The organism is Methanosarcina sp. KYL-1, assembly GCF_024372725.1.
GTDB lineage: Archaea > Halobacteriota > Methanosarcinia > Methanosarcinales > Methanosarcinaceae > Methanosarcina.
This window is the reverse complement of record NZ_VOUA01000029.1, coordinates 1-52,610: the sequence shown is the minus strand read 5'-3', so window position 1 is coordinate 52,610 and position 52,610 is coordinate 1. Positions and strand designations below refer to the sequence as shown.

General features: G+C 42.6%; 39 protein-coding genes and 1 pseudogene. 20 read left to right on the top strand and 20 right to left on the bottom strand.

Annotated elements, in window-relative coordinates:
* The 3 genes from FTO70_RS15215 to FTO70_RS15205 all read left to right on the top strand — a co-directional run.
* On the top strand, window positions 1–224 hold a 224-nt coding region (locus FTO70_RS15215), incomplete at its 5' end, for a transposase (protein WP_255336617.1).
* A 425-nt stretch (window positions 225–649) separates the two neighbouring features.
* Window positions 650–1,780, top strand: a complete 1,131-nt coding sequence (locus FTO70_RS15210; RefSeq protein WP_255336616.1) for a glycosyltransferase family 2 protein — start codon at window positions 650–652, stop codon at window positions 1,778–1,780.
* Window positions 1,781–1,784: 4 nt separating this feature from the next.
* The gene (locus FTO70_RS15205) at window positions 1,785–3,032 is read left to right on the top strand and encodes a glycosyltransferase family 4 protein (RefSeq protein WP_255336615.1); all 1,248 of its coding nucleotides are present in this window, start codon (window positions 1,785–1,787) and stop codon (window positions 3,030–3,032) included.
* Between the two features lie 172 nt (window positions 3,033–3,204).
* Here the strand turns inward: FTO70_RS15205 and FTO70_RS15200 are convergent, their stop codons facing one another.
* Together FTO70_RS15200 and FTO70_RS15195 are read right to left on the bottom strand one after the other, a co-directional pair.
* Complete coding sequence (locus tag FTO70_RS15200; protein WP_255336614.1) at window positions 3,205–4,371, bottom strand: glycosyltransferase family 2 protein; 1,167 nt, start codon at window positions 4,369–4,371, stop codon at window positions 3,205–3,207.
* A 27-nt stretch (window positions 4,372–4,398) separates the two neighbouring features.
* Window positions 4,399–5,286 (bottom strand): hypothetical protein, encoded by an 888-nt coding sequence (locus FTO70_RS15195; protein ID WP_255336613.1) that lies wholly within the window; start codon window positions 5,284–5,286, stop codon window positions 4,399–4,401.
* Window positions 5,287–5,779: 493 nt separating this feature from the next.
* Between FTO70_RS15195 and FTO70_RS15190 the strand changes: the two genes are divergently transcribed.
* The 4 genes from FTO70_RS15190 (at window position 5,780) to FTO70_RS15175 (ending at window position 10,314) form a co-directional block, all read left to right on the top strand.
* On the top strand, window positions 5,780–6,889 hold the full coding sequence (locus FTO70_RS15190) for a glycosyltransferase (protein ID WP_255336612.1): 1,110 nt from the start codon (window positions 5,780–5,782) through the stop codon (window positions 6,887–6,889).
* 85 nt (window positions 6,890–6,974) lie between these two features.
* Complete coding sequence (locus FTO70_RS15185; RefSeq protein WP_255336611.1) at window positions 6,975–8,066, top strand: DUF4350 domain-containing protein; 1,092 nt, start codon at window positions 6,975–6,977, stop codon at window positions 8,064–8,066.
* Window positions 8,063–9,208, top strand: coding sequence for a hypothetical protein (locus FTO70_RS15180; RefSeq protein ID WP_255336610.1), 1,146 nt, complete (start codon window positions 8,063–8,065; stop codon window positions 9,206–9,208). The genes FTO70_RS15185 and FTO70_RS15180 overlap by 4 nt, the downstream gene beginning before the upstream one ends.
* A complete protein-coding gene (locus tag FTO70_RS15175; RefSeq protein ID WP_255336609.1) occupies window positions 9,205–10,314 on the top strand; it encodes a glycosyltransferase in 1,110 nt (369 codons plus the stop codon). Before FTO70_RS15180 ends, FTO70_RS15175 begins: the two co-directional genes overlap by 4 nt.
* A gap of 33 nt (window positions 10,315–10,347) precedes the next feature.
* Here FTO70_RS15175 and FTO70_RS15170 read toward each other — a convergent pair whose 3' ends face one another.
* From FTO70_RS15170 to FTO70_RS15160, 3 genes are all read right to left on the bottom strand, one after another.
* Entirely contained in the window at window positions 10,348–11,532 is a 1,185-nt protein-coding gene (locus FTO70_RS15170) for a glycosyltransferase (protein ID WP_255336608.1), read from the bottom strand.
* A 145-nt stretch (window positions 11,533–11,677) separates the two neighbouring features.
* Window positions 11,678–13,036 (bottom strand): flippase, encoded by a 1,359-nt coding sequence (locus FTO70_RS15165; protein ID WP_255336607.1) that lies wholly within the window; start codon window positions 13,034–13,036, stop codon window positions 11,678–11,680.
* A 50-nt stretch (window positions 13,037–13,086) separates the two neighbouring features.
* A complete protein-coding gene (locus tag FTO70_RS15160) occupies window positions 13,087–14,184 on the bottom strand; it encodes an acyltransferase (protein ID WP_255336606.1) in 1,098 nt (365 codons plus the stop codon).
* 167 nt (window positions 14,185–14,351) lie between these two features.
* On the opposite strand from FTO70_RS15160, the gene FTO70_RS15155 reads away from it, so the two are divergent.
* The gene (locus FTO70_RS15155) at window positions 14,352–16,298 is read left to right on the top strand and encodes a glycosyltransferase family 39 protein (RefSeq protein WP_255336605.1); all 1,947 of its coding nucleotides are present in this window, start codon (window positions 14,352–14,354) and stop codon (window positions 16,296–16,298) included.
* Window positions 16,299–16,360: 62 nt separating this feature from the next.
* On the opposite strand, the gene FTO70_RS15150 is transcribed toward FTO70_RS15155, so the two are convergent.
* The gene (locus FTO70_RS15150) at window positions 16,361–16,486 is read right to left on the bottom strand and encodes a hypothetical protein (protein WP_255336604.1); all 126 of its coding nucleotides are present in this window, start codon (window positions 16,484–16,486) and stop codon (window positions 16,361–16,363) included.
* A gap of 444 nt (window positions 16,487–16,930) precedes the next feature.
* Here FTO70_RS15150 and FTO70_RS15145 point away from each other — a divergent pair, with 444 nt between their 5' ends.
* The gene (locus FTO70_RS15145; protein ID WP_255336603.1) at window positions 16,931–18,754 is read left to right on the top strand and encodes a glycosyltransferase family 39 protein; all 1,824 of its coding nucleotides are present in this window, start codon (window positions 16,931–16,933) and stop codon (window positions 18,752–18,754) included.
* Window positions 18,755–18,923: 169 nt separating this feature from the next.
* Here FTO70_RS15145 and FTO70_RS15140 read toward each other — a convergent pair whose 3' ends face one another.
* The 8 genes from FTO70_RS15140 to FTO70_RS15105 form a co-directional block, all read right to left on the bottom strand.
* A complete protein-coding gene (locus FTO70_RS15140) occupies window positions 18,924–20,213 on the bottom strand; it encodes a flippase (RefSeq protein WP_255336602.1) in 1,290 nt (429 codons plus the stop codon).
* Window positions 20,214–20,372: 159 nt separating this feature from the next.
* On the bottom strand, window positions 20,373–21,278 hold the full coding sequence (locus FTO70_RS15135; protein ID WP_255336601.1) for an RIO1 family regulatory kinase/ATPase: 906 nt from the start codon (window positions 21,276–21,278) through the stop codon (window positions 20,373–20,375).
* The gene (locus FTO70_RS15130) at window positions 21,260–22,024 is read right to left on the bottom strand and encodes a class I SAM-dependent methyltransferase (protein WP_255336600.1); all 765 of its coding nucleotides are present in this window, start codon (window positions 22,022–22,024) and stop codon (window positions 21,260–21,262) included. The genes FTO70_RS15135 and FTO70_RS15130 overlap by 19 nt, the downstream gene beginning before the upstream one ends.
* A gap of 75 nt (window positions 22,025–22,099) precedes the next feature.
* Complete coding sequence (locus FTO70_RS15125; RefSeq protein ID WP_255336599.1) at window positions 22,100–23,155, bottom strand: glycosyltransferase family 4 protein; 1,056 nt, start codon at window positions 23,153–23,155, stop codon at window positions 22,100–22,102.
* A gap of 64 nt (window positions 23,156–23,219) precedes the next feature.
* Window positions 23,220–24,569, bottom strand: a complete 1,350-nt coding sequence (locus tag FTO70_RS15120; RefSeq protein WP_255336598.1) for a hypothetical protein — start codon at window positions 24,567–24,569, stop codon at window positions 23,220–23,222.
* Window positions 24,566–25,732 carry a glycosyltransferase family 4 protein gene (locus FTO70_RS15115; RefSeq protein WP_255336597.1) on the bottom strand — a complete coding sequence of 389 codons (1,167 nt, stop codon included), beginning with the start codon at window positions 25,730–25,732 and terminating at the stop codon, window positions 24,566–24,568. Before FTO70_RS15115 ends, FTO70_RS15120 begins: the two co-directional genes overlap by 4 nt.
* Before the next feature lie 19 nt (window positions 25,733–25,751).
* Window positions 25,752–26,681, bottom strand: coding sequence for a glycosyltransferase family 2 protein (locus FTO70_RS15110; protein WP_255336596.1), 930 nt, complete (start codon window positions 26,679–26,681; stop codon window positions 25,752–25,754).
* Between the two features lie 103 nt (window positions 26,682–26,784).
* Window positions 26,785–27,759 carry an SDR family oxidoreductase gene (locus tag FTO70_RS15105; protein WP_255336595.1) on the bottom strand — a complete coding sequence of 325 codons (975 nt, stop codon included), beginning with the start codon at window positions 27,757–27,759 and terminating at the stop codon, window positions 26,785–26,787.
* Between the two features lie 459 nt (window positions 27,760–28,218).
* On the opposite strand from FTO70_RS15105, the gene FTO70_RS15100 reads away from it, so the two are divergent.
* Window positions 28,219–30,756 (top strand): oligosaccharyl transferase, archaeosortase A system-associated, encoded by a 2,538-nt coding sequence (locus FTO70_RS15100; RefSeq protein WP_255336594.1) that lies wholly within the window; start codon window positions 28,219–28,221, stop codon window positions 30,754–30,756.
* Window positions 30,757–31,075: 319 nt separating this feature from the next.
* Here the strand turns inward: FTO70_RS15100 and FTO70_RS15095 are convergent, their stop codons facing one another.
* Window positions 31,076–32,542: a DHH family phosphoesterase gene (locus FTO70_RS15095; RefSeq protein WP_255336593.1), complete on the bottom strand. Its 1,467-nt coding sequence runs from the start codon at window positions 32,540–32,542 to the stop codon at window positions 31,076–31,078.
* Between the two features lie 508 nt (window positions 32,543–33,050).
* Here FTO70_RS15095 and FTO70_RS15090 point away from each other — a divergent pair.
* The 6 genes from FTO70_RS15090 (at window position 33,051) to FTO70_RS15065 (ending at window position 38,115) form a co-directional block, all read left to right on the top strand.
* Window positions 33,051–34,553 (top strand): NAD(P)H-hydrate dehydratase, encoded by a 1,503-nt coding sequence (locus tag FTO70_RS15090; RefSeq protein ID WP_255336592.1) that lies wholly within the window; start codon window positions 33,051–33,053, stop codon window positions 34,551–34,553.
* Window positions 34,554–34,635: 82 nt separating this feature from the next.
* Window positions 34,636–34,821, top strand: a complete 186-nt coding sequence (locus FTO70_RS15085) for a hypothetical protein (RefSeq protein WP_255336591.1) — start codon at window positions 34,636–34,638, stop codon at window positions 34,819–34,821.
* A gap of 121 nt (window positions 34,822–34,942) precedes the next feature.
* Window positions 34,943–35,410 (top strand): cyclic pyranopterin monophosphate synthase MoaC, encoded by a 468-nt coding sequence (moaC, locus tag FTO70_RS15080; RefSeq protein WP_255336590.1) that lies wholly within the window; start codon window positions 34,943–34,945, stop codon window positions 35,408–35,410.
* An 81-nt stretch (window positions 35,411–35,491) separates the two neighbouring features.
* A complete protein-coding gene (locus FTO70_RS15075; RefSeq protein ID WP_255336589.1) occupies window positions 35,492–36,343 on the top strand; it encodes a ribose-phosphate diphosphokinase in 852 nt (283 codons plus the stop codon).
* A gap of 62 nt (window positions 36,344–36,405) precedes the next feature.
* Window positions 36,406–37,227: a hypothetical protein gene (locus FTO70_RS15070; protein ID WP_255336588.1), complete on the top strand. Its 822-nt coding sequence runs from the start codon at window positions 36,406–36,408 to the stop codon at window positions 37,225–37,227.
* A gap of 99 nt (window positions 37,228–37,326) precedes the next feature.
* Window positions 37,327–38,115, top strand: a complete 789-nt coding sequence (locus FTO70_RS15065) for a C15orf41 family protein (protein ID WP_255336587.1) — start codon at window positions 37,327–37,329, stop codon at window positions 38,113–38,115.
* Window positions 38,116–38,344: 229 nt separating this feature from the next.
* Here the strand turns inward: FTO70_RS15065 and FTO70_RS15060 are convergent, their stop codons facing one another.
* Together FTO70_RS15060 and FTO70_RS15055 are read right to left on the bottom strand one after the other, a co-directional pair.
* Complete coding sequence (locus tag FTO70_RS15060) at window positions 38,345–41,560, bottom strand: DNA double-strand break repair ATPase Rad50 (RefSeq protein ID WP_255336586.1); 3,216 nt, start codon at window positions 41,558–41,560, stop codon at window positions 38,345–38,347.
* Complete coding sequence (locus tag FTO70_RS15055) at window positions 41,557–43,719, bottom strand: metallophosphoesterase (RefSeq protein ID WP_255336585.1); 2,163 nt, start codon at window positions 43,717–43,719, stop codon at window positions 41,557–41,559. Before FTO70_RS15055 ends, FTO70_RS15060 begins: the two co-directional genes overlap by 4 nt.
* 413 nt (window positions 43,720–44,132) lie before the next feature.
* Between FTO70_RS15055 and mmrce1 the strand changes: the two genes are divergently transcribed.
* The 4 genes and pseudogenes from mmrce1 (at window position 44,133) to FTO70_RS18080 (ending at window position 47,088) form a co-directional block, all read left to right on the top strand.
* A complete protein-coding gene (gene mmrce1, locus FTO70_RS15050; RefSeq protein ID WP_255336584.1) occupies window positions 44,133–45,005 on the top strand; it encodes an MmRce1 family CPBP family CAAX prenyl protease in 873 nt (290 codons plus the stop codon).
* Window positions 45,002–46,333 (top strand): MFS transporter, encoded by a 1,332-nt coding sequence (locus FTO70_RS15045; RefSeq protein WP_255336583.1) that lies wholly within the window; start codon window positions 45,002–45,004, stop codon window positions 46,331–46,333. The genes mmrce1 and FTO70_RS15045 overlap by 4 nt, the downstream gene beginning before the upstream one ends.
* A gap of 260 nt (window positions 46,334–46,593) precedes the next feature.
* Window positions 46,594–46,932 (top strand): annotated as a pseudogene (locus tag FTO70_RS15040) (rubrerythrin family protein); the annotation flags it as partial.
* A complete protein-coding gene (locus FTO70_RS18080) occupies window positions 46,918–47,088 on the top strand; it encodes a rubredoxin-like domain-containing protein (protein WP_369694389.1) in 171 nt (56 codons plus the stop codon). The pseudogene FTO70_RS15040 and the gene FTO70_RS18080, both read left to right, overlap by 15 nt.
* A 99-nt stretch (window positions 47,089–47,187) precedes the next feature.
* On the opposite strand, the gene FTO70_RS15035 is transcribed toward FTO70_RS18080, so the two are convergent.
* From FTO70_RS15035 to FTO70_RS15025, 3 genes are all read right to left on the bottom strand, one after another.
* Entirely contained in the window at window positions 47,188–47,784 is a 597-nt protein-coding gene (locus FTO70_RS15035; protein WP_255336582.1) for a sarcinarray family MAST domain-containing protein, read from the bottom strand.
* Window positions 47,781–51,938 carry a hypothetical protein gene (locus tag FTO70_RS15030; RefSeq protein WP_255336581.1) on the bottom strand — a complete coding sequence of 1,386 codons (4,158 nt, stop codon included), beginning with the start codon at window positions 51,936–51,938 and terminating at the stop codon, window positions 47,781–47,783. Before FTO70_RS15030 ends, FTO70_RS15035 begins: the two co-directional genes overlap by 4 nt.
* Window positions 51,939–52,174: 236 nt before the next feature.
* The coding region (locus FTO70_RS15025) for a PGF-CTERM sorting domain-containing protein (protein WP_255336580.1) at window positions 52,175–52,610 on the bottom strand (436 nt) is incomplete at its 5' end.

Genomic DNA, 52,610 nt, shown 5'->3' with positions numbered 1-52,610 from the left:
TAGTGTATAAAGCTGAATGGTTCGGGAAAACCCTGTTAAGGATAGGGAGGTTTGAGCCATCAACAAAGCTTTGTAACGTTTGCGGGTATCACAATTCAAACATAACTCTGGATGTTAGGGAATGGGAGTGCCCTGGGTGTAAAACAAAACATGACAGGGACATAAATGCCGCTATTAATATCAAAAAATTTGCACTTCAAGCTCAAAATCCGATTGTAACTTGACACCTGCGGAACGTGGGGAAGAGCCTGTGGACTTGCGGAGCTTACTCCGGGGAATGAAGCAGGAAGCCCATTCCTCAAAACCTGAGCCGTCAGGCGAAGGTTTTAGGGAGGGGTAGTTCACGGATGTGCCCGTATAACTATAGAATATGACGTTTACTTTGACCATGATCCCCACTTTATTGAAAACTTTGTTTCGATAAAGAACTTAAAAATAAAAGTAAATCCCGGAAAATTCCGGACGGCCCCTTCTTAAAATTACTTTATTTATCCTTTATATATTTGAGCTTAAAGAGGATTTTCTCTACCGGTTACAAAAGGCCTTTCAACCCGGAGTCTCAGGAATCCCGGGAATGAACTTAAAAGCAGCCTGCCTTAAAATAAATTACATCAAAATAGTTATTAAGCAATAAGCTGTATAAATCGACATGCCCTCCCTTTCCATCGTAATGCCTTCGATGAATGAAGAAGAAACTATCCGGACATGCATAGAAAAAGCCCATACAGTATTCAATAAATATGGGATTGAAGGGGAGGTAATTGTTGCTGACAATTCTTCGGATAGGACCGCCGAAATTGCGGCATCCATGGGGGCAAAGGTGCTCGGCCCTATCAAGGGGTACGGGAATGCGTATCTAACGGGACTTGCGTATGCAAGCGGGGACTACATAGCTATTGCGGATGCCGACAATACCTATGACCTGCTGGAGCTGCCGGGATTTCTGGACCCTCTTATGAAAGGTGAAGCGGATTTCGTAATAGGTACGCGGCTCAAAGGTGATATCAAGAAAGGAGCCATGCCCTGGCTGCACCAGTACATCGGAAACCCCCTCCTCACAGGCATGCTTAACCTGCTTTTCAAGACAGAGATCTCGGATGCCCACTGTGGGATGAGGGCCTTTACGAAAGAAGCCCTTGAAAATATGAACCTCAAGACCCACGGCATGGAACTGGCATCCGAAATGATAATAGAAGCCGCAAAAAGCGGGCTCAGGATAAAGGAAGTCCCTATAAGTTACTACTCACGAAAAGCCCCCTCCAAACTGCGCTCCTTCCGGGACGGATGGCGGCATGTACGGTTCATGATGCTGTACCGCCCGATACCTTTCCTCTACCTTCCCGGAGCTTTTGTCTTCATCCTCGGTTTTCTCATAACTACAACCCTCCTGCTGACAGGAAACGCCGTCGTAAACAGGCTTCACTCCTTCATTTTAGGCAGCATGCTCTTAATCATTGGCGGGCAAATCCTGGCCACTGGCGGGTATATGAAAACATACGGCCTGATCCACGGGATCTACAAGAATAATAACGGCAGTTCTAAAAAATGGCTGAGCTACCATTCCCTTGAAAAAGAACTGCTTGGAGGCTCCCTTATCCTGGGCTCCGGCCTCATCCTCGGGCTGAAAGTTGCCTACAACTGGATTATTTCCGGATACGGGTCTCTTGAAGAGGTGGAATCCGCAGTTATTTCAATGGTCCTTGCGGCAGTTGGGTTCCAGCTGATTTTTTCTGCAATCTTTGTAAGCGTAATGCTCCTTGATACGGACGCCGACTGGTGAAATAATGAAAATCGCCTTCGTCTACGACGCTGTCTACCCCTGGGTCAAAGGCGGCGCAGAAATGCGCATTCATGAGCTTGGAAAGCGCCTGGCAGCCCGCGGGGACGAAGTGCACCTCTTCGGAATCAAGTGGTGGGAAGGCGAAGATGTTCTTGAATATGAGGGCATGACCCTGCACGGAGTCTGCAAAGCCAGGGACCTCTACGTTGGTGGAAAGCGTTCTATTTCCGAAGCCCTGTTGTTTGCCGCAAAACTGTTCTACCCTCTCCGGAAAGAAAACTTCGATATTATTGATGTGAGCGTCTTTCCTTATTTTTCCTGTTTTACCGTAAAAGCGGTCTCGGTTTTAAAAAAGAGCCCTGCAGTCTATACCTGGCATGAAGTCTGGGACGATTACTGGTATGAATACCTGGGAAGAGCCGGGTTTTTCGGAAAAATGGTAGAATACGCGGTCGCAAAGATTTCCGCGGATAATATAGCGGTTTCTGATTGGACAAAGAAAAGGCTTGAAACTCTTGGAGTCCCTGAGGATAAGATAAAGGTAGTCTCAAACGGGATCGATCTTAAAAGGATTTCCGGGATCGAAGCGAAAGGATGCCGGGCTTCTGCTGGAACGGAAAGATGCCGGGTTTCTGTTGAGCAGGAAGGAAAACGTTATGATGTCATTTTTGCCGGGCGGCTCATTAAAGAAAAAAACGTCGGTGTCCTGATCAAAGCGGTAGCTCTCCTGAAAGACGACTTTCCGGCTCTCAGGTGCTGCATTGTGGGGGACGGGCCTGAAAAAGCAGCGCTTGAGAAACTTGCGGATGAAACCGGCATGCAGGAGATTGTGGAGTTTGCGGGTTTTCAGGAGTATGAAGCCCTCATAGGAAAAATAAAAGCCTCAAAAGTATTCGTGCTGCCTTCTTCCAGGGAGGGCTTCGGGATGGTGGTGATCGAGGCGTTTGCCTGCGGGGTGCCGGTGGTGACGGTTAAGGAGAAGTATAACGCAGCGCAGGGGCTGGTAGAAGATGGCGTTGACGGGTTTATTGTGGGGCTGGGGGAAAGAGAGATTGCAGAAGGGGTGAAGAGAGTAATTAAGGGAGATGAGATGAAGGGAGATGAGGGAAATTCATCATATGGAGAAATGTCTGTTTCTGCCTTTCTCAAGGCTGAAAAATATGGTTGGGACGAGGCTTTTGTAAAAATCCTCTCACACTATGGAAAATTAACTGAAATAAAAACAAAAATAAGGAAAAACTTGCCTAAATAAGGATAAAATAAGGAAAATTTACTGAAAATAAGGAACAAAAATAAGGAAAAGTTTACTGAAATAAGGAGCAAAAATAAGGAAAAGTTTACTAAAATAAGGAGCAAAAATAAGGAAAAATTAGTTGAAATAAGAGGAATTTAAATAAAAAAAGAAGAAGAGAAAGAAATCACGTTCAATTGAAATCTTCTGGAGAAATTTCTTCACAGCCCCGGTCAAAAGGTTGCAGTTTCCAGGTAAGGTTCCTATTAACAAAATAATTCCAGAAGAAAACAACCAGTATCCCGATAAAATTCGAAATCATGTAGTATACTCCCAGAAAGTCGGTAAGGGAGTACAGTATCCCCATGTTTATCAGGAGACTTGCAATTGAAACGCACTGGAAAGACAGGAAACGGTGAAATCTGCTTTCCCTGTGCGGAGAGAGGTTCTCAGGCGGCTTAAATGTCCAGATGTCATTCCAGATAAAATTATTTATGATCGATAACTCTATTGCAACTGCGCTGGCTGTGAGAAAGTAAAAACCGGAGTATTCTGTCAGCAAATACAGGGCTCCCATATTTACCGCTATCCCTGACAGCCCCACAAAACAGAACCTGGACAACCTCTTCCATTCATTCCAGACAGAATTATCCCGCACATCAATGGAATACTTCGTGATATTGAGGACCTGCTCAATATATTCAAGAATTATTTTCAGAGATAATTTGCTCTCCCCGCCCTTTCTATCGCTAAAGGTGAAGGGAACCTCTGATATCGAATCCCATCTCCCCTTCCCGAGGATTTCCATTAAGATCTTATATCCCCTGGGTTTGAGGGGGGCTCTCTCTACAACCTCTTTTTTTACGGCGAAAAAGCCGCTGACAGGATCCGTAACTTCAGGGAAAAGGATTCTTCCGAGACCTGTGGCCCCGAGGGACAGGACACGGCGCTTCAGTGGCCACTGCCTTATGCCCCCTCCCCGGATATACCGGCTTCCGACAACTACTTCATGTCCCTTCTTTATTTCTTCGTAAAAGCGCGGGATCAATTCGGGAGGGTGAGAAAAGTCTGCGTCTATAACCAGAAAAAGTTCCGAATTCGCCTGTTTAAAGCCTTCAACTACGGATTGGGAAAGTCCGTGGTCCTCATGCCTTACAATTATCCTTACATTCCCGCATTTCCTGGAGATATTCCGGACAATTTCAATCGTCTCATCCCGGGATTCATCGTCAACGACCAGAATTTCCCCGGAAATTCCACTTTTTGAGAAGCTTGAATTAACTGCATGGATGATCGAAGCTATATTGTTTTCTTCATTGAAAGTGGGGATAATTACCGTTATTCCGTATTCAGTGTTCATTTTTTGCCCCTGAGTTTCATTTCTGCCTCAGATAATCAGGTTAAAGCCATTGCTCCAGAAAACCATCAAGCAGCCCTGCAACAGGGCCAGAGACAGTATAGCAATTTCCTCTGAAACGCGTTTTTCAGTCAGGTCAGCCAGCAGAATATAGATAGGAAAAATTACCAGGATGAACCTGGGCATGGACATTATTCCCGTAAAAAGGGGAACTAACATTGAATATATCCCGAAGATCCAATAAGAAACCCTAATCCTGTTATAAAATAACAGAAAAACGGAAAGAGAGACTGCCGCAAAAACGGCTTCGAATTTAGAGTTAATGTTTGAGTCAAAGGCATCTAGCAGCGTAAGCAGTGGGCTTCCGAAATGCCTGCCCCAGGCTGCCTGGGCATGGGCGAAAGCCAGGAAATCCCCGGTAAGATAGTAATTATAAGCCATGAAGACAGCCAGGCCCAGGGGGATTAACAGGAGGTATGAAAGCCGTGATAAAATGGGGATAAGATCATTCCTGAAACTTATTAAATTTGTCAGGCTTTTTAAATTCTTCAGGCTGACTCCCTTACTAAACAGAGGTTGAAGGCCTTCATAGAGCAGGGGCAAAACGATGAGGACCCCTAAAGACCTTGTAAGGGCCAGGAAGAAACCCAGTCCTCCTGCCAGGTGCCACCTATCCGTCCTGGCATAATAGAAGCACATCAAAACCAGCATAAGGTAGAGGGACTCGGTGAAAACTCCCGATAGGATGAAAGAAACGGGAAACAATAATAGATATTTTATAGACCTGAGAGCGCTGGCATCGTCAGCATCCAGTTTTGCCAGCTTATACAGATAAATGCAGGATACGATTAAACAGGCGTTGGAGATCAGCAGGCCTGCAATATAATTATCCGTAAGAATGAAACCAATAAGTTTCATGAGCAGAGGGTAAAAAGGAAAAAATGCAAATTCCGTAAAATGCCGGGCCAGTTCATCCGGAGATATTGCAGGATAGCCCTTTTGAGAGATGCTCATATACCAGCCGGTATCCCAGACTCCCCAGATATCTAACCAGAGGTGTTCTGAATAAACCCACTTCTTCTTATGAAAAGATTTCAGTGCAATACTGGATAATACACCGATGAGTGTCAGGAAAATCCTTGTGGTGAAGAACAGGATCAGAGCATACCTGATTTCAGGGTCTTTTAATCTGTTTTTAAAAAATGAAATAACATTCATAACATTTCTCCGATTTCTTGCTGCACTCCGGGTTTAGCTACACTCTATAAAATACCATAAACTACTATTTTATACTATTTACAGAATCTGCAAAAAAACGTTGAAAATTAATTTACAGGTATAAAATATCGATTGAAGCCGAAAGGTATGAATGTGAAGAGATACACCGAACTATATATTGTGAGGAAACCGGATGAGGATTGCAATCTTCCATGATTTTGTCGGCGCGATAGGTGGTGGTGAAAAATTAATATTCACACTTGCAAGGGGACTTAATGCAGACGTTATTACTACGGACCTGGATACTGAAGCCGTTGAAAAAATGGGATACGAAGATATAACCATAATAAGCCTGGGAGAAACGCCGAAATTGCCCGGCCTTAAGCAAACCGTGGCTCTATTTAAGTATTCAATGTGCGATTTTTCAAAGGAATACGATTTTTTTATTTTTTCCGGAAATTGGGCTCATTTCTCTGCAAGAAAGCATAAACCAAACATCTTTTATTGCCATACTCCGGCAAGAATATTTTATGATCTTTACGATTTTTTCAAGCAAAAGTATTCCGTTTTGTCTTCTCTGCCGTTTATATTTTGGGCAAAAATAAATCGGGAGTTATATGAAATATCTCTATCCAATGTATGCATGATTGCTACAAACTCCCTCAATACCCAGCGCAGGATTAAGAAATATCTTCTAAGAGATTCAACTGTAATTTATCCTCCGGTTGATACTTCAAAGTTTACTTTTAATGAATGCGGAGATTTCTGGCTGTCTGTAAACCGTTTGTATGCTGAAAAACGCGTGGAACTGCAGATCGAAGCCTTCAGACGTATGCCCGATGAAAAATTGATTATTGTGGGGGGCTATGTAAATGGTTATAAAGCGTCTGAATACGAATCCAAATTGATGTCAAACCTTCCGGGGAACGTAAGCTTGATAGGAAGCATCTCGGAAGAAGAACTGCTGGATTTATACTCCAGATGTAAAGGGCATATTACAACTGCCATGAATGAAGATTTCGGTATGACAGCTATTGAAGCCATGGCAGCAGGGAAACCCGTAGTAGCAGTAAACGAGGGTGGATACCTCGAAAGCGTGGTCAATGGGGAGACAGGAGTACTGACAATACCGGATGTCGAAAATATAATTGAAGCTATCAGGGTTATTTCTGAAAATCCTGAGAAGTATAAGGCTTCCTGTATTGAGAGGGCAAAAATGTTCGATAAATCAATATTTATTGCAAAGATGCTTGAAGCTATAAATAAGGTGAATAACAACTATAAGGGGTCTGACATTAAATAAATGACCTGACATTAAATGGCATTCTCCACCGGAGAATTGCATAAGTTTCCTGTAAAAATAAAGGCTGATCCTCGTGGGGTGTTTGATGAATACGACAAAGAGGTCCATATTTCTAATCTTCATCATATTCTTGATCCCTTCTCCCGTGATAGCTGGTTCAGAAGAAGGAAATCATATATTCTTTGATCTTTCAACAAAAGGTTTTTTCGGGCTTCAAAACTCAGGACCGGCCGGTTTCAGTGAACTTGCAGGAGGTCTTGAAAGTTTAGGGTATGTTGTAAATGACAATTCTATGACTAACTCTAACTTTGGCTATTTAGCTGAATCGAATTTGCAGGAATCTGACCTCGTTGTAATTATTAATCCTAAAAGAAGCCTGGAAAATACCGAAACCTCAAACTTAATGAATTTTGTTGAAAACGGAGGAAATTTGATTGTGATATGTGATTCGCCTGAATCCATATTCAATTCCAATCTGATTCTTGACCCATATGACATTTATTTCAAACGAGAATATCTTTTGAATACTCACGTTAACATTTCAAAGAACAAATCCGTAAATTTAGGCTGTTCTATCCCCCTGGAAGAATGGAAAGTTTATACGGAGTCTACAGCATTTGAGGAAAATCCTTTTAGATTAAATGGTAGTTCCGAGATTTCAAAAGATTTGTTCTTTGAAGAAGAAAGAATTGGGGAAGAACATACAATATTAATGGCAAAGAATTTCCGGCAAGGAAAAGTAATTGCTCTCGGGAACAAGGACTTTCTTACAAACTACAGGTTCAATGAAAATCGAGAACTTTTGTATCTTGTCCTGAATTACATCGAATCTGAAGATAATGAGGAAATGCAAGAATTGTCATACAGGCCCTCCGAGTTTTCCATTCCCTTTAAAGACGGAAAAATAAGTTTTGTGGAATTTTCCCTGGAAAATAAAAACAATAAGAGTCCTGTGTACGGGTCCATTGAGATTCCGGAAATTCTTAGAGACGTTGTGGTCCCCTTTGAAAGTAACTTCACAATCGGCCCCGGAGAGAATCTGGACCTGAACTTCCTGTGCCGGAACTTAAACGATGAATACGGATACGTCAAAACTACAATTGTACTGAAAGTCAGGTATAATGAATTCAGTGAACCCTATGTCTATAAAATACCTGTCGAGGTCGTCCGTACATGAAGAAATACTCTGTCATGATTTGTGGTTTGATTCTTTTATCCATGATGATTTCGGCGGCTTCAGCTTCTGAAAATATCAGCATCAATTATTATCAGGAAGATATAGGGGACGTAAATCGATACTGGTATGGGGAAGGAGAAATCTTCGCCACTGACCTGGGGAATTCTTTTGAACTATATAAGAATGGAAATGATATCGTATCCTATACGTCAGATGCCGCCGTGATCAACGTTTCTGAAGAAAGGATCCAGTTTCTGGCCGCTAAAAATGGAAATGAACTACATGCACTCTTCATGAGTCCCGGACCGGAGGGCCACGGTTTATTTACGCTTGAGTTTTCAAACCCCCGTGTTTCTGAAAAAGGGAAACAAAATGTAACCATAAGCATTGAAAACGCAGAGAAGGTCCTCTATCTTAATGGCCCTGTCCTCCTTGAAAACGAAAATATTTATTCCGAAGGCGATTTTAAGGTCATACAGCTTGAAACTTCACAGAACAATATTAAGATTATATATTTAACAAAGCTTGCCTACGGTCTCTTTTCAAGCATAATCGGGATCTCATTATTCGGTTTTGTACTTTTCGTTCTGATGATTCTCAGAAGGCGTACAATAAAGATAAAAATTAATCGGAGACTTCAGGCATTAATCAGGAACATTCCCTTTGGCATTTCTGAGTCGAACAATGGGATAGAATTCAAATTAAACAGAAAAAGTCCCTCCTCTTTTTCAAATTCTTCAACGGAGAAGAAGGCAGGAGATGGGAATAGCACCGTTTCATTCAGGATTCCCAGGGAAATTATTGCAGGCATCTTCGTGCTGATGCTTTCATATATAATTTACAGGTCACTTGTTGCAATGATTTCCGCTTATGTTGCGGAAATAGGCATTGCAACCTATCTTATTGCTGGGATGCTTGCAGGTGTAGGCCTGATGATGTTCCTCCTGCTGTTAAGTATTAGCAATGAAAAGGAATTAAACGTAACAATGTCCATTTTTGTGGGTGGGATCATGCTTGTGATGTTCACCAGGCTTGGCATCATTATGATTCCTGTAGCGATTCTTGTGGCTTTAATGGTCTACGGGCTTAACAAAGCCTTCTTCCTTAAGCTTGAAGATTCAGATGAGGAGCCAAATGAATGAAAATTTTTGCGTCAGAAGAAAATCTCCTTACCCCGCTGGGGGGAGGAGAACTTTCTTTTGAAACACTCATATCCGGGCTCAGTATAAATAATGAAGTGCTTACAGTCGGAAAGCATGTAAAAAACCCTCATGCAGTACCGTTTCCCTCATCCTCTATCCCCCTTTTTGAAACAAATACCTATATGCTAAACAAATACTTCGTATTCAAACAGCTTGAACGTTCCTTAAGCCGGAAAATGAGGAACTTTTCCCCGGATCTCGTTATTACACAACAGGACTTTGCAGCCCCGACAATAAAAATAGCTTATGAAGAAAAGATACCTTCCATAGTCTTCATGCGGAACTACGAGCATATCTGTCTCTGCGCAAACCCTGAAAGCAACTGCAACAGGAATTGTTCGGTTTGCTATGGTTACTCTTCCCTAAACCCTTACAGGTATTTTGTTAACGCTGTTTTTCGGTATGAAAAAGAATGGATTCCCAGAGCATCACTTATTCTTTCGAACAGTCATTATATGGCTTCAGTTGTAAAAGATTGGTTTGGTGTGGAATCCCACGTAATCTATCCTTTCGTCAGGGAGATCAGCGTTAGAGAGCAAAACCCTGAATACATCACGTTGATCAATGCCTCAAAGCACAAGGGAATCGAGACATTTTTAGAAATTGTTAGAAAACTTCCGGAAAAGAAATTCCTGGTTGTGGGGCATAACCCAGAATACATCGATTTTTCAAAATATCCTAATATCACATATATGCCCTGGGCAGATCATCCCGAAACTTTCTATTCAAAAACAAAAATCCTGCTCGTGCCCTCCCTGTGGCCGGAACCTTTTGGGAGGGTCTGCGTGGAAGCTGCCTTTTGCGGGATTCCTTCGATTGCAAGCCAAATCGGAGGGCTTCCTGAAGCAGTAGGAGAAGGAGGAATACTTATTGAAAACTATGGAGACCCCGAGAAATGGATAGATGCGATCTCCCTGCTAGAGGACGAAAATAAATATAGGGAATACTCTGAAAAAGCCGAATTCCATGCCTTGAAGTTTAAGATTGAAACTAATATAAGGGAATTGAAAAACCTGGTAAAAACCAGGCTTGAGCTGGTAATTTAAAAAAGAATCCTGGATAAAAGAATTTCAAGTTGACTAGGAACCGTAAACTGATTGAAACAAATTTTCCAGTTTTTTAGCTTCATTTTCTAGATTATACTTTTCTATAATAATATGTTTTCCTGCTTTTCCCATATTATTACGTAAATCTTTATTTTCACATAGTTTAATTATGGCTCTCGAAATTTCGGTCTCATTTTTCTGAGGAACCAATATTCCGGAAATTCCATCTATTACTAACTCAGGTATACCGGAAGCATCCGTTGAAATTACAGGAATTTCCATTGCCATTGCTTCCATCATCGCAACCGGGATACCATCACGATCACCATTTTCAGCCACAATACAGGGCAGGACAAAAATGTCTGCCTTATGATAGTTTTCTTTTAACTCTGAGTCGGAAACATCTCCTTTGAACTGTATATATGCCTTTACATTTTGATCCATGGCCAATTGGTTTAGTGAATCATGCAGGTAGCCTGAACCGATAATAGTAAATTTACAGCCAGGAAATTTCTCAATAACTGAAGGAATAGCTTTTACCAAATATTCGATACCTTTTTTTTCGACAAGTCTTGAAACCGTAAGAATATTTATTGTTGAATCATTCCCTTTTTGTCCTTTTCCAGGATCAAATTTAGCCGGATTTATTCCACATCTAATAACTTCTACATTGTTTTTTAGTCGAATCGTCTCTTCTAAATATTTTTTATTGTAATCCGAGATAGTGACAACTGCAGCTGCATCGTCCATAATACTTCTGAGCTTTTTGAAATCAGGTTTAAAATAAATATCTTGTGCGTGAGTTGTTAAAGTAAAAGGAATCTTTAGCAGGCAGCTTAACTCTTTAGTATAAATCCCAAAATTAGCAAAGTGAGAATGTATTTGTTTTACATCTTCTTTTTCAATTATTGTGGCAAAGTATGCTATTTTTAATGAGCTTTTTGGAAGCCTTAAGTCGTGTATTTCATAAAAAATAGACCTGGAAAGAAAATATAAAAATTGAACAATGTTTAAAGTAAAAACGTTCCTGATATCAAAATAATATGTTCGTTTCAAGATATCGAAATTTTCAACTTCATCGTGAAAAATTTCCTCATGAGGGGTATTCATCGAGAATATTAAGACATCAGTACCACCATTTAGCTGTTCAGTAATTTCATTTAAAATAAATGATTCCGAAATTTTGGGAAAAGTATCTAAGAAATAAGCAACTTTCAAATTTTCATATCTCCTACTTCATTCCGTACACTTGACGGAATCCATTAAAAATTTATATTGAACAGGTTGTAGAAATATAATTACTTCAATTAAACCAAAAATAATTACTTCAATTAAACCAAAAAATTCCCCTACTATTTTTGCTTCATCGGGCAAATGCTTTTATTACCAATTTAATACTTTCCTTGATAAAAGACCTATCGTAGGAATCAAAAATAATGGGTTTCCACCATTCATTTTTACTCACGTACGAGTATATCCACAGTTTCGTAATTGCACCCAGGATATAGGCTATACTTGTAGCAATTGCCGCACCTTTGATCCCAAACCTCGGAATCAGGACTATATTGGCCAGCACGTTTACGGTAACGACAACCAGCTCATTGTAACAATTCAATTCAGGTTTTCCGCGAGCAGCGATATCATTGGAGAGCACCCGGGCCATGCTATATATTGCCACACCGGGAAGCAACCATAGGAGTGCTCCGAAGGCTGGAGCGAATTCTTTCCCGAAAAGCAGGTTAATGAACGGAAAAGCCACCAATGCAATAATTGCCGCACCCAAAGAGGATGCAAAAAGCACCCATCGGGCTATCAGAGGTGTAAGTTGTTTTCTCTTTTGCTCTTCCTGATGGAGTTCCGAGAGGTGTGGCAGGATTACTGCACCTACGGAATAGGAAAGTATCCACAATTTCTCCGCAATCAGAACTGAAATAGAATAGATCCCCGTTGCCGCTGGAGACAGGAAAAAGTTTACTAAAAAAATGTCGGCTTTATAGTTTACGAAAGCCAGCATGTTGCTCAAATGGGATTTCCAGCCGTAATTCAGGCATTCCCGAAGATAGTTTTTTGACCCGGAACCTATCACTTCTTGTTTATTTCTCCTTATATGAGACCGCAGCATACCCAGCCCGATCAGGAGTCCAACTACGTTCCCTCCGATAAAAGAGAGTAGAGCTCCCATAACTCCCGTCCTTAAGATTCCGACCAGTATTAATGCAAAAACAAGCGTCAACCCCGGAACAAGCAAAAGAAACATATTATAGCTTTTGAAGTCCTGGACTCCCTGAAAGAAACCCTCCAAAAATGCCAGGAGTAGGATAACCGGAAATGCCAGTGTCCCCAGCCACAGCAAGAATTTCGGCACTCCCGGAAACCAGACTTCACCCTGAGTGATGATTACCGCAGAAGCGGCAAGGCAGCCAATTAAGCTTAACACGGCCCATAGCAGAAAGCTCGTTTTCGCAGCCTGCACCGGTGTAACTTTTCCTGAAGCAATGAAGTAAACGTTTGATGAAGTCACGCCAAGATTTAGAAAAGTTGCAAGAGTAGAAGGGAGGAGCAAACCCATAGCATACAGGCCACTACCTTCAGGGCCAAGGATGCGGGCTAGAAGGATGTAGAGGCCCAGGCCGAAAACGATGGAAAGACTCTGGCGTGTAATCGTCTGAAAGGAATTGATCCCAATTTTCTTGAGTCCCAGTTTTTCACTGCTCTGTTTCATGAGCTATCACACAAAACTCCGGAATTATTAAAATCTTTTGAATACAGTTTTCATTTATGCCCGAAGAATAGTTCACTAAAAGGTAAATGATTAAAAAGATTTACTGAGGTATAACTCAATAAAACTGTAAACAGGAATAACAAAGGATAAAATTTCCACTGAGTATATTCAATATTAAGTCCGGGATATATCATTTTTACAGTAAGATGTAAAAACAGGGCATGGATCAAATAAATCCCGAAGGATTCTCTACCCAATTGAAAAATGAAGTTCGAACAAAGGTTATTATTTTTTGATAGTATAAGGCCAAGCCGAAACAACACAACAAAAATAAGTGTAAAATATATGGGGAACAACATGTGAGGTATACCCACATAGTAGCTAGGAATTTTGAAGTAGTCCCCGTACCGCAATAAACCGTATATCCAGAAACTTGACATGAATAATGTCACAGGGGCTAAAGTTAACAGATGTCTGCCTCTTAAACCTAAAATCTTTTTCCTGACATCAGCGTAATTTTTGCATATGTAGATTCCAAATAGAAAATAGAATACATGAGAAACAAATGCTCTATCCATTATAACATTAATTGTGGCATATGAGTACTGGTTGAAAAGAGAAGCCATAACGATCCATATATCCTGAAAAAATGCGCTTAAAGCCAGAAGTAACAGAGGGTTCCTTTTTTCGGCAAACCTCTGGTATATACCTATCGTAGCCGGGTACAGGACATAAAATTGAAGAATCAGGGGAATGAACCACAGGTGTCCATAACTATTTCCTGAAAAAAGATTTACAAGAAATTCTCCCACGGAAGGAAACTTCAACTGCCCGTTAAATAAATAATCGGGAAGAATGAGATAAATTGCAGAAAATACCATATATGGAGGTATAACTGCCCTGGCCCTTTTTACAAAATAAGTTTTCCTTGAAAAACGGTCTCCGTATTTCAAAGCCAGGACAAAACCCGATACAAACACAAACATTGGGACTGCAAACCTTACAAATACATATAAGATCAGACTTGAGATAACCAGAGCGTTAACCTCGGGTATATACCTGAAATAGTCAAGTGTATGAATGCTGATTACTGCGAGTATGGCAAAGGCCCGAAGATAGTCAAGCTCTATTATTCTTTGGGTTTGCATTCACTGCTCCATTGTAAAGAACAAACAAATGTAAATTGAACATGACAAATTTGAACATGACAAATTTGAACATTAAGACTATAAATAGTTCAACAGTATTATAGAGCCAAAACAACTTATAAGCCTTACTCAATAAACAAGCTACAGCAAACCCCCGGAGACGTGGAATGTCGACGATCCCCTTTATCATTATCATACTGATAACTCTTCTGAGCATCCTGATTTCTTATCATTACCGTGAGAAACTGGACAAGCTGTACAATTCGGAGGATGAAGTTGATATAGAAAAAGAGGAAGAAGAACAAAGAGCAATAAAATTTGAAGTAAAACACCCTTCAATGAACAAAATTCCGATAATAAACTTTCTGGCAAGACAATTCTATAAAGAAGGCTCATCTGTTTTCGGCCTGGCTGCAGTATTCACAGCATTTGCCGCTGTGAGGGCTCCATATATGAACTACTCTTTCGCAGGGGTTGCCCACTGTGATAAATACGCCACACACTTGCCAAATCTCATCAATATGTATAAATACTTGAATCCTTTTTTAAATCAGAACTACTCTTACATCTCAATCTTCAATGGCCTGGATACTTATTCCAGAAGTTTAGGTTACTTCCCTTTTTTTGAATGGACTTTTTTGCCTTTTATGCCCCTTTCGGAATTCATTCCACTTGAAATCCTGATCCGAAACCTGTTGACTATTTTAGGCATATTACTACTATATCTTATATATCGATTTTTCAACAAACTATTCACTAAAAAAATTGCATTAATCGGAACTTTACTTCTTGCTTTTAACCCGGTTTTCCAGTTAACGACTTATGTGACGGTAATGGACCTGCCCTCTTTGATATTCATGTTTGTTGCCCTAAACCTGTACCTCGACAAAAAAGAAAACTTGGCTTACCTCTTTTGCGGATTATCGGTTTTGATGAAATATTCCTTTTTGCTGATCATTTTCCCGACCCTGGCGTTATTAATTCTCTTCAAAGAGAAAAGTGACCTTTACAGTCTAGCCAAACTGGGATTTTTGAGCATTCTTCCAACCCTTTTATTCAGAATCCTTATAAACCCGATTCCTGTTACAACCCCTATCGAAGGGATTATAAGATTGCTTCTAATGCCTTTTTTGATATATGTAATCTATGACTTAATAAAAAAACACGACGACAAATTTAGAAAGGCAGCAGAAAACATTAGCAAAAATATAAGATATATTTTGATATTTCTGTTACCGCTAATTTTAGTCTTTCTTATCAAGGATCCGATCACCAGACTTGCAGCTGATTTTTTGACGGATGAAAATCTGATTTTCAACTGGAGGGTGTACCTGGAAATAATAAACATGGTTAAAGGAGACGTCCCAGCAGTTCTATTTTATGTATTTCCCGCCGGTTTGGTGCTGAGCATATTTTATAAGAAGGCAAGAACAGAGACTCTGGCATTTGCACTTTCCAGCGCAATTTACCTGATAGCAGCTTCTAAAGCAATATATTTCCATGTCTACTACAAACATGTATTTATTGTGGTCCTTATCCTGTATTCCCTTTACATTTTGCTTTTGATCGAAAAAACCAGGCTTAACAAAATTTCCAAAAATCTAGTCCTTTTTTTAGTAGTGCTTCTCTTGATACTACCTTCCTATAGTGATTCAAAAGAGACACTCAACCACGATATTCCAGGCACCAGGGAGATGTCCGGATATCTGGAAAAAAACCTGGGGGAAAATGATGTTATTTTAAGGACACAAACCACCCCAAGGATATTTTCCTTATATAACAACGCAAAGGTATGCGGACATGCCTTTTATGGAGATGAACAGGCCACCATAAAGAAAAGTATCAAAGATACAGGATTCGTTGAAACCTTTAGCCAATGCGGTGTTAAATATTATCTTTCGGAGGGCGAAGGTAACTTTGAGGAATTCACATATCTGTTTGTCGATGAAATTGAGGAAAGCCCTCAGGTTAGAACAGATGTGATACTTTCTGTCATAGGCCAAGAAGAGTACTATTCTGTTGATATGGATGAATATTACAATCAGTATAGACCGGATCAATACTTTGTGTTGGAGAAAACAATTGGAAACTGGTACCTTTACAGGTTAGAATGAAATTGAGGGACGGTCTTTGCGGGGATAATCGAAAAACCCGAGGATCAGGAGTTATCTTTGTATTAGACTGCAAAGACGCAGAATGTCTCATCTACCTGGAAGTTCAGGGGGCGCAGGAACCTTATCAAAGCAAGAATTAAGAAGATAGAAAGAGGAATAAGAATAAAGAGATCTTTCCTGCTTTTCATGGTTGTGGTAAAATACATCCTTTAATTAATATAATTTAGGGAAGAGTTGTGGTTTCTTGAATAAAGTCAAATATACCTGTGAACAAAAGAAATATTGAGAAGAACATAGAGGAAGGTCAATAAAGAGATAGGTCAATAAAGAGATAGGTCAATAAAGAGATAGGTCAATAAAGAGATAGGTCAATAAAGAGATAGGTCAATAAAGAGATAGGTCAATAAAGAGATAGGTCAATAAAGAGATAGGTCAATAAAGAGGAGGGTCAACAAAGGTAGATAAAAAGGAGGAGTAAAATGCACTAGAGATATTAAGCTGATTAGATTGTGTAGAAAGGTATGTCTATAGGTCAAACCGAAATTATTTCAGGAATAAAAATCAAAAAGTTTATACGAACATATACCCTTGTTTTTGCCATATATTTTTAAAATAATATAGTGGAGATTTAAGTGTCTGATGTGTCAACTCAATTCATTTTTATCACTACTTTTATTGGAATATTGACCTTATACCTATACCGAGATGACTTAAGTAGATTATCCACTCTAGAGAATAATGATGTCGAAAAAACAGAAGAGTCGAATAGAACTAAAGAATTCAATGAAAAATTTCCAAAGATTGGTAAGATCCCTTTTTTGAGCAATTTGCTTAAATGGGGTTATAAGGACGGATGGTGGTATAGCTCCTCCGTACTTATATTGTTAACTATTTCATTTATTTTGAGAATTTATCGGTTAGGAGACCTTTCCCTCTGGTGGGACGAAAGAATCACAGGGATGGTCATTAGAAGAATTTTGGAAGAGGGAGCTCCACTATATCCCTCTGAACTTAATTACTATTGGAGAGGAGTAGCGTACCATTATATTGTCGCTGTTTTTTCATTTATTTATGACATGAATGAATTTTGGCTTCGTTTTCCAAGTGTGATTTTTGGTATGGGAATCATATTTCTGTCTTTTTATTATGGTAGGAAAGTGAACAAATTTGTAGGTTTACTGGTCCTTCTATTTTTAACTTTTTCTCCCTATAATCTTGAATATTCAAGATTTGCAAGATTTTATATTATGAATTCTTTTTTGTACATGCTCTCAATCTATACAGTATATGAAGGATTTATTAAGAATGATCTAAAATATAAGATTGCCTCCTTAGTGATATGTATCATAATGGTTCATACTGTTCAGCTTGGAAGCTCATTTATATTCGTTCTAGGTACTTATTTTGTATATGAATTTTTTATCATTCTAAGGTCTAAAGAAAAGATGCCTGTTCTCAGGAAAAATGCTGTCAATTTTTTCTTATTGGGTTTAACAACCTATTTTTGCCTCTCTGGCAATTTATTTAACAAATTTCTTAGTGTTCATTATACATTCGCATATCAGCTTTTACCCACACTTGCTCCTAAATCATATCCGTTAATTAAAATTCCAGAATGGTCTTTTTTTGAATTTTCAGCAAAATACTATCTTTTTCCCCTTTTTGCGATTCTTTGTATAGTTCCCGCACTAATGCCAATAATCCGATCAAATAAGGAAAAATGTTCATATTTTGAATATATGTCTTTAGTTTTCATTCTATCGGTTATTGGTTTTGAAATCGCAAACAGGAATGTAATAGGTCCACGAACGTACTTGTTTTTAGATGGCCTCTTCGTAATATTGTCTATGTCGAGCATATATATAATTCTAAGAATCCTGTTTAAAAACGAGGTTTATGTAAAGTTTCTTAGTTTATCCATTGTAATCATTCTTGTATTTTCAATCCAACCTTCATTTTATGAGATATTAACACTTGATTATGGTGATGACATAACAAACGATCCGTTCAGGACTACTAATGTAGCAGCGTACAGAGCCGACTACAAAACTACTTCTAAATATATTACGGAAAAAATAAACAATGAGGATATTTTAATCTCTGTTATGGAAGCTCCATATTTTTATTTAGGGAGAACACCCAATTACACATTAAATCAAAATGATAGATGGAATACGTACTCAATTTTTGATAATGGAAATTTTATATACACTGATGACGGATCACTTTTAATAAATAAAGCAGACGACATTTATGAAATAATTGAATCCAACAAAGATAAAAAAGTATGGTTGCTTGTAAATGGAGCAAGTATTCACGTATTGTATACCGTTCATGTAAGGGAAGATTTTCTTCAATTTTTGGAAAAAAATATGGATAAGGTTGTTTATGAATCTCCTGATGGATACAGCAAAGTATTACTTTTTAATGCAGTTCCTGGAAATACCACAGAATAGTGTATATAAACAACTTACAATCTAATCCACGAATGAATTTATAAAGACATCTCACGAAAAACATTATATTTTTTGGCTCTTCGCTACTCTGGATGTAACTCACAAAAGCAAATACTTCTTAATTGAAACTTTAGTCTTACCCACAAATAATGGCGAAGAGTCTAAATATTCAATAATGGGCCCATACTCTATTAACTTCAATCCAGTTCAAAACAAAATATGGTATATATGATATTGATGTAGCAATAGAGGCACCTACGGCTCCATAGCTAGGAATCAAAAGATAATTTAAGATAATATTCAATACTATAGCTATTGAAAAGTTAATTGCTCTTTTCTTTGCTAATCCTTGATAATTCAAAAATGAATTAAAAAATACACATATAGATACACATCCAAGATATAAGGTTAATATTCTCAATGGTAATATAGAACCTGTATATTCTGGTCCAAAAATTAGCGGGATGAGTATCCCGGAAAACATCAGGAGTCCTATAATAATAAAAAACATTACTGCAGCATTTGCTCTCACTAACTTATCGAATATTCTTTTGAGATTTTTTTTATTATCCTGATTCAATTTAGCAAATATAGGCATTGTACCCATTTCAATGGCCATACTGATTTGAGGAATTTTTATAACAATTTGTTTCGCAACAGCATAAACTCCAACTTCTCCATCTGTTGACAAAAGACCTAACATTATCGTATCTATTTCAGTTGCAACGAGGAATCCAATACTTACAAAAAATAAAGGGATGCCGTATCGAAAAATTTCAGTCGAAAGATTATAGTCTGTTTTGTTAGAAGTATGTAAAAAAAAGTTATTGTATAGGATAAAGATCCCAAATAGCGAGGTAATAAAAGTTGCAATAAGATAGGAATTTATAATGCCTGTAAAGCTCATTGCAAGATTTGTATATAGGACAACAATTCCAAATTTTAAACCATATTCTAAACTAGTTATTATAAAATTATATTTAACACGATGCAATCCAATAAACACTGATTTTAAGAATTCTACTAAACCACAAAGAAAAATCAAAGGCGTAGAAATTAATAAAAGAAACTCTAAGTCTTGTCTGTCTATGAAGGTTAACAAGGGTTTATAAGTCAAAAAAAAGAGCAATGTGAATCCAAAACTCAATACAATTCTTATTTTGAAGGAACTTTTTAATACAGAGTATAATTTGTCAGTATTATTATATTGAGCAATAAATTTCATTGCAGAGGCATTAATACCAAAATAAGATATTAGAAGTATTATGGAGAGTATTGAAAAAAATAAAGACCAGGTGCCAAATTTTTCTACACCTAAGTTTCTGGCGAGATATATATTCAACATAAAATATAATCCGAACGCCATGCCTTTTGTAGCAAAACTCCACATTGTTTCTTTGAACATTTTATTTTTAAATAAATCTGTTCTTTTAAAACGTATACTCTGAATATCAATCATCGTGTTCTTCCTGAATCCTACTAAATTCTACATGTAAGTCAGAGGCTATATACACTTTTGAAAACTACACATATAATAAATGTTTAAAGTAGAATGGTTCTAAACAAGAGCAATCAGAAATTGCTAATATATTATGATATTAACCTGGATTACGAATAATCACCGTGTTTGAATTACCGTGTTTGAATTACCGTGTTTGAGAGATTTTTTTTCAGAATATAACTTAAGAAATTCTGTTTTCATATCAGTATTTAAGGGTCCATCCAAGACCTCACAAAGGATTGAAGATAAGTAACCATCGCTTTCTAAATATGGAAAAAATTCATTCAGATTTATTTCTTCGTATTCTATTAGTATACTATAAAGAAGGCATAGATAATCATAGAAAGTAGGCAAATATTCTGAATCAGTATAATCAATAAGGAATATTTTCTCCTCACCAAGAATAACATTTGTAGGAGTTAGATCCCCATGAACATAAGCAAACTTATCCTTATATAAATGTTTCAATTGATTGCAGATTTTAATATATATATTCAATGAATCTATTATATCGAGATTTCCATTCCTTATCTCACTAATAAAAGAAGCTTTTTGTAAAAAGTCATATCTTAGAATCATTTTTTCGTAAGACTCAATAGAATACCTCGGGATCTGAAGATCTAAATTTTGCATATCCAAATAATAAAAATCGAGAAATTTAAGTTCTCGTTTAAAAAAATCAAAACTACTATTCTTTTTCAATATGTAGAGATTATGATTTTCTTCGCACAGAAAGATGATATTACTATAGTTCCCAGTACCTTTTCTACAAATTAAATAATTGGAATTATTACAGACACATTTAATATAACGGTTAAGTCTTAATGTAAAGTACATTTTTATGATTTTTAAAAATAATGACCTCAAAATAGTAAATAATTTTTTAATCATGGTACTTTTTACATGAGGGGTGTCTAAGAAATAATTGTAAAATATGGAAAAAGCATTATAATCGTTTCTTACTAAATATTTCCCACCCCTTAAACATATATATTTAGAAGTAGTTAATTCTGTTTTTGACATATAAACACCAGATCATATGCTAGGTATTTAATAAAAGGAATCCTTTGTAATAAACTATCGACATGACAAAGTATCCCTGAAGGAAAAAACCTATACAGAACCTTAGGTACAAAACCTATCCCATAAAAAGAAACAATTTTCAAATTGTATTTTTCCACAATTTTTTCAGTTTCCCAGTAGGACAAATGATTGAGCCTCCTCCCCCACAGTGACCTAGCTATAACATAAGTGATCAACCTATAACTATATTTATTTCCGTGAACGTTAAATATGAGGAAACTGTGATTGTTTTTTAGTTTATCATGGATCAGCTTTATCGCCAGATCTCTCAACTCAGGCTGTGCATTTAACACAAAGCGGAAAGATGTGATTAAATCAAATTTTTGCATTTCCAATACATCATCCACAGTCAAATCTGCATTAATTAATTTTGAGTGAGTGAGTTTTGATTCTGCAATCTTTAACATTGAATCTGAAACATCCACCCCAACTAGATTTTCATTAATAGCTGACAAACTTTCTATATATGAGATGATTCTCCCAGTACCACAAGCGAAATCCATATAATCAATAATTCCATTTTGATCCTTTAATAAATAGAAATATTTTGCAAGGATTTTTTTCTCAAAATTCCAAATTATTGAATCGTAACTATTTTTAGAGTATATCTTGTATTCATAATCATGGCTGATCTCATCAGATATATGCGAATTTCGATAATCTTCTACTAAGTCAGATTCCACCATAAAAACCACTGATGCCCCAAATATAACAAGTTACTCAAATGTCAATACTTAAAGATATATAAAACTCCATTTATATTAGTTAAATAAACTTTGGTATATATCCTCCAATGTAGAGATGTAGTATCTTCGTGAATACTTTTGGGCATTGTTAATACCATGAATTCTCAATGTATTTTTCAGGTGATGATTTGTATAAATTAAGTCTATATTTTTTGCTAAATCCTTTGCATTTCCAAACTCAAATAATAATCCGTCATCTCCATTCTTAATAATTTCATTCAAGGACTCAACATCACTGGCAATTACAGGAACGCCACAAGCTTGAGCTTCAATGACTGCTATACCAAAAGATTCAAATTCAGAAGGGACAACTAAGACATCGATTTTTTTGTAAAAATTCAACATTTGTTTTACATAGCCTAAGAAGATTATATTTTTATTAACTTGCAAATGTTCAGCTAATTCCATTAATTTCTTTTTTTCTTTTCCTTCACCTGCAATTAACAATTTAACATTTGGAATTAAAAGATAAGAAACTGCCTTGATTAAGTATTCACACCCCTTTATACTGTCCAACCGACCCGCAAACCCTATGATAAAACCGCTCTCATTTCTATAAGATACTGTTTTATCACTCTCATATTCATCCAAAAATTGTAGATTTAAGTTTTCTAAATCTACAAAATTATACAGTACTTTTATCTTTTCCCGAGGTATTTTTGCATAATTTATAAGTTTATATTTAGTTGCTCTGGACACACCAATAAATAGATCTACATCCCCTTGAACATAATTTAAAAAAAAATTATAATAACTCTGATTCCTAAAGATTTTCCCATGTTCATGGAATATTAGTTTAATATCTTTAAAATATAATTTTTTTACCACATACCCTATAAAAAAAGACTTCAAAAGATGGCAGTGTAATATTTGAATATTATTTTTTTTAATAATAGATTTAAGTTCATGAATTGACATTAAATCATATTTACTATTCGTGTTTCTGGTTATTATTTTTTTATAATTGCTTGAAAAGGAGTTTTCTCTTAATGCATAACAATAGACATAGTCCTGACTATCATAGTATCCTACAATTCCCTCTACAACCTTTTGTGCTCCACCAAGACCCATTTTATCAATAACATGTAGGATATTCATCCAGATCTACCACCATACTATATTGCACAATCAAATATTAACAATCCGCAACTTTACAGATGGTATAAAGATATTTCCCACTCTCAGTCGGCTTTATATTGTCCACAAATTCAAACCTTACAAGACAGTTTTCACCCATGATTATTTTTACTTTATTTGAGATTTCAGCAAAATCTTCATTTTTTGGCTCTTTATATTTTTCGACCCTTATGAGAATATCCTCGAAATCTTCCTGAATTACTTGGAATCTCCGTATCCAATCCTTGAAGAAGAGGCGCTCAACTATAAAATGAGAATGAACTAGAGAACCATCTCTTTTTTTGAAATAGCCCAGCGTTCTACCGTGTATTTCTTTCAAAGAAAATACGTATCTCCCACAGCTGCATTTTGAATACCCACCAGAAACAACCACATCACCAATGTCATAACGGATTAAGGGCATAGAGTAATTCTCTAAAGAAGTTACGATGATCCTGCCTTCATCCTCTGCTCCGACAATGTTATTCTTTTGATCCAGAACTTCTACATAATTAAACCATGGAAATGTATGAAGATCGCCCTTAGCCTTGCACTGGCACGCAATCCACCCAACTTCTCTTGAACCGTATTCATCATACACAGGACATTTGAATGTATTTTCGATAATATTTCTCTCAGTATCATTTAATGGATTAATAGTTGTTATCATTAATTTAGGGGGATGAAATTCAATATTTTTATCAAGAACTATCTTTGAAAATTCAAGCGCAGAATCAGCATAACTCCAGTATGCATCAGGTCTGAATTTATTATTTAAATAAACAAGTTTTTCAACATTTTCCTTATTAAGATTGTATGAATTGAAAAATTTTCTGTTATATAGATAATTTATTATTTTCTCCTTATAAGCCAATGTACCTTCAATTACATCCCGACTTGAGCCCCAGAACTTTATTTCTCGATTCCCTAGATCCTTACCTAGATATTTATTTACATGAATCTTTGTTGAAATATTCCATTCATCGTATTGTTTGTCCTGAAGGAACGTAACTGGTTCTCCCGTAGAACCCCCAGAAGTGTTTTTGTAGTGTTTTCTTTTTGCATAATCGTGCGAATAGAGATTTTCTCTTTCTTTTCTAATTATATCCTTTGTGAGCAGGGGCATATTCTCAAAATTCTCTAGATGGACTTCGCCATTTATTATCACCTTTGCTTCAGGGAGAACTTTATGATAATAAGGCACATTCTGATATGCATGTATCAATAAATTTTTCAGTTTTTCATTTTGGTATTCTTTTATTTTCTCTGCAGATAATCCATCTACATATCCAATTTCTGTCAATATATTAGGGATCTTGCTTCCTGTAAGATATAATAGAGTATAGATCAACGGTTTTCTCCAGTTCATTGAATCGCCTGATATGCTTTGTAATAATCCTGGGCAACTTTTCCCCAACTCATATTTTCTGCGATTTCCCGGGATTTTTGTCCATGTTCCCTTAACAACTCGTGGTTATCAAAATATTTGTTCAAGGCTTCTTTGATTGATTTTGGGTTCTCTGCGCCCACCAGAATCCCATTTCCACTAATCAGTTCCTGAGTTCCACCAGTATTAGTTGTAATTATCGGCAAACCTGAAGCCATTGCTTCCAAAATAGTATTTGACATTCCTTCATTTTTGGACGGCAGAACGAATAAATCACTTGATGAATAATAGGAAGGCAATTTTTCATGAGGGATATATCCTAAAAATTCGATATATTCAGAAACGTTCAAATTTTGAGCGAGAGATTCTAATTGTCCCCTCATATTTCCGTCACCAATAATTTTTACCTTTATATTTGTAATATTGTCTTTAACAAGAAGACTAACAGCTTTTATAAGGTCCTCAATCCTTTTTCTCTCAATCAATCTAGCTACCGTTAAAACTGTGAAGTGCTCATTTTGAGAATCTACTTTTGGAAAGAACTGATCAATAGTAATCCCATTGAAAATGATCCCAATATCAACATACTCTTCAGTTTTTAATGCTAATTCTTTTAACCCTTTACTATTTGCAATAACAGCTCCAGAGTCTCTCCATACTTTTTTAATAATTGGCTTCAAAAAAACATATTGAAATGAAAACCTATTGTTAAAACCAGGAACATCAGAACCTCTCAGTGACACTATATATGGAAGATTTTTTCTGAAAGCCCAGGCAATTCCTCCACAAGGAATCCCAAAGAAAGCATGAGCAAGGTCATATTCTTTAAGATTAAGCTTTTTTATATACCTATATGCTTTCCAGGAATACGACAGAATTTCTTTCTGTGTCCAATAATGAATTTTATTCTTGCTTATCGGAAGTTTGTGGATAACAACATTTGCTCCCATCTTTTCGATTTCAAATTTTGAATTTGCCGAACTCGTAATTAGATCCACTTCAATATCATTTCTTAAGGAAAATTCTTTAAGCATATAATAAGTGGCGTTTGCAGCCCCTCCCCCAAGAGGCGGATACTCATAATTCAACATTAATATCTTCATTGTACCACATATATCCCTTTTATGATCTGAGACTTCCTCCACTATTCGGGAACACACACCATTAAATCAAGTAGTTCTTCCTTCCGTTCTGCCCGTAATAGATCTTCAGCAGGATATCCGCAAGAATCCCTGTTGCCAGAAACTGTACGCCGACAATGATCAGGAAGATTCCGACAAGAAACAGAGGTCTATCACTCAAGCTGACTCCATAAACCAATCTCATAACCCCAAGGTACATGGATATTGCAAATCCCACAAAACCAAAAATCAGACCCGTACCCCCAAAAACATGAATAGGCCGCACAGAATACCTCTCCCAGAAGGTAATGACGAGCAGGTCCAAAAAACCTCTGAACAGCCGTTTCCACCCGTATTTGCTGGTCCCGTATTTCCTTTCCCTGTGGTTGCTCTTGATTTCCCCTACCCTGTAGCCTTTCCAGCCGAGCATTGCAGGGATATAGCGGTGAAGTTCCCCGTAGAGTTCGAGGTCCTTTACACACTCTTTTTTGTAGACCCTGAGTGTACAGCCTGAGTCGTGGACCTTTTCACTGGTAAGTTTTTTTCGGAGGCAGTTGGCAAATTTAGAGTTAATCTTTTTTGAGAATGTGTCTTTTCGGGAATAACGCCAGCCGCAGACTACATCAAGGTCTTCTGTTTCCAGCTTCCGGAGGAGGGCAGGGATGTCTCCGGGATCATTCTGTAAGTCCGCATCAAGGGTAACAATATACCTGCCTTTAGCATGGTCGAAACCGGCTCTTAATGCAGCGCTCTGTCCGAAATTTTTCCTTAATTTAAGGACTCTTAACAGGCTGTCGGTTTTGCTCAGTTCGGTAAGCTTTTCAAAAGTTAAATCCGTAGAACCGTCATCCACAAAAATGATTTCATAGATTTTGCCGAGAGGGTCAAGGGCTTTTTTAATTTCCCCGTAGCAGGGAACGACGCTTTCTTCTTCGTTATAAGCGGGAATTACAACTGAGAGTTCGACATCCATTCCGCATACCTCTCAAGCCCTTTTTTAACCGTAACTTCAGGTTTCCATCCCAACTCTTTCCACGCTTTTTCCGAACTTGTAAGGGTATGCTCGGCATCTCCCTTTACTGGATCGGCATAAACAACATTTGATTTGCTTTCCGGGAGTTTGACATCCATTTAGCATACCTCTCGAGCCCTTCTTTAACCGTAACTTCAGGTTTCCATCCCAATTCTTTCCAGGCTTTTTCCGAACTTGCAAGGGTATGCTCGGCATCTCCCTTTACCGGGTCGGCATAAAAAATCGTTGATTTGCTTTTATTGATCTCGATAATCTTCCGGGCAAGTTCATTGATGCTGATTGAATTTCCGGCGCCGATGTTATAGACACCGCTTCCTTTTTCCATGCAGATCAGGTTTGCCCTCACGATATCATCTACATGGGTAAAGTCCCTTGTTTTCTCTCCGTTCCCGAATATTGTAATGGGTTTGTTTTTCAGGGCGGCTTTAGTAAAAATACTTATTGCAAGGTCAGGTCTCATTCTCGGGCCATAGACGGTAAAATAGCGTAAAGACACGGTTTTTAAGCCGTAGAGTTCCTCAAAGACCCTGCAGTAATGCTCAGCAAGGAGCTTGGAAACCCCGTAAGGAGATACGGGCTGGTTGGGGTGATTTTCATCAAAAGGAAGGTATTCCACTTTGCCGTAAACAGAAGAAGAAGAGGCATTTATAACTTTTTTGACGTCTGAATCAAGGACGGCTTCAAGAAGATTCAGTGTCCCTGTGGCATTAATCTCGTGAGGCTTCATAGGAGCTTCAACGGAGATCCGGACCCCCGCCTGAGCAGCCTCGTGAAAAACATATTCCACCCCATTTAAAGCCTTTTTTAACAGGCCCCTGTTCCTGAAATCCCCCTCTACAAGTTCAAAAAGTTCATTTCCCATGAATGAATCTATGTTTTTCCTTTTCAATTGCGGGTCGTAATAGACGTCAAAGTTGTCAATACAGACAACCTCATGCCCAAGTTTCAGTAAATTTTCTATAATATGAGAACCTATGAATCCGGCTCCACCAGTAACCAAACACCTGATCTGTGCCATATTTATTCAATATCCCTTTAGATTCAAAGTTTATAAATATGTTGAAAAATTCACAAAGATATTAAAAAATACACATAATGGAGTCCCCATTTAATATTTCCCTCTATTAAATAATAAATGATAATTTATTAACATAACGGGAGATTCCTTAGATCCAGAACAAGTACAAATAGAACAAATATATATAAACTTCAAAACAGTCAAACAAACCATGGAAAATATTTTAAGTGATAATAACAACCCGACTATACAGATTTTACTTTACACTGAAAGTTCAGATATAATCATTTACGCAAAGAATTGAACTTGACAATCGGGCAGATTAAATAAGTAGTCTGGAGAATAATATTTCAGGTTCAACCTGGGAATTTAAACAAAATATTTGCATGTAAGACTATAAAATACAGTGAGACTATAAATGCAGATAGAATAATTAAAAAACATATCGGGGTGGTCGTCATGAACAAACATACTAGGCATATGGAGTCAAAGCTTTCAACCCATGAATTTAAACCTGGAATTATTTCCCTGTTTGTAGTTCTCGCAATTGCCCTCTTTATGCGTATGCTCTCTTACTCTTCAGTCACCGCAAACGGAGGCATCACCTTTGCAGGCTATGACTCATTCTACCACATGCGGCGCATCCTCTACAGTGCAGCAAACTTTCCAGACTACCTCCATTTTGACTCCTATCTTAACTATCCTTTTGGTTTTGAAATCAGCTGGCCTCCCCTCTATGACCTTCTTGGGGCAGGGCTTGCCCTGGTCCTCGGAGCAGGAAACCCTGATACACACACCGTAGAATTTGCAGGAGCGCTTTTGCCGGTGCTGCTGGGAATCCTGACCCTTATTCCTGTATATGTAGCTGCATCGGCCCTTTTCGACAGAAAGGTAGGTTTCCTCAGTGCTGCTGTTTTTGCGCTTATGCCGGTCCACATATATATATCCCAGTTCGGGGCGGCTGATCACCACGTAGCAGAAGTGCTTTTCTCAACGGCTGCCTATGCATTTTTCATACTTGCCCTGAAAAGGGCAAAGGAAACATCCCTTTCCCTTGCAGCCCTCAAGGGCCTTCCTGAAGAAAAGAAGCTCATGGAACCGGTGGCCTTTGCAGGAGCTTCTGGTGTCTGTTTTGCGCTCCTGGTCTTTACCTGGATCGGGGCTCCCGTTTACATCGGATTTATCCTTCTCTACTTCTTCGTGCAGGCCACAATTGACCTGAAAACCGGCAAAAAATCCGAATACCTGTTCATCTGCTCTGCTGCAAGCTTGCTTACAGCACTCCTGGTTTCCATCCCCATTTGTGCCGGAGCCGTACGCCCGGGACTCGAAATGAGTGCTATGTTCCTTTCCTGGTTCCAGGTTTTTTACATCCTTGCCCTGCTTGCCGGGGTAGTCCTGCTGGGAAGATTTTCCATATACGTCTCAAAAAAGGGCCAGGACTGGAGGTACTATCCGGCCCTTATTCTGCTGGCTTCAGGCGCAGGGCTTTTCCTCCTCAGGAGCTTTTCGATTGAAACCTACGGTCTGGTAATCGAAGCGGTGAAATACTTCTCCGGAATAGGGGGATTCACCGGCTCAATTTCCGAAGCCCAACCCCTCTTTTTTACCTCGGAAGGGAAGTTCACCCTTTCTTCGATGCTCGGGAATTTCTGGCTCTGCTTCCCGGTTGCCTTTGTAGCGTTTTTCTTGCTGCTCCTGGCATGGAAAGGTGAAAAACTCCGGTCCGACAGGGTCTTTTTCCTTCTCTGGACAGTATTTGCCGCATACCTTACCTTATCCCAGAGACGCTACTCATACCTTTTTTCCGTAAATGTGGCATTCCTTAATGCATACTTCATAATGACGCTTTTCGAATCCCTCGATTTCGAAAATGAAGTGCATAAACTGTTCAGTTCCTTAAAGAGGACCGGAAATGCGCCTGGAAATGCGCCCGTAGATTTACCTGAACCTGTCAGGGAAGCCGGAAGAAAAGCAAAAGCAAAGATTAAAACAAAATCCAGAGCCATCAAAGCCCAAAAATCAAAAATTGAAGCTTCAAATCCCGATTATTTCAAGCTTATCTCGGCACTGTCACTTGTCATCATCCTGCTTGGCCCCTCCGTATGGATAGTTTCCGGGTACTCAAAGGAAACGACTGTTGTTGAAGGAGAATGGCAGGAATCCCTGCAGTGGCTCGAGGCTTCAAGCCCCGAAACTTCCTATTATCAGGAGCCTGCCGAGATTCCGGAATACGGAGTCCTTAGCTGGTGGGATTATGGAAACTGGATCGTATACATGGCAAAAAGGCCAGCGGTCTCAAATAACTTCCAGACAGGAGTTGAAGACTCAGCACGCTTTTTAATAAGTGATTCCGAGCAGGAAGCAAGGGATATCCTTGACAAACACAACGTAAAATACGTGATAACGGACACCTACATGGCAAGAGGCAAATTCGGGCATATCGCCGGGTTTGCAGGAAAAACCATTGAGGACTATTACGATATAAAAACGGTAAGAAATAATGCGGGACTTCAAACGTATGCATCCCCGAAAAAGGAACTTCTGGACACCGAGATATATAAACTCCATGAACTTGACGGGGCAAACCTGGGAAACCTCCGGCTCATCCATGAAAGCACAGACGAGGACCTTGAAACTAAAAGGACTGTAAACTCCAGGGAAAACAAGGTAAAAGTATTCGAATACGTGCCCGGAGCCGTCCTTTCGGGCCTTTCAAGCCCGGGCCAGCCGGTGCGTGCAGAGCTTAAACTCAAGTCCGGAAGCCGGGACTTTACCTACTACAACAGCGCAGTTGCCGATGAGGCCGGATACTTTGAAATTACCGTGCCCTACCCGACAGAGAACACTGCAGCTAACGCTGATACCGGCGTATATGCAGTCTCAGCCTACTCCCTGACCGCAGGAGAGAACAGCACCTTAGGGATACAGGTTACGGAAAAAGACGTTATGGAAGGGAACAAAATAGAACTTGACTTTTCTACAAATAATAAATAATCAAGAATAAATAATCAAGAATAAATAATCAAGAATAAATAATCAAGAATAAATAATCAAGAATAAATAATCAAGAAGGTAAAATACGCAACAGAAGGTAGGAATAAAGAAATGGATAAGGAAAAGAAGAAAAAACACTTCTTCTTTCCTGAAAATTCACTGAAAAAGATTATTCTCTAACTTATTCTTCAAACTTGCTAACTTATTCTCCAAACTTATTCTCCAAACTTATTCTCCAAACTTATTCTCCAAACTTATTCTCCAAACTTATTCTCCAAACTTATTCTCCAAACTTATTCTCCAAACTTATTCTCCAAACTTACTCCCCTGACTCCTCCACGCCTACGGCATTCAGGAACCTTTTTACAACAGCCTCGTTGACAAGCCTGAGAAGGGTCTGCCGGTCTTTTGTCGAGCTGAAGACCCCAAGGGGGATCTGGGCTCCTGCCGCGTTTGCATGGCCCCCTGCATCTTCTCCGAAGGCCTGGCGCATGATTTCTCCCAGGTTTACCCTGATGTCGTTGCTCCGGCCCGAGATGTAGATCCTCTCTTCGGTGACCCCGAAGACGACCGTTGTCGAGATTCCTTCAAGGCTCAGAAGGTAGTCGGCTGCCTGGGGAAGGGTGTCCCGGTCCCGGATGTTCCCGACGTTGGAGAGCAGGTAGCTCCCAATGACCTGGCGGTTCCGGATGGCTTCCCCGAGCACCTCCAGGGTCTCGATAGCCATGGAAGGGCGCTCAAGCTGGTCCAGGATGTCGTGGTTCGAGAGGGGGTAGAGGTAGGACGCTGCCGAAAGGTCTGCAGGGTCGGTTTTTCGCTTGAAGTCCTGGGTGTCGGTCCGGATCCCGTAGAGGAGGGCCGTTGCCAGGGTCTTTGAGATATTGATGTTGAGCTGCTGCAGGTACTTCGTCATAATGGTGGCCGTGGCCCCGAAGTTCGGGCGGATATCAATATACTCTGCCTTGATCTCGGATTCTCCCGGCGGGTGGTGGTCGATTACTATTCCCACATATGAGTTGGGGGGAAGCATGTTGTTTACACCGGGGATGGCACAGTCGATAAGGGCAATTTCGTCAAAGTCTTCCAGGTCATATTCTTCCATCTTGCTCAGGTCAATCCCCAGCAGGTTTACGAAGGCCTTGTTTTCCTGGTGTCCGATCCTCCCGTGGTAGAGGATATTTGCGTCGACTCCCAGGCTTTTTGAAATTTCTTTTAAAGCAAGCCCGCTGGATATGGCGTCAGGGTCAGGGTTGTCATGAATTACGATGGCAAGCCTCTTGTCTCTGATCCCTTTCAGCCATCTGGAGAGCCTGTTGCCCCTGTGGACAGATTCGGCCCTCTCAAGGGAGCGGGAAAGGGAACTGGCCACTACCCGGGAAGGCATAAATACGTAATCTGCCCCAAGGTCCTCCATCTTTTCCCTGTTGATGATGTCGGAAGCCCGGGAAAAAATCTGCACATCGGGGCTTATCACTTTTTTGAAATTTTCGATGCCCTGCCTGTTCGCCTCATTATTGGAACTGAGGAAGAGTATGGCAACAACATTTCGGAGGTCAATCGTATTCACGAGACCGGGGTCGGAAATGTCTCCGACAATTGCTTCGAAGCCTTCCTCCCGGAGGGTCTCAACCTTGGCTTCGTCCTTGTCCACAATGATTACGACTTTATTGCTTTCCCGGAGTTCTTTTGCAAGCGCAAAACCAATACTTCCACTGCCGAGAATCAAATATCTGGGTTTAACTACGTTCTTCAGGGTACTATCCGGATCTTTTGAAAAATTAGACAAAAACAGTTCCTCCCTGTCTCATGTACGTATGGACACGTTCAAAGGAGAGCAGATGTTCGATCAAAATTCTACATATTACGGAGTTACTATTTATATTATTCACGCAAGTTCATTCCTTATAAACGCGGTACATACCTGCAAATCACCTGTTTCCGGGGCCTTTCCCGGACCTCCACAGGTATACTGCATTACAATGCACCTTTCGGTTGTCGTTAACTTTGAATTTGCTGTTCCTGCATTAACTTATCATTCGTGCATTAAATTAACATTCATCCATTAAACTAGTTAGTATACAATGTTATATTGAAATGTAACGTATATAGTTGGTGATACGAAATAAGTTTTTCTCTGTATAAAAATATAAAATGAATGTATGCCAGGGGACGGGAAAAGTGCATAAAGATTCGCACATAAATATTGGAGGTTCTTTTGCCCCTCCTTACTTATCACAGTATTCTATTAAGTTTATAACTAAACATCATAAAATTTAGACCTGCAGGCAGTTACCATGAAACACATCAGTTCTTCACGGATGAAAGCAATCGATAAAAACTGTGCACATTTGGGCCTGCTCCCGCTGCAGCTGATGGAAAATGCAGGGGCCGGGGTAGCACAGAGCGTAAGGGAGAAGCTCGAAAGCGGGACAGTGCTTTTTGTGGCAGGCCGGGGAAATAATGGGGGAGATGCCTTTGTTGCTGCCAGGCACCTTGCAGGCCTCCCTGCCTACAGGGTGAGTTTGGTCCTGCTCGGAAAGGCCCGGGAAATAGGGACCAAAGAGGCAGCCCACAACTTTTCCCTCCTTAAGTTCAGCGACGTCGGAGTGCTTGAAGCAGGGGATTCAAGCCAGCTTGCAGCCTCGGGCTGGTTTTCCGAAGCAGACCTTGTGGTTGATGCCGTTTTCGGGACAGGCATAAAAGGAAGCTTAAGGGAACCCGAGTCAACGGCAATCGACCTGATTAACGAAGCCGGAAAAGCCGGAAAAACCGTAATTGCGGTGGATATCCCTTCAGGGCTTGACCCGGACGGAGGGGACTTTGAAAAAGCAGTTCGAGCAGACCTTACCGTGACCTTCCACCGCATGAAAACCGGGCTTTTTCACGAGAAGGCAAGGGAATATGCAGGCATTGTCAGAGTTGCTGAGATAGGGGTCTGCGCGGATGCCGAACGTTACGTGGGCCCGGGGGACCTGGAGATGCTCTGCAGGCGGGAGCAGGCAGGGCACAAAGGGGATTCCGGAAAGGTCCTCGTTATCGGGGGAGGGCCGTATTCAGGGGCTCCTGCCCTTTCTTCCCTTGCAGCCCTAAGGACAGGGGCGGACCTGGTAACCGTTGCAGTCCCGGAGCCTGTTGCAGGCATTGTTGCGGCTTATTCCCCGAACCTTATCGTCCGGAAGCTGTCTTCAAGCTTGCTCTGCCCCGAAGACCTGCCCTTCCTTCTGGACCTCATCAACTCCCATGACGTGGTTGTGATGGGGATGGGACTCGGAAAAGCCGCAGAGACCCTCGAGGCTGTCCGGAAAATCCTGCCCTTCTGCAGGAAAGCCGTCCTGGACGCCGACGCCCTTTCGGCCCTCTCAGGCCCCCTCTTCGAAACCCTTGCGGGCAGCTGCGAAATGATCGTAACCCCCCACGCCGGGGAATTTGCTCGCCTGCGGGGAAGGGAAAACCCCGGAGACCCGGAAACCCGCCTGAAAGCCGTAAGGGAATTTTCGGAAGAAAACGGGGTGGTAACCCTCCTTAAGGGAAAGCTCGACATCATTTCGGACGGAAAGCAAACCCTCCTTAACAGGACAGGCAATGCCGGCATGACCGTGGGAGGCACCGGAGATGTCCTGGCAGGCATTACCGGAGCCCTTTTTGCCAGAAACCCCGCCTTTCTTTCCGCCTTGTGTGCGGCCTACATAAACGGGGCTGCAGGAGACCTGGCTTTTAAGGAAGCCGGAAACGGTCTGCTTGCAACGGATGTGCTGGAAAAAATCCCCCCAATCATTAAAGAGGCGGAGATAGGATAAATACGGATAAAGCGAATAAAGCAGATAAAAATCCGAAAACTACCGTAGACAAACCTTCAGTAAGAAATGGGGAGTATGGGATATGACACAGGAAGCTGACAGGAAAATCGAAGTAGAAATCGAAAGGAACAGGGTGAGGATCAATATTTTTCATGGGGAGGATGAGCAGATCATAAAGCTCACCTTGAAAGAAGCCGAGGAACTTTCGGATGAATTGGGTAAGGCTATTGAGGACTATTCAAAGCGAAAACAGGTAAGGATTGATTGATTGATTGATTGATTGATTGATTGATCTGGACCAACTGATCCGGACTAACTGGTCAGGAAGAATTGAAAAACCCAAATTTGAAAAATCAAAATTTGAAAACATTAAAAAACGTGGTGATTATTTGGAGAAGACGTTTACACATATTGAAGACGGCAGGGCCCGCATGGTGGATATTAGCGGGAAAGCTGACGTTTCCCGGCGGGCGCGGGCGGCAGGGGATATTGTGCTTTCGGAAGACACTATCGGGAAGATAAGGGAGGGCACGGTGGAGAAAGGAAATGTGCTTGCAACCGCCAGGGTTGCGGCCGTGCTGGCGGTGAAAAGGACGCCCGATACCATTCCCATGTGCCACCAGATCCCGATCACCGGGATAGATGTGGATTTTGAGATCGGAAAAGAGGCAATTTCGGCTGTGGTGGAGGTCCGGACTGTCGGAAAGACAGGGGTGGAAATGGAAGCCCTGGCAGGAGTCTCGGCTGCCCTGCTGACGGTCTGGGACATGGTAAAATCGGCGGAAAAAGATGAGAGTGGGAACTACCCCCACACCGCTATCAGGAACATAAGGGTGCTTGAAAAGGTTAAAGGCTGAAAGCCGGAAAAGTAGGGGGTCCGCTAAAAGAAGATTTTTAAAGGATGGAATATATCAAGACGGGAAACTGAGGTATGTATCTTGAAGATCATAGGTGGACCAGCATCACAATTACTTGCAAGCCGCACGGCCCGGGCTCTCGGGACAGAGCCTGCGCTCTGCGAATTCAACAGCTTCCCTGACGGGGAACTTTACCTCCGGATTGCCGAAGAAACGGAAAACGAAAATGTAACCCTGATCCAGAGTACCCCCACGGACTCGGACCTGGTGGCCCTGATCCAGCTTATCGATGCCTGTGAAGGGGCGGCCAAAATCAATGTCGTGATCCCCTATATGGGCTATGCCAGGCAGGACAAGAAGTTCAAGCCCGGTGAGCCTATCAGCGCCAGGGCAGTTGCCCGCTGCATCAATGCTGACCGGGTCTTTACCATCAATATCCATGAAAAGAGCGTTCTCGGGCACTTCCCCTGCCCTGCCGAAGACCTGGACGCTGCAAAACTCCTCGGGGAATACATTGCGACCCTTAGCCTTGAAAACCCCCTCCTGGTTGCCCCGGACGCAGGAGCCCAGGGGCTTGTGAAAAACGTTGCCTCCGACCTCGGCTTTGCCTGCGACTACCTCCAGAAAACCAGGCTCAGTGGGGATACCGTTGAGATCAAGACAAAGACCGTTGACGTAACCGGAAGGCACATCGTTCTTGTGGATGACATGATCGCAACCGGCGGGACAATGGCCGAGTCCATCCGCATGCTCAGGGGGCAGGGCGCTGCCGACGTCTACCTGGCCTGCGTACACCCTGTCCTTGCAAGAAACGCCGCAATAAGGCTGTTCAATGCAGGGGTAAAAGACATTATCGCAAGCGATACCCTTGAAAAAGCTGAGAGCAGGGTGAGCATGGCCCCCCTCATTGCAGATGCCCTGAAGGGCCTCTGACCCTCCACCTCTATTTTTTTTACCGTTAACTATTTTTTAATGTTCTGTACATTCTTAGTACTATGACGCTCCCAGATATTTGCCCCCTGGATAGTTCCAAAAAATGCAAGGGTTTGGATTGTCACCTCTTCTGCCTGGAATGGAGAACAAAAGAGCCCATATGCCTTATCGGCTACGGCGCGACCAGCAGAACAACGGCCGGCAGGACAGACCGTAAAAAAGATACCTATGCCGAGGAAACCTTCAACAAACTTGGACGGCAGCCTCTCCCTAAAAGAAGGACTGGCTCGGAAAACGGGGACTGGACTCCCAGCAGGATGGCAGAAAGACCCCCTGAAAAGCCGGCTGAAAGAAGAGAGGAAACCCACCTTCTTCGAGGGACCAGAAGAGCCTGGCCGGAAGAGCCTGGCAGAAGCTCTGAAGGAAGGCTCAGGGAAGGCCCTGAAGGAAAGCAGAGGGAAAGCCTTGAAGGAAGGCTCAGGGAAAGTCTTGAAGGAAAGCAGAGGGAAAGCCTTGAAGGAAGGTTCAGGGAAAGCCCCGGTGAAAGCCTGAACGGAAAAGGCGTTTCCAGTGAAGCTGAAGTAGCCTCCATGAGGCTTGAATCCCGCTTGAAAAAAGAGCCTGTGGAAGAAAATCCAATTATTTATGCAAAGCCCCAGCCCAGGGCACAGGAAAAGCCAAAGGTCCAGGAAAAAGTAATCTCCAGAGACAAGCACACCACAATCTTCGCTTCCTGTGATGGGAACGAGAACAGCCCCTGTTGCCCCGCCGGAAAAGAAGAAAGCCCCAAAAAACCTGCCGAACTCAGGGAAAAACGCAAGAAGGTCGATGACTTCATGGAACTGGATCTCCCGGACAACTACGAAGAGGAGTTCTGGAGTTAATTGCCCTTTGGCAGCGGAAAAACGGAAAAGAATTAAGGATTGAAGATGCATACGGGAACCCCAGGGAAAATTACCAGGCCAGAGGTATGATGATCAAGCATGGACCGAGAGACATACCGTGAGATATACGATTCGCTGTACGATTTTAAGGACGTATTCCGTCTTTCTGAACAATATTCCGAACCTGTCGGCATGCTTGCTACGATCCTCAACCAGAAAATTGTGAAAATGACAAGGTTCAGGCACAGGAAAGTGTATTCCAGGGAGGAAGAACTTTTTTTCAAATGGAGGAAGGGCCGTCCGGTCCTGGACCTTGCGGAGTATGTCCATTTCCCCCCGACCCTTATGGCGTCCCTTATCATGAAAAACCTCGGTTTTCCCAAAAAAACCGTTAACTGGTTTTTCAAAAACCCCGATTCCATCGAGCACCCCCGCCTGAGAAAAGAGATAAAAAAAGCCCTGGAAGCTGACCACTTCTTCTCCCCGCAAGCCCACGAAATGCAGTGCAAAAAAGGCGAAATGGGAGAAGCAGTCATCCAGAAATGGCTGGACGACAGGGAAATTCCCTACTGTACGGAAGCCGAAATCCGGGCCCAGGGAGAGGGTAAGACTCCGGATTTTGTCCTGAAAATTCCGGTGTGCATTGAAGGCATGACGATAAAGTGGATAGAGAGCAAAGCCCTTTTCGGGGACGAATTCGAACACCAGCAGTACTCGAAAAAACAGTTCAAAGAATACTCGGAGATTTTCGGGGAAGGCATGGTCGTCTACTGGTACGGCTGCCTTGATGACCTCCCCGCCGACGGCTACCTGGTCAAAGACTACAGCTTTTTTGAAGAATACGGAGAGGAGATCAAAGGACTTTTCGACTACCTCGTGTACTGGTAACTCAGCCTCACCTGGAACGCCTCAGGATACTGTAAACGCACTTCAAAAGGCTAGCCCGGAAGTCCGGAACGTTGGCCTGAAGGCTTTTGAAGTTATCATGATTACCTGACGGAAGCTCAGAAAGTCAATCCAAAGAATTTTTAAATTAGTCTGAAGCTCTTCGAAAAGCTCAGACTTCCTGTATTCAGACTTCCTGTATTCAGACCCTCTTTCTTCTTACCTTCTTTTTTCATACCCTCTTAATTGAGGACATGTTTGTCAGGGGGTCTTTTTCGACCTGGAATACGTGGTCTGCGGAATCTATAAGGGACTCGTCATGGGAGACTACTATGATCTGGCCGACCCCTATGTTGCGCATCGTGTCAATGAGTTTGAGGAGCTGCCTGACATGGCCCCTGTCCAGAAAGACTGTGGGTTCGTCCAGGATCATGGGGGGAAGCCCGTCGGCCCTGTCCCCGCCAAAACCCAGGGCAAGCAGACGGTAGATGGCACAGCGCAGGATGAGGTTGAAGATGGCGCGTTCGCCTCCGCTCAGGAGTTTTGGCTCAAGAGGAGTGCCGTCTTTCCTGTAGACGGTCAGGTTGTACTCGGAGTCAAGTTCGATGCGGGAATAGGCGTTGTTTGCATACATGAAAGAAAACATCTCGTTTAAGAGGGTGGAAAGGGCGCCTATGTTCCGGGTCCGCATGTCTGCTCGGATGCGCATGTAGGTGTTTTCGAGTTCTTCGGCGTTCCTGTACACGGCTTCAAGGTATGCCCGCCTGTTTTCGAGAGCCCGGAGTTCGTCTTTGAGTTCTCTTAAGCGCTTTAAGCTGTTTTCTGCCATGCCAATTTCTTTTAAAAGCGCGTCTTTTGCAGCGGCCATCTCCTGGATATTCTTAGTGATATTTGCCTGGGCTTCCTCAAACAGGGTGCGTTTGTCCTGCAGTTCCTGAAGGTCGCTTCCTTCCATTTTTTCCTGTAGCTGCCTTATCCTTTCACTGCGCTCCAGGATTTCCCGGTCAAAGAAACCGACTTTTTCGGAAAGGTTCCTTATGCCGGTTTCAAGTTCGGAAATTTTGTGCTTTATGTTGTCCATGCGGAGCAGGTTTGACTGAAGCTTTTTTACCTGCAAGAGGAGCTTTTCGCTTCCCTCATGGGCTTTTTTTGCCTCCTCTTCCTTTTTCCGCAGGGCTCCGGCTTCATGCCCGAGGGCCTGCAGCTTTTCCTTGACCTGGCCTTCCCGGTCCCCGAGCTCTTTTAACCTTTCCTCAAGTTCCCCGGCCCTCTGCCCGTAGTTTTCAATCAGGGCCAGGGAAGTCCGGATTTTCCCGTTCAATTTCTCGGTTTCCGAAGCGTTTTCGGCAAGCTTTTTCTCAAATGCCCTGGCTTCCCGGAGGGCTTTTTCACTCTCCCCATGGGTTTTTTGCGCCGCCTCTTCCCAGCCCCTGAGGGCCTTGATGTCCGGGAGGAGCTGTTCCCGGCCGGCTTCAAGCTCTCGCTTTCGCTTATCAAGGGTTTCGAGTTTAAGTTTCTCCTCTTCGATCCGGGCTTTATGGGCCTCCATCAGTTTTTCCGAAGCCTTTGCCTTTTCCCTGAGTTTTTCGGTTTCAAGGTCGTAGTCAGAAATCTTCTTTTCAAGTTTCTTCGCGTCCTTGAGCCGGTTAAGCTTTTTCTCGATCTCCGCCTGCTGGACCTTGGTGTCCACGAGCTCTGCGGAAAGCTTTTCTTTCTTCTGTTCTGACTCTTCCGTGCTGCATGCGATTTCGGACCCTTTCAGCTCCTGCCCGCAGGTCGGGCACTTCCCTTCGGCAAGCAGTTCCCGGTTTTTCCGGAGGCTTTTTTCAAGTTCCCGGACAACAGCCTCAAGTTCCTTTTCCCGGCCGTGCAGCCTGTTTTTGTTCTCAAGCAAAAGTTCGCTGAAATCCTCCAGGTTTTCGAGCTGCTCCGCACCAAACCCGAGCCCCCGCAACCCTGCCTGGGCCTCAGACTTCTGCTCCTGGACTTCCAGGACTGCTCTTGCGTTTTCCCGGAGTTCTTCTTCAAGAATCTCGACTTCGGTCTTACCCTTCCGGCCTGCAGCCCTGGAGGCCTGCAGCTCCTTTTCAAGTTCGAGTAAATTCCCGTCCCCGGTTTCCTTTTCCTTCAGGGCAAGGGCGAGCTTCGAAGCGATATCATTTTTCCGGTCCCTGAGCAGGCTTTCTTTCTCTTCCAGTTCCTTTATCGCAGAAGCGAGTTCAGCTTCCGTATTTCCAAAGCCGGCTTTTTCTTTTAGTCCCCTGCTCTCCTCTTCAAGCCCCTTTATATTTTCCTTATAAGCTTCAATCTCCTTTTTTGCAGCCTCGATATCCGACCTGCACTGCAGAAGGGCGCGGTTGTTTTCTCCCCTGTCTTTTTCAAGGTCGGCAAGGACCTGTTCCCTGGCTTCCTGTTCCTTCAGGAGCAGGGCAAGTTCCTTTGAGGCGCTGTTCACCTTTTCCTTTGCCAGGGCTTCCTCTTTTTCTCTTTGCAGGAGCAGGGCTTCAATTTCAAGGTCCCCGAATCCGCATTCTTCCCTGAGGGAGGAGTTTTCTTCCCCTCGTTCAAGCAGGTCCTCCCTCTGCGTCTGGATTTCTCCGGAAAGGCTCTCTTTTTCCCGGAAACAGCCTGCTTTATTTTCCTGTGACTCCCGGACAGCCCCTTTCAACTTCTCGATTTCCTGCAGGCGTTCCCTGTGCTCCGCAATCATCCTGTCAAGTTCCTGCTTGCGGGAAGCTGCAGCTTCTTTTTTCTCGGAAAGCTCCTGCAGGGCCGCATCACTTTCCTTCACCTTTTGCCGAAGCCCGTTCAGGGCAGCAACCGGCCCTGTTTGCTCGATGCCTTCTATTTCGGCCTTCATGTCCGCAAGGCTGGTCCTTGTATCCCGCTCAAGCCTGCTGACTCCGGTCTTTGCGCTGTGGACCCTTTCCCGGTACTCCTCGAGCTTTCCGAGCTGCAGCAGGTCGTCGATCATCCGCTGCCTGTCCTTCGGCTTTGCGTTGATGAGCACATCGATTTCCCCCTGCCGGATGTAGGCGCAGTTCCGGTATGCCTCTTCATCCATATTCAGGAGGGCACAGACCTCTTCGTAGGTCCGGGTGGCCTGGTCGACCATGCTTTCCCCGTCAGCATAGAGCACGCACTTCGAATTTGAGGCGTTTTCACTTTTCGGAGAGTAGCGGAAAGCCTGCTCGAGCCGGTATTCTCTCCCCAGGTGCTCGAAGTCAAGGGCAAGCTTTGCATTTTCCGCTCCCTTGAAGATCATGTCCGCAAGCACAAAGTCCTTTGAAAGTATCTTGCTCCCGAAAAGCCCCATAAAACAGGCTTCAAGCAGGCTCGACTTCCCGCTCCCGTTGACCCCGGAAATCACCGTCACCCCGTCTTCGAAAGCGAGGTCCAGCTTCCTGTAACTCCGGATGTTTTCGATGTGCAGGTTTTTCAGCTTCATAAGTAATCACCAAGGTTGTACTGCCTGGGCACTGCAGGCTTGCCCTTCCCATTTTTCTGCCCGGCTTTTTCGGGCTTTCCAGCTATTTCCGGTTTTCCAGCCTTTTCAGATTCCGACTTTTCAGCCTTTTCCGGATATTCAGCCTTCTCAGATTCCGATTTTTCAGTATTTTCCAATTTATCAGGCATTTCTAACTTTACCGGTTTTTCTTCCGGAAGGTTTCCACCCCTGTTTTCCACATCCGGCCTGTTGTCAGCATCTTTCCAGAAATCAATATCCTCAGGACTTTTTGCAGGGCTTTCTGCAGGGGTTTCAGAAAGCTTCTGAGGAGAAATCATACTCGATGCCGTTTTGAAACTGTCAAGGCTCATTGCAGGGGGCGCATGGCTCGTATTTCTTGAAAATGAAACGACTGGAGATGGGATCTTATCCATTTTCCCTTCTTCTGCGGGTTCTTTGGTGGGCTCTTCGGCGAGCTGTTCCGGAGAAGCGGGCTTTTCGGGGGCATCCGGGACATCAGGGGCTTTCCAGAACACAGGACTGTCTTTACCTTCTTCTTTTTCTGCGTTTTCCGCCCCCACCGTGTTCTCAACTTCCAGAACCCTGCCCTCAAGGCTTTTTCTCTCCGGCCCCTCAGGCAAATCATCTGCAGCAACCGGAGAAATGCCGGCTTCTTCAACCGGTCCGGGAACGCCGGCACTTTCATAAGGTCCGGCATTTTCATCGATTGTAGTAGTGTCAATGCCTTCAGGGCTTTCAACTTGAGGATTCACGACAATTTCAGGACTTCCAGTGACTGCTAGAACCTCAACTTCCGCTGGCAGCTCTATTTCTTTGGCTTCCACGGCCAGCTCAACATGTTCAGGAGAGTCAACATATTCAGGCTGCTCAACTTCTTCGGCACCTTCGGCATAGCCGGAATCTACGGCCTCTTCAGCTCTGCCCGGCACCTCAATAATGAAATCCGGGTCCTTGAAATCGATTGCCGAAATCAGTTCCGAAAGCCGTGATTCGGTTTCTTCGTCCACCCTTGACCTGGCAACGTTAGGGTTCCGGACAATTTCATCAACGATCAGCCCGCCGTCGGTCAGGCTCATCCGCTTGATCTCCTCGGCAACCGCGTGGTCCGGGTCTGCGAAACTGACCTTTACGACCTCTTCCGGGACCGCATCTTTGACCCTCAGGTCCCTGACCCTCGGCACGAGGACCCCTTTATTCAGCAGGTACTCCTCAATATCACTGAAAGAAAGGACATCCCCAGAATCCCCGGAAATTTCCAGGAACACAACCGATTCAGGGAGGTCATCCTCATACTCGTTTACGGCGGCAAAAATCTGTTCATAGGGCTTATCTTCCCCTTTCAGGTCTGCGGAAATGAAGAGGAATTTGCGGGTAGGGATGGTGCGCCGGCTGATCTCCACCCCCTCCGCAGAAAGCGTGATAATATTGTAGGATCGTGGTTCACTTTCGGACGCACTGTTCCTTTCAGTGCTCCCCGAGTACGTAACCCAGGTCTCCCCAACCTTAATTTTCTCGTACTTGTGGTAGTCCCCAAGGAGGATCGCATCCACCTTAAAGGGAATATTTTCCAGCACCTCGGCACAGTCCCATTCCCCGTAGGGGAAAGGGGTCATGATCTGATGCATGACCAGGAGCTTCTTCCCGTTTTCCGAAACACCCTCAGACACCTCAGACACCTCAGACGCCTCAAGCACCTCAGGCAGCTCAGGCAGCTCAAACCCGGAATAATCAAAAATAGGGATCTTTGACTTCGGCACGCTGTCGATCCCGTAGACAGCTACATCCCCAACCATGCAGGGCACTTTTCCCAGCCGGACCGCGATTCCCATCTCCTCAAAGAGGTCCAGCCACTGGGTATTCTGCTTGCTCTCGTGGTTCCCTACAATTGCCAGCAGAGGAATATCTGCAGCCTTCAACCGGCCCAGGATATTTATCGTATCCAGGAGGTCTTCCAAAGTCGGGTTCCTGGAATCGAAAAGGTCTCCCGCATGCACGACAGCGTCCACCTGCATCTCAATAGCGTCTTTTATGACCGCCTCAAAAGCATCAAAAAAGTCTTTCCTCCGAACCTCACTGTGGTATTGCCTGTAACCCAGGTGAGTGTCTGCCGTATGGAGTATCCTTATTTCCCGGTCCATAGTTTCATCTGTCTCTAGTTTTTATGCTATAGGGATTTGTATATTAGTATTTAAGTTGTTTCCACAGACCCATGGCTAAAAGTGTATATCAATCTGGGGAAAAATTGTCATTCCCATTTCCTTCCTAGCATAGGCACTTCTGGAACTGGAGAACTATAATTAAATAAAGAATACTCATCCATGGCTAAAATAGAGTGTCATTCATTAAAGGACAACTTTAACTATAGAAATTTTCCAGCTTCTACTGCTAAGAACATATTAAATAGTATTTAACTAGTTTCTATAATTTTTGTGCACTTTTTTATCTAATTAATAAATAATTAATAAATTTTTTATACGTTAGGCTATTCAAAATGAATATAAGTACAAAATATAAGGTCAATACCAAAGCATTTAAAATTTAGGTGAATAAGATGATTCCTAACTATAAGTACAAACCCGGAGTCTATTTTATTGCGACTTTTATTATAACCTATGTTTTCTTGTTTGTAGGGGCATACTTAAGTTTTCATGATGATGGAAGGGAACTGTATACGTTATTACTCCTGGCTGGAATGATGACACCTTTTCTTGTTTCACTTTTCATGATATTTACGTCTAAAAATTCGGATCTAAAAAAGGATTTTATCAACCGGCTTATCAATCTCAGGTTAATAAGGCCAAAAGTGCTACTGGCATTTTTTTTAATAATGCCACTCACTGTTCTGGTATCTATCTTTCTTTCTCTTCCATTTGGTGGATCGACTTCTCAATTTCAAATTGCAGAACAGTTCTCTTTTTCATCAGGTTTTGTCCCTGCGTTTCTTCTTCTTATCCTGGCTTCAGCTTTTGAAGAGCTTGGATGGAGAGGATACGGCTTTGAAAGTCTGCAAAGCCGGTACACTTTCTTTACGGCATCGATTGTTTTCAGTATACTCTGGTCGCTCTGGCACTTCCCGCTGATCTTTTTCAAGGACATGTATCAGTATGAGATTTTCCACGAAAACATCTGGTATGCGGTGAATTTTTTTGTCAGCATCATCCCTATGGGAGTGATTATCAGCTGGCTCTATATAAAAAATGGAAAAAGTGTTCTGGCAGTGATTCTCATTCACATTGTCATCAATTTCTCGCAGGAAGCTCTGCAAATGACCCAATTTGCAAAGTGCATTGAATCTGTGGTTGTTACTGTCGTTGCTGCCATTATTATCATATTAGACAAAGAGATGGCTTTTTCGAAAGAACATCTTACTACTGGAGTTGGCGAGTTACCGAAAATGACAGGACCACTGGAGTTAACTGAGTGACAAATAATTCTACAGACCACTATTCCAAATTCCTTTTTATCTGGTTTGGACAATTCATCTCAATAATAGGTAGTGGTCTTACTATTTTTTCCCTGGGGGTATACGTATACCAACAAACCGGTACGGCTTCAAGCTATGTCTTTATACTCATGTGTGCTTTTGTGCCACCTTTCTTGCTAAAGCCCTATGGAGGTATACTGGCAGACCGTTATGATAGACGTTCAATGATGATTTTCGGGGATTTTGGATCAACGCTCGGGCTTCTCTTCATATTTCTTATGATGCTGAAAGGCAACATTGAACTCTGGCAAATTTATCTTGGGATTGCAATCAGTTCAATTTTTTCAGCTTTTCAGGAACCAGCCTATAAAGCCCTGATTACGGACCTCCTGCCTGAAAATCAATATGCCAGAGCAAGCGGACTGGTGCAATTAGCAAGTTCAGCTCAATATTTAATTTCTCCTTTTTTAGCCGGAATTATACTCACAATAATGGATATCAAATTTGTTTTTTTAATTGATGTTACCACATTCGTAATTGCCAGCTCCATTGTTATATGGATAAGAAATACCCTGGGCAGAACCCAAATAACGAGATCGGAACAAAACAACATGGCTGACCTTAAAGAAGGCATCCGGGAATTTTCGAAAAATAGAGGCGTGGTCAATCTGATTGTTACTATCATGCTCGTGCTCTTTTTTGTGGGATTGCTCCAATCTCTTATTATTCCGATGCTGCTAAATTTAACAACAGTAAAAGCAGCAGGAATCATTCAATCGATCTGTGCATCGGGCATACTTATCGGAAGCCTGTTTATCGGGGTATTTGGCAGCAAAAACAAACATGTAAAAACTTTATCTATCTCACTATTCATTTCAGGCATATTTTTTGCCAACCTCGGACTCTCAACAAATATAGCTTTTGTCACTTTAGCAGGATTTATGTTTTTTGCCACATTGCCTTTTATTAATACATCTCTTGAAGTTTTAGTTCGAAAAAATATAGATAACAGTAAACAGGGGCGTGTATGGTCGATTATTTCTATGATTACTTATCTCGGCTACATCATAGCTTATGCAGTCGCAGGTTTTTTAGCAGACAAAGTATTCAATCCGCTTTTGGAACCCGGGGGGTTACTGGCTGAAACGGCCGGTTCTATTATTGGAGTGGGAGGAGGCAGAGGAATTGCCTTAATGTTCATAATTTCCGGCTTAATGATTTCCGTGTTTGCCCTTTTGATCTGGCAAAATAAAAAGATAAAACAATTAGAAGATGTTGAAAGTAAGGACGGCGAGCCATCCAAAAATAAATACTATGTTGAAACGTAAATTTAGAATTCTCAGAAATTGTATACGAAATCCGGCCAGGTAAACCTATGAATTGAATTCATCAGGCTGTCTCAAAACTACATTTGATTCTACAATTGGGCTAGAATATTATGTTTCAAGGTTAATTGATATCTGAATTTCAGAATAATTATCTGTTTGAATTTAAACTCATTATTACCCCTTATCCAATTGTAGAAATGGGTTGAGTTTTGATACAGCCTGCTATTTGGTATTTTTGACATAATGGGGGAGAAAGCCAGGTCCATATGAGGTATTTGCATTTTGCAAACCAGGCCGAAAAAGAAAAATTCACCAGCGTAGCCCGCTTATTTCGAGCAATCGCTCACGCTGAATATATACATACAGGCGACCACTACCGGGCTTTAAAACACCTTGACGGGGGATTTGTCGCAAACAGCATGGCAGCCTTCGGTCCGGGGGACACAATAAAAAACCTTAAACTGATCATCGACGGCGAGACATTTGAAATCGAGGAAATGTATCCCGTATACATAGAAGTAGCAAAATTCCAGGCCGAAAAAATTGCACAGAGAAGCTTTGAATGGTCGTATGCTACCGAAAAAATGCATAAAATGCTCTTTGAAAAAGCATTCGAGTCGGTCAATTCTGGAAAAGATGTCGAGCTCGGCCCGGTCCACGTCTGCGAAGTTTGCGGATATACCCTCGAAGGGGAAACCCCCGATAGATGCCCCATCTGCAATGCTTTAAAGGAAAAATTTACGGCGTTCAGATAAAGGCTTATCTTACATCGGCTTAATTCTTAGCAGCAGATTCTATCTACCGCATAATTGGTTTAGGATAGGCTCAAAAAATAAGCCTCTTCCGCAGGCATTTCACCTGCGGAACAGGGCAAAAGCAAGTGCCAGAACTGAAAGGGCACCGGGAAGTGTGAAGGAAGGAGCAGTTTCAGTGGTAGGTTCGGTTTCCGAATCTGGCTGTTCGGAGACAGGGATTTTGCCTTCGTAGTATTCGTTGGAAATGGTGCAGTAGGCGACGGTGAAGCCACCTTTTACTAAAGTTTTTCCACTGGCACCCAACTCATCAACTTGATACACGAAATCAATAGGCATACTTCCTCCTGCCCAATTTTCGGTTGGTTTGACGGTCCATTCAAAAATTTCCGTTGAATTCTCTTCCATAGTTTTCCCAAAGTATTCTTCCATTCTTGAAGTTGGCCCATCTATAATAACAAAATTATTTTCCCCAAGTTCGCTTAATTTGACAGAAACATAGCATCTTTGATATACTGAGAAATCAAGTTTAACTTTAAAAGGTTCCCCAATTTTCAAAACGGATTTTGCAATTTCTTTATCAGGTAATAATTGGTCATTGTAGTATACATCTATGTCTCCATAAGGGCTACTGGCAGAAACTGTTCCTACCATAAAAAGAAACAAAACTCCATAAGTAACGAAACTTATTTTTTTCATGGATTTCCCCCAATTTCTAAAATCAAACTATCATATCCTACTGATTTTTCGGTACTACTGCCAACTTTATCTCCAACACCTTTTGGTCCAGGGCCAACAATTGTTGAAGCATATCCACTAAATCTGTATTTTATTGGTAGATTTTCTCCAATTATTATTGGAGTTCCATCATTATTCTGATTACACGGGTGCTTTACACGTTCATCTTGTCTCACATACCGCTGCCCCTTATGCCCGAAATAAGGCTTTGGAATCACCTCATTATCATTATCGATAACAGTAAACACCTGATATTTCCCCACAACCTCATACGTCCAAACATTCACCGTAAACACCCAGTGAGGCGGCAGCACTGGAAGCCCGCACGGGACAGCTGCCATAACCCTATCCAGCCGCTTTGAAACCAGATCGCCTGCCTCTCCCGAATATCTGTCCACGGTTTCGTCTGCCAGGTTTTTCAGTTCGTCATCAATCTTCCCGAAACAGGCATCAAGGACTTCCCCTTTGTTTACGGTGACGGCGCAGATGCCGTCTGCAACGCCGATGCGGACGTCGGTGTCGACCCGGTTGAGGACTGCTTCAAGTTCGTCGGGTCCGATGGTCGGGTTTGAGTTTCGGATTTCGGTTTTTATGATGGTGGCAAGCTCTTCGGAGAGTTCTTCGGTGGTGGATTTTTCTATTATTTTGTCGTCGGAGAGGCTGGAAAGGTAGCCGAATGTGATCGTACGGACCCGGGCTTCTGAGATCCAGTCGGAGATCCCGGGGTTTGAGCTTACTTCGGCTGCGATTTCTTTGGTAACCCGGACTTTCATTTCCTTCGCATAGATACGCTTCAGGTTGTAGACTTCGAGATCAAGGGATGACGTATCAAGGGAGACTGACTGTTCGCTGAGGTTTTCTTCGAGGAGGAGGACTTCTTCGTTCAGGACGGCAATGCTCCTGCTGATTTGCTCTGCGGTTTCGGTCTTTACGTATTCCCCGCTTGTGGCTATGGCGTCTGCAATTTCTTCGGAGAGGCCGGTGGTGAAGATGCAGGTGTTCCGGACACCCAGGGGGTAGATTGTTTTCCCGGTCATGGGGTCGGTCCATTCGTATTCTCCCCTCAGGTCGAAGTCTGGGTCGTGGTAGAGGTAGTTGGGTTTCTGATCAATGATCAGGGTCAGGTTTTCGTCCCAGCTGTATTTGCTCTCGGGCTGGCCGGTAACGGTCATGGTGGAGATGATGCCCATTTCGGCGCCGAGGGCGGAGGCGGCCCGCTCCATTGCGGGGTTGTTGAAGAGGGTGAGAGTGCCTGAAGTCACATCGTCCAGCATTCCGGTGTCGAGCCCCTTTTTGTCAAGGGCTTCGAGGATGTAGGAGTCAAGGTTCGAGTCCAGCTTTTTGTTTTTCTGCTCGATGTCCTCCAGGAGTTTGTTGTAGGCTTCGTTCCTGGCTGTGTAGCGGGCAGAGTCGCTTGAGCTGTACATTTCTCCTGTGTGGGTGAGGTGCTGCTTCCTGTTTACGTAGTTTTTCCGGGAAGCTTCCAGGTCAAGAACGAGTTTTTCTGCGGTTTCCACCTGCAGGTCGGTAGGGTCCTGGCCGGGGTTTTCAAGAAGGGAATAGGAAAAGGTCGGGTTGTCTTCCTCTATTTCGGAAAGCATTGCCAGTACTTCTTCGGCCATTACCCTGTGCAGCCAGGGTGGGATGTCGCAGGGGACAGAGTGTTCTGCCAGGTACTGCCCGTCAGGGTAGGCCCAGAACATGCTTTCGATAGCCCTCAGGTCAACGTGGGCGTCCCTGTATTTATCGGCGGCATCCGAACAGCAGGGGTCAAACCTGTCTGCCCCATCTGCATAAACAGTCGTTTCCCTGTATTCCCTTTCGGTTGGGTCTGCATAGGTTGAAAGGCCTGTGTAGCCGCCTGTGGGAGGGCGTTTGTGGAAGATAATGGTCAGGTTCTCTGATTCGGTTTCGGTGTGAAAGAGGAATTCGGAATCGGTTTTGCTCGTGGTTTCGGAGTCAGAGCCGCTGGACGTGCCGGAGTGTGATACTATAGTATGGCCTCCGTTTGGATTAGGGACGGCAGTGTGCCAGATGTAAGTGTAGAGATAATTATAATCGATTTTCCAGCTCGTCTTTATAGCATACGAGATATCATAGCGGATACCCCAATCAAAAACATGGTCTTCCAGGTCAAGATAGCCGTCGGTTCTGTTTTCAGCGATAAGCCGATCATTAGCTCTGTACTCATAGTGGGGCACTACTTTTACGTCAGTGATTTCCACGGACTTCAAGCTAACCGAAGCCCCTGTAATCGACCAGCTTGAGACGTGCCCCCGAGGCGGCCTTATGGATGGGGACATGGTCTCGGAATAGGAATTCGTAGTCGAATCACTCCAGGCATAGGACGGTACAAGCGACCCCGCATGTGTGCCCGAAGCAAGGTAGTCCGAGGCCCAGTTGACTGTATGCCCGCTGTAAGAAACCGAACTCCGGTCGAAATCCGCTGCAATCGCTGAGACCAGGGGATCCGGGGAACAGAAACCGTCCCTTATGACCTGGCCCTGTACGGGAGCCATATAAACACTATCGGTGACATCATGGATGAGGTCCGGGTTTTCATCCGTCCATACATGGTCGTTGAAGACCCAGCCGTCAAGCACTCCTTCGGTGTAGTCAGAAGCCGAAACTTTTATTTCCGAATATTCGGAGAGCTCTTCAAAGGAGGTATTTGCCTCTTTGAGGGACTCATCAATTCCCTCTTCCACATCAAGGTTGAAGGACTTGTCCTGCGAGAGGGAATCATAGGTAGTCGTGAGGTTTACACCCTTATCCAGCTCGTACCTATCTTTTGAAACGCTGGAATTTGTGGAGTTCAAACCGGAACCTGAACCAGAACCTGAACCAGAATCGGATTCAAGCCCCTCTGAGTCTTGTTTTACATCCCTTGAGGCAAGGGCGTCTTCGTACAGCACTTTTCCGTTGTAGTACGTGGTGTAGGTAAGGGCAAGGGGGTCCACAGAATCGAAAACCTTTTTCTGGGTGTAGATGGTGGCTCCGTTAACGGAACTTGCGAGAGCCGGGTTGGTCAGGATATTTAAGGGGCCTTTTGCGTAGTACTGCCAGGGGCCGTAGATGAAGGTCCTCAGGTTCATTGCCCCGAGCACGAGATTGGAAGTCGAATCCGGGCTTGCCGAGTTTTTAAGCTCGGTCTCGTATTCCCTTACAAGCTCTTCTAGTAACGGTTCTCTGGAGGTGACCAGGGTGGAGAGGTTCATACTGCCGTTATACACTTCTCCCGATTCGAGGTCCACAAGGGTGTAGTTAAGGGCAGGGACCTCGAAGATATAATAAATCGTGTAGTTTTTTTCCGAGGGATTTATCTCCCGCTCAAGCGTCCCCTGCACTTTCCGGACCTTTATCTCCTCGGGTTTTATTTCAGGCTCCACGTTTACGGCGAATTCCATGAAGGTATGCATGTTGCCCTGGTAGTTTGCGGCAAGCAGCCTGTTCAGCCCGTCTGCCGTGATGTCCTTTACCGGGCTTACCTCAACCCGGAACCAGTCGGAGGCTTTCAGCTCGTTTCCGTAGTAGAGCTCGATCGATGCGTAACCTGACTCCGCAGTTTCCGGGATTTCCACGTATTCGTCAAAGGAGACCTTGCTGAGAAAGCCGGTTGCCTGCCCGTAGTTTTCGCGTTCAAGCTCGTTTCCCTTAGAGTCCTTTACCACCAGGACGACGTCCATGTTTTTCCACAAGGCTTCGACTCTCCCCCAGACGTCCGAGGGCATGTTTACGGAAATCTTCAGCACATCGCCCCTTTCCAGGTCCTGGTCCTGCGGGTTTACCATAAACCCGTCTTCGGAAAGCTTTTCAACCGGCACTCCCTCGGGCTGGATGACCGGATGCTCCCCTTGCCACTCCAGGGCTTCCATGCCGGCATAGTTCAGGCAGCGGGCAAGGTCCGAGGCTGCAAGGTTAACTGCCGTCTGCCGGGGGTCGCTTTTCTCCGTGGTGTAAATAGTCTCGGCAACTTCACTGTCCATATTCACCAGGAAAGCTGAGGTAAAGGTTGCAGCAAGGACAATGAAGATACCGATCACCGCATATGGTATATAGGCAGAAGTGTTGCCAATAAAGGATGAAAATTCTTCTCCTGATGATTTCTTTCCCATACCCTCTACCTCGGAAACACAGGAAAATTAATTCTCTTACAAGTTAAAAATATTAAAACGTTCAATGCTTAAATTACTTTCGATACATTGGAAATTATGAACTTAAAAAGAAAAGCTGAAAAAATGCACATGAGATTCCTGAATTACAGGCACAAAAAATGAAAGTACCGAGGTACTCTCATGCCAAAGAAAATAATAATGAATATAAAATAAAAGAGAGGTGGGAATGCTTTTTATTAAAGCATCCGCCTTCTCAAGCAAACGGCCGAAAGAGCCAGGCCTGCAGCCGCAAATATTGATCCGAATCCGGGAGAACCTTCGGATTCCCCTTCTACCGGAGTATTCTTTTCGGGAGCTTCATCTCCCAAAGTTTCATTTACCGGAACCGGTTCTTCCGGAATAATGCCCTGGCCGGATCCTTTCCCATCCGCAGTTCCCGTATCCTCCCCGGTTGCGTCCGAAACCTCACCTTTTCTGATAATGACAGCATGACCAAACCCGGATCCCCCGTTATGCTTTTCAGGTTCATTCGGGACTGAATCCGGAATTAGTGACCCGGTCAAAGAATAGCAGCTCAAATGCTCTACCTTGACCCATACCGAGCCCTGTTCATCACCTTTTATCGGAGACCTGCCGGCATCAATTACCCATTCGGGGTTGCCTTTTAAGAGC

Bases quoted from the DNA above. Each gene is read 5' to 3' on its own strand.
- FTO70_RS15180 (WP_255336610.1), top strand. From the start codon at position 8,063: ATGAAGAAATACTCTGTCATGATTTGTGGTTTGATTCTTTTATCCATG.
- FTO70_RS15110 (WP_255336596.1), bottom strand. From the start codon at position 26,681: ATGGATGTCGAACTCTCAGTTGTAATTCCCGCTTATAACGAAGAAGAA.
- FTO70_RS15085 (WP_255336591.1), top strand. From the start codon at position 34,636: ATGACACAGGAAGCTGACAGGAAAATCGAAGTAGAAATCGAAAGGAAC.
- FTO70_RS15070 (WP_255336588.1), top strand. From the start codon at position 36,406: ATGACGCTCCCAGATATTTGCCCCCTGGATAGTTCCAAAAAATGCAAG.
- FTO70_RS15135 (WP_255336601.1), bottom strand. From the start codon at position 21,278: ATGTCAAAAACAGAATTAACTACTTCTAAATATATATGTTTAAGGGGT.
- mmrce1 (WP_255336584.1), top strand. From the start codon at position 44,133: ATGATTCCTAACTATAAGTACAAACCCGGAGTCTATTTTATTGCGACT.
- FTO70_RS15205 (WP_255336615.1), top strand. From the start codon at position 1,785: ATGAAAATCGCCTTCGTCTACGACGCTGTCTACCCCTGGGTCAAAGGC.
- FTO70_RS15125 (WP_255336599.1), bottom strand. From the start codon at position 23,155: ATGGGTCTTGGTGGAGCACAAAAGGTTGTAGAGGGAATTGTAGGATAC.
- FTO70_RS15200 (WP_255336614.1), bottom strand. From the start codon at position 4,371: ATGAACACTGAATACGGAATAACGGTAATTATCCCCACTTTCAATGAA.
- FTO70_RS15030 (WP_255336581.1), bottom strand. From the start codon at position 51,938: ATGGGAAAGAAATCATCAGGAGAAGAATTTTCATCCTTTATTGGCAAC.
- FTO70_RS15175 (WP_255336609.1), top strand. From the start codon at position 9,205: ATGAAAATTTTTGCGTCAGAAGAAAATCTCCTTACCCCGCTGGGGGGA.
- FTO70_RS15150 (WP_255336604.1), bottom strand. From the start codon at position 16,486: ATGAAAAGCAGGAAAGATCTCTTTATTCTTATTCCTCTTTCTATCTTC.
- FTO70_RS15100 (WP_255336594.1), top strand. From the start codon at position 28,219: ATGAACAAACATACTAGGCATATGGAGTCAAAGCTTTCAACCCATGAA.
- FTO70_RS15165 (WP_255336607.1), bottom strand. From the start codon at position 13,036: ATGAAACAGAGCAGTGAAAAACTGGGACTCAAGAAAATTGGGATCAAT.
- FTO70_RS15190 (WP_255336612.1), top strand. From the start codon at position 5,780: ATGAGGATTGCAATCTTCCATGATTTTGTCGGCGCGATAGGTGGTGGT.
- FTO70_RS18080 (WP_369694389.1), top strand. From the start codon at position 46,918: ATGCATAAAATGCTCTTTGAAAAAGCATTCGAGTCGGTCAATTCTGGA.
- FTO70_RS15160 (WP_255336606.1), bottom strand. From the start codon at position 14,184: ATGCAAACCCAAAGAATAATAGAGCTTGACTATCTTCGGGCCTTTGCC.
- FTO70_RS15105 (WP_255336595.1), bottom strand. From the start codon at position 27,759: ATGGCACAGATCAGGTGTTTGGTTACTGGTGGAGCCGGATTCATAGGT.
- FTO70_RS15185 (WP_255336611.1), top strand. From the start codon at position 6,975: ATGAATACGACAAAGAGGTCCATATTTCTAATCTTCATCATATTCTTG.
- FTO70_RS15060 (WP_255336586.1), bottom strand. From the start codon at position 41,560: ATGAAGCTGAAAAACCTGCACATCGAAAACATCCGGAGTTACAGGAAG.
- FTO70_RS15035 (WP_255336582.1), bottom strand. From the start codon at position 47,784: ATGAAAAAAATAAGTTTCGTTACTTATGGAGTTTTGTTTCTTTTTATG.
- FTO70_RS15130 (WP_255336600.1), bottom strand. From the start codon at position 22,024: ATGGTGGAATCTGACTTAGTAGAAGATTATCGAAATTCGCATATATCT.
- FTO70_RS15155 (WP_255336605.1), top strand. From the start codon at position 14,352: ATGTCGACGATCCCCTTTATCATTATCATACTGATAACTCTTCTGAGC.
- FTO70_RS15140 (WP_255336602.1), bottom strand. From the start codon at position 20,213: ATGATTGATATTCAGAGTATACGTTTTAAAAGAACAGATTTATTTAAA.
- FTO70_RS15090 (WP_255336592.1), top strand. From the start codon at position 33,051: ATGAAACACATCAGTTCTTCACGGATGAAAGCAATCGATAAAAACTGT.
- FTO70_RS15210 (WP_255336616.1), top strand. From the start codon at position 650: ATGCCCTCCCTTTCCATCGTAATGCCTTCGATGAATGAAGAAGAAACT.
- FTO70_RS15065 (WP_255336587.1), top strand. From the start codon at position 37,327: ATGGACCGAGAGACATACCGTGAGATATACGATTCGCTGTACGATTTT.
- FTO70_RS15055 (WP_255336585.1), bottom strand. From the start codon at position 43,719: ATGGACCGGGAAATAAGGATACTCCATACGGCAGACACTCACCTGGGT.
- FTO70_RS15195 (WP_255336613.1), bottom strand. From the start codon at position 5,286: ATGAAACTTATTGGTTTCATTCTTACGGATAATTATATTGCAGGCCTG.
- FTO70_RS15120 (WP_255336598.1), bottom strand. From the start codon at position 24,569: ATGAACTGGAGAAAACCGTTGATCTATACTCTATTATATCTTACAGGA.